Genomic DNA, 55,066 nt, shown 5'->3' on the forward strand with positions numbered 1-55,066 from the left:
TGACTGCGAGACCTACAAGTCGAGCAGGGACGAAAGTCGGGCTTAGTGATCCGGTGGTTCCGCATGGAAGGGCCATCGCTCAACGGATAAAAGCTACCCTGGGGATAACAGGCTTATCTCCCCCAAGAGTCCACATCGACGGGGAGGTTTGGCACCTCGATGTCGGCTCATCGCATCCTGGGGCTGAAGTAGGTCCCAAGGGTTGGGCTGTTCGCCCATTAAAGCGGTACGCGAGCTGGGTTCAGAACGTCGTGAGACAGTTCGGTCCCTATCTGTCGCGGGCGTAGGAAGTTTGAGGAGAGCTGTCCTTAGTACGAGAGGACCGGGATGGACGCACCGCTGGTGCACCAGTTGTCACGCCAGTGGCACAGCTGGGTAGCTATGTGCGGACGGGATAAGCGCTGAAAGCATCTAAGCGTGAAGCCCCCTCCAAGATGAGACTTCCCACAGCGCAAGCTGGTAAGACCCCTCATAGACGATGAGGTTGATAGGTTCGGTGTGGAAGCGCGGTAACGCGTGGAGCTGACGAATACTAATCGGTCGAGGACTTATCCACACACTCTTAGCAATCATGCGTATTCAGTTTTGAAGGAATAAACCTTCAACGTTCCTCGGTAGCTCAGTTGGTAGAGCAATCGGCTGTTAACCGATCGGTCGGCGGTTCGAGTCCGTCCCGAGGAGCCATATGGATGGATGTCCGAGCGGCCGAAGGAGCACGATTGGAAATCGTGTAGGCGGTGTCGAACCGTCTCGTGGGTTCAAATCCCACTCCATCCGCCATCTTGGCCCGTTGGTGAAGCGGTTTAACACAGCAGCCTTTCACGCTGTCATACAGGGGTTCGAATCCCCTACGGGTCACCTAGAAAATCCCTACATGTTTGTAGGTGATTTGGAGGCTTAGCTCAGCTGGGAGAGCATCTGCCTTACAAGCAGAGGGTCGGCGGTTCGATCCCGTCAGCCTCCACCATTTATATCAAAGGGCAAGGAAGGTCAGCTAAAAGCGCCACGTTTTGTGGCAACACTGACACTCAGTCGTCCTGACTATCGCGGGATGGAGCAGCTCGGTAGCTCGTCGGGCTCATAACCCGAAGGTCGCAGGTTCAAATCCTGCTCCCGCAACCAAATTTTCTACTTGCTCTACTTGATCAAGTAGGATCGGAGCACCTAGTGGGTGCAAACAAATATGGAGCTGTGGTGAAGTTGGAGTTCACGCCGGTCTGTCACACCGGAGGTCGCGGGTTCGAGTCCCGTCAGCTCCGCCATTTCTAATCAAATGAAATTGGCGAGTAAAGCATGGATATAAGGCTCGGTAGCTCAGTCGGTAGAGCAGAGGACTGAAAATCCTCGTGTCGGCGGTTCGATTCCGTCCCGAGCCACCTTTATAGGGGCATAGTTTAACGGTAGAACGAAGGTCTCCAAAACCTTTGGTGTGGGTTCGATTCCTACTGCCCCTGCCATTTTTCAAAACAATAGTAGTAATCATGGCGGTCGTGGCGAAGGGGTTAACGCACCGGATTGTGGCTCCGGCACTCGTGGGTTCAAGTCCCATCGATCGCCCCATAAATTTATAGTTGGGGATTACTTATTGGGGTATAGCCAAGCGGTAAGGCAACGGACTTTGACTCCGTCATTCCTAGGTTCAAATCCTAGTACCCCAGCCATTAAAATGCGGACGTAGCTCAATTGGTAGAGCGTCGCCTTGCCAAGGCGAAGGTCGAGGGTTCGAGACCCTTCGTCCGCTCCATTTCTCAAATTGTTTTTCCTCATATCATGGAGGCATAGCCAAGTGGTAAGGCACGGGTCTGCAAAACCCTCACCCCCGGTTCAAATCCGGGTGCCTCCTCCAAAATATTTGCCGGTGTGGCGGAATGGCAGACGCGCGCGACTCAAAATCGTGAGGGAAACCGTGGGGGTTCAAGTCCCTTCACCGGCACCATACTTTTACAGGCTAACCCTGAATGTCAAGATATCTTGATGATTGGGGTTTTTTTCTGCTTTAATATGCACATAGTGTAGACAGGGAAATAGACAACTTGTGTACGTAAAAAGACGAGGTGGTTGAGGTGTTTTACAAACTGCAAGACAAGCCACCAATGGGGATTACAACGCTGTCCGTATTACAATGGATGATCGTAACTGTTTCCAGCAGTGTGGCGGTACCACTAATGATTGGAGATATGTACGGCTTGCAGGCTGATGAAATTGGAAAGCTGATGCAGCAGACCATGTTTTACATTGGACTCGCGTCACTACTGCAAGTTTGGATTGGACACCGTTATCCGATGATAGAAGGTCCGGCTGGACTATGGTGGGGGATCTTTATCATTTTGGCTCAACTCGGAACGAGCATGGGTCTCCATCCACAAGAAATTGGTCAATCCTTTCAAGTGGGTATGATATTAGCAGGTCTACTCTTTTTCATTTTTGGCTTATTAGGCTGGATTGGGAAATTACAGAAGTGGTTTACGCCGTTGGTTTCAGGTACGTATATGATTTTACTTGCTGTTTCTTTGTGTAGTAACATTCTCACGGGCATGCTCGGAATTGGTTTTCAGCATTCAAGGGAGGTACAACCGGGTGTAGCACTTGTGTCCATAGGGATCGTAGCCCTTGTTGTGTTCATTATGCGGACTAAGAGATTCTCCAGTTTTGCCGTTTTGTTTGGCATGGTTGGGGGCTGGATCGTGTACGCACTTCTTGGATGGACAGAACCGGTCCGGCCTACTGAGCAATTATTTTCATGGCCTTCTATTTTCTTTTGGGGACCCCCACGCTGGGATTGGGGAGTTGTATTAACGAGTATGCTGACAGGATTCGTTTTGTTGACAAACCTCATGACGAGTTTGTCGGTTATGGGAAAAGCGACAGACACGGTGCCTACTGAAAAGCAGTACAATCGCGGTGGTATTTTTACTGGGGTATCCCATTTCCTGTCAGGCTTGAGCGGTGTGGTAGGTATGATTCCACTTTCCTTGGCAGCAGCTGTTATTCAAACGACGAAAATGGCTTCGCGTCTCCCATTTGTCATAGCGATGCTGGGGATGATGCTGATTGGGCTGCTTCCCACTGTTGCTCACTTTTTGGCGGCTTTGCCTACTCCAGTGGCATATGCAGCGATGTTCATTTCCTATACGCAACTGCTGGGCTTCGGGTTGAAGGATTACGTAAATGTGAAGATGGACGAACGCACGGTAATTGTTGGGGGTAGCTCGCTTTTGGTCGGGATCGGAGTCATGTTCGTACCTGCTGTAGCTTGGCAGAAACTCCCTGCATTGGCTAGCTTTTTGTTCGGAAATGGCTTATTGCTCGGTGTTATTGTGTGCCTGGTCCTGGAACATATCGTTTTTAGAAAAAAGGAAGAAGATAGCGTAAAGAAAGACGGCCAGGCTGCATGACGGGCCGTCTTTTTCTTAGGCAGTAACGATAGAGGAGTGAGTCAGCTCGCCACCGTTGATTTCCGTAAACATGCGACCAACTGAACCTACGATTTCTTTTTTTTTAGATGGTTCCATTTTTTCATGGAAGAAGATGACCTGGAGGAGAGCGCGGCTTTGTTCCGTTACGCATGAACGCTTGGAATCAACAATGGGACTCCCAAATGCGCCGTTACCATCGGCGAGCAGTAGTTTCCCTTCCATGTTGACTTCGCGTCCATTTAATCCTTCATAGACATCTTCGGCGTGGCCGAGTCGACAAGTGATATCACCCGCTAAGTGATTGACGTCATAAATCCCGAACGGAAGCGTGTGCAAAACCGAGAAAAAATTATTCACATCAACGGCGCTGTTGATCCAGAAAAAAGGACTTCCCTGCAACAGCCGGCGAAGCAATGCTTCGGAGGAAGGGCGGTATCTGGACGGATCGATACCAACTTGCTTAAAGCAGGCTCTCCACTCGCGGATGCCTTCTATTTCTGTCAGGTTTGCGGTGTCGTGATCAAGCCGCAAGCTCTCCACATAATAATTGATACGTCCCTGTAGCATTTTGGGGGAGTCACTGACGGAAGCATTGCTGTATTGTAAAATGCCGAGAGAAAATTGCGGCAGATGCTCGGACACGGAAGGATCTAGCTGAACTTTCATCGATAGACACTCCTTACTGAACCTATTTTTGGTAGTATAACAAAAAATTTTTGTGGAAGCGACTAAGCTTCGATACAATAGAAGAGAACAGAGGAGGGAATCCTGACGATGACGATGCGTGAGGTTGAGATTTATACAGATGGAGCTTGTTCCGGCAATCCAGGACCAGGTGGTTGGGGAGCTGTACTGATGTACGGCCAACACATCAAGGAAATGTCCGGTGCCGAACCACATACAACGAATAACAGAATGGAGCTGATGGCGGCCATCAAGGCGCTGTCAACACTGAAGGAGCCTTGTAAGGTGACGCTGTCCAGTGATAGTGCATACTTGGTCAACTGTTTCAAGCAAGGCTGGTATAAAGGCTGGCTGAAAAACGGCTGGAAAAATAGTAAAGGCCAGCAGGTGGAGAATCAGGACTTATGGAAAGAACTGCTGCAATTGATGGACACCCACAAGGTAGAGTACGTAAAAGTCAAAGGACACGCCGACAACAAATGGAACAACCGCTGCGACGAATTGGCGACAGGAGCGATTAAACAACTGTGAACGACTTGCAGTACTGGGAGCAGACAAAGCAGTCCATCATTGATTATGCAAAGGAAATCGGAATCGATAAGATTGGGTTTGCCAGTGCCGATCCATTCACGACCTTAAAAGAACGGCTTCTTGTACATCGGGAAAAGGGTTATGAATCTGGATTTGAAGAGCCTGATCTAGAAAAGAGGACGAACCCGGAACTGTTGTTGGACGGGGCACGTTCGCTGATTTCGATAGCGTTGGCCTATCCTTCCAAGCTCAAAAATCCACCAAAGTCAGAGCCTGGTGCATATCGGGGAATCTTGTGCCGTGCAGCATGGGGAACCGATTACCATCACGTTCTGCGCGACAAGCTGGACAAGCTGACGCGATTCATTATGGAGCTGGAGCCAGGGGCTCGGATCGAATCCATGGTAGATACGGGAGCACTGTCTGATCGTGCGGTAGCTGAGCGAGCAGGGATTGGGTTTGTAGGAAAAAACTGTGCCATCATAACGCCGGAGTTCGGATCATGGGTGTACTTGGGGGAGCTTGTAACGAATCTTCCGTTGCCAAGCGATCACCCAATCGAAGAAGGCTGTGGCGACTGTAATATATGTGTAGACGCTTGTCCGACCGGAGCCTTGATTCAGGGTGGACAGCTTGATGCACAGCGATGTGTAGCTTATTTGACACAGGTGAAAGACTTTATTCCAGATGAATTCCGCGGGAAAATCGGGAATCGGCTGTATGGTTGCGACACTTGTCAGACGGTATGTCCGAAGAATCGTCGCATCGACAACGACCATCATGCTGAATTTCAACCTGACCCGGAGATTGCCAAGCCTTTATTGATTCCGCTGCTTCAGATGAGCAATAAGGAGTTCAAGGAAAAGTTCGGACAATCCTCTTCATCTTGGCGGGGCAAAAAGCCCATTCAGCGCAATGCTATACTAGCACTTGCCCATTTCAAGGATCGGACGGCTGTCCCTCATTTGGAGCGCCTTTTGTTTGAAGACCCTCGTCCAGTCATCCGCGGAACTGCTGCATGGGCGCTTGGAAAAATCGGGGGAGAGCAGGCACAAGAGGCGCTCATTACCGCAAAAGCAAAAGAGGCGTCACCCGAAGTGGTGGAAGAGATAGAAAAAGGCATGAGCATGATTCGTGAACAGGCTTAGTTTGAAGAAGAGAGGGAGGACGTTAAATGGCAAAGGAATTAGGCTATACCATGATGGATTCACCGATTGGACCATTGCTCTTGGCTTCTACAGAAGAAGGGCTATGCTACATTCAGTTTGCCAATGAACAAGACGGATTGGCGCCGCTTGTGCGCTGGTGCAAAAAAACGTTTGTAGGGATTACCCCTACGCGTAACGATGCAATTAATGAGCCTGCAAAAATACAGCTAGAAGAGTATTTTGCAGGCAAACGCAAGACGTTTGATGTTCCAACCGTATTATACGGAACTCCCTTTCAAAAGTCTGTTTGGAATGAGCTATCGAACATTCCCTATGGAGAAACTCGTTCTTACAAAGATATTGCCTTGGCAATTGGAGCGGCGAAAGCTGTTCGGGCTATTGGCGGTGCGAACAATCGTAATCCGATTCCTGTCATTATACCGTGCCATCGTGTCATTGGCTCGAATGGTGCCTTGGTCGGGTACGGAGGTGGCTTATCCATTAAAGAATATTTACTTTCCCTAGAAGAAGGTCCACTTTTTGCTCACGCTTCTTCCTAAAAAGCTGTCTGCTTGCTCGGACAGCTTTTCTTTTTCTTCTGAATGCTCCACGAGCGACATATTCTTCATTGAGATGAACAGTTCATGGGCTTTGTCGCAGTCTGGAGGCGGAAAGGAGGAGGGGAAAGTGGAGTGGCGTGAATTTATTCAGCAATATTTTCAAGCAGTTCACCAGTCATCTATGGATGGAAAGTATGAGCGACTGCTACCCTTTTATTGCACAGAAGAGTCTTGCATACAGGACGAATGGAATCGACTGAACCGTGAGAAGCGGAGAGCTGAGGAACGGGGAGTCAAATTATTGGCTGTCCAGGGACAAGTAACGCCCATGTGCTGGGTAGATACTGATGCCACCATGGAAATAACAGTTCAATGGCAAGAAAATAAAACGCTGGGGATCAAGCAAACCAAGTATAAAGAGGCAAACAAACGATTGTTCCAGCTCCAGTTGCTCAAAACGAACGAAAAGTGGTCGATTATCGGGGCAAGGGAGTCGAATGGTGATCAAAAATTGGTGGTCGAGGAAGAGGAGGAGGAGCCTATCATCGTTGTGTCAGGCGTCGAGGATGCCATCGACCAACCGATGCTGATCGTGCTTGGAGAGGGAGGGTACAACGCTGCAAATGCAGTCGCGTATGCGGAACGCTACTGGAACACGACCAATCCCGTGTATCCTCGTTTTACGGATGACTGCACGAACTTTATTTCGCAATGTTTACACGCAGGCGGAATCCCTATGCTGATGTCTAAAGAGATGGGCAAGGGCTGGTGGATTCGCACGGGAAAAGGCGCCTCTTGGAGTTATAGCTGGACGGTAGCGCATAGCTTGTATTTGCTTTTGAAGTCGGGTGGAGCACCTATGCGGGCAGTTACGAAAAGCTCTGCGGCCGAATTGGTCCCAGGTGATATCATTTGTTATGATTTTAACGGAGATGGGCGTTTTCAGCATAATACGATCGTGGTCGCAAAAGACGCGAATCAGATGCCGTTAGTGAATGCACATACGACAGATAGCAGCATGCGCTACTGGGCATATGAGGATTCCACAGCCTATACGCCCAACATGCGCTATGCCTTCTTTCATATAAGAGGGGTGTAATTACCTCTTGCGATAAAAAGCTCTTCGTATAAAAGCGATGCTGCGAACCAGCCAAATTATTGCTGCGAAAACGAGCATGTCTGAAAAGGTATGCGGTTCTCCTTTGATGGATTGGATGTAAATCAAGCCATGGATCAAGACGATGACAAAAAGCCATGGATTGGCGAGATGAAGCCTTTTCCAACTGGAGCCACCCAGCCATTTTTCTGCCCGTGCAGAAGATGTCAGCCACAGGGCTAGTAGAATGAAAAAGGCAAACAGCCCAAGGTAGTTCGCAACGCCTGTAAGGGTCCAGTTGGGAGATGGCCACATGGTCGGATCAGAGGAAGCGACAAAGAACAGACCCAGCCATCCATCAGCCTTTTCTGAATGGTTTTCATGTATGATCATCAGGCGAGGCTCATTTTCAAAAAGGACGAGCACAAGAATGACGTGCAGCAGTCCAGTTAGCCCAGCCCATATGCCGATATCTCGGCGGATGGACAAGCTGATAGTGGTCCTCCAGCTAGCAGGGAACCAGGACTGGAGTGGACCAATCAGTAAGGTGCAGCCAATCAAAATAAATGAGAGATAGCCGAGAAGCATGCTCCATGTTTCCAGTGCAGGGAACGAAGAAAAATCAACCCACATCCAACTGGCACCTAGCAGGATCAAACTCAGGATGCTCACATGTGCGACAAGGCGTCGCCCAAATGAAATGAGTGCCCCCATCTAATCAGAACTCCTTTCGATAGCCAAAGTTTTCTGATTAGATGCAGCAGGCACTCCAGTTGTTACAGAAGTTGGGCACGGTGGTATAATAGGACATGTACTGGTAACAAGTTCGCAATTTACAAGGAGATTTTCAGATATGCCGTTACATATTGTTTTGCACGAGCCGCTCATCCCTGCCAATACGGGAAATATCGCCCGTTCATGTGCAGCGACAGGAGCGCATCTGCATTTGATTCATCCACTAGGATTTTCAACAGACGATCGTTACCTGAAGCGGGCTGGTCTCGATTATTGGCATGCGGTTAATGTTCACCATCATGAGAGCTTCGAGCACTTTGTTGAGGCACAAGGAGAAGGTGCGGGCACTTTTTACTTTGTGGAGACCTGGGGGGAAAAGTTGTATACGGACGTTGCCTTCCGGGATGGCGACTACATTATCTTGGGCAAGGAGACGACAGGCTTGCCAGAAGAGCTGACAGAAAAATATCGGGAGCAGACTATTCGCATCCCGATGAGCGGTGCGACCCGTTCTGTGAACCTGTCCAATTGTGCAGCTATTGTCTTATTTGAGGGACTTCGCCAGTTAGGTTTTCCATCGTTATCGTAAGGCATTTGGGAGGGAGAGATCCATTATGACTGTGAACACCATCCTGTTTGATTTGGACGGTACGCTATTAGAGATGCAGACAGAACCCTTTGTCAAAAGTTACTTGGTTGAAGTAGGCCGTCATGTCGGAGATAAGTACGATACCGAAAAGCTGTTGGCGTTGGTTTGGGATGCGACCAAAGCAATGATCATGAACCAAGAGCCCGACAAGACGAACGAGCAAGTTTTTATCGAACATTTTACGGAACACAGTGAATGGGATCGGGAGGAAATATGGCCTCTGTTCGATTCGTTTTATCGCGATGTGTTTCCGACACTGTCTCACCTGACGTATCCTTCGCCATGGGCAAAGCAGATTATTGCTGCCGCCAAAGAACAAGGATTTCGGGTTGCAGTAGCGACGAATCCTGTTTTCCCGCGGGATGCGATTCACCATCGCCTCGCTTGGATAGGGATGTCCCCGGATGATTTCGAGCTGGTCACCGTGTATGAGGAATCACATTTCACGAAGCCGAATCCTGGTTATTATAATGAGATTTGCCAAAAGCTTGGGGTTGAGCCGACAGACTGTGTCATGGTCGGGAATCACATGCAGGAGGACATGGTCGCATCCAAGCTGGGAATGAAAACGTTTCTGGTAACCAATTGGATGGAAGACCGTGGTGAGCCTCAGTATCAGGTCGATCAGCGGGGATCATTAGAAGAACTGTTTACGGCGATCTCTGAAAAAAGCGGCGTGTTTGCAGGGTAAGAAATAATTATGAAAGTATAACCGAGAAGCAGGGTGTCCGTTTGAAAAAATGGCCAAGCCTGCTTTTTCACATACTTTTCCCAAAATCATCAGATAGGCTAGGAGGTGTACAACTACGTTTTACATAATAAAAGGAGGAAATCTTGCATGAAAAAACTTGTTTCGTCTCTGGTTATGACTACCTTGCTGTTTAGTGGTATCTCTGTAGTGGCTGCGGCGGATACAGGAGCGGATTCTACAGTTAAGCACTCGAAAGCGGAGAAAAAGGAAGAAAACAGAGCAAAACTGAACGAGAAGGCTGCCAAGTGGGGCGTCGAAACCACGGATCAAACAAATAAGGAAGTAAAAGCAGCCATTCAAGAAGCAAAAGCCGCAAAGAAAGTAGAAAGCGCTGAGAAAAAGGCAGCAAAAGAAGCAGCAAAAGAAGCGAAGAAACAAGAACAGCTTGCGAAGCTAAACGGTAAGGCTGTAAAGCTGGGCGTTAATACGGCAGGTAAAACAGCGAAGGAAGTAAAAGCGGCTATTCAAGAAGCAAAAGTAGCAAAAAAAGCAGCAAACGCTGAGAAAAAGGCAGCAAAAGAAGCGAAGAAACAAGAACAGCTCACGAACCTGAAAGAAAAGGCTGCCAAGTGGGGCGTTGAAACAGCAGGCAAGAGCGCAAAAGAAATCAAGGCAGAAATCGTAGCGAAAAAAGCAGAAAAGAAAGAGAATAAGAAATAACAAGAAAACAAAAAAAGCAGGTCGCCACAGTAGGCAGCCTGCTTTTTTCCCTGGATGCTTCTTACAGGTTCCAGGTTTTGTCCTCGTTGTAGCCAGCTGTCAGAGTGAAAAACAGAAAAGCTCCAAAGACCAATGCTACGATAAATGTACCCACGTTTGACAGCCCCTTTCGTAAACAAACTACTCCCATTATAGCGTAGCCTGCCCACTTTGCAAACGCCTTAAAGCTGTTGCTCCCTTACGTAAGTGACAATTTTCGATGGTCATTCACGAGTTTCAAGAAGGCACAAAGCGAAATGGGCACACTCAGTATTTCTCCTGTATCGAGTTCCATTCCTGTCACTGCTTGGTAAATAAATACCGAGAGAATTACCAAGGTTGCGATGCCGGTCAAATAAAGTCCTTTTTTCACTTGAATGCGTTCTGTTTGGATGTCCATGTTCGTTCCTCCGTTATTTTAGGCCAATCCATATTGGCTTTCCGTGTCTGTTGCTTATGATTGTATTTTACAGGGGGAGAGGGATTACAAACTATCGAATCAACTTACAGCTACGCTCGTTAAACCTTACAATTCCGTAATCTTCCAAGCAGCCAAAAAGCAATGTGCCTTATTTTTATGGGAAGATTGCTGAAACTTGTGCTGATGTCGCGCATACACATATGTAAAGGCTGTAAGAGCCTGTTGGCAACCGGAGAAAACGGCTTGCACGTGAATGCGTGACCGCAGGCGGACATATACATGAGAGTACATTGTCGTTGGGAAGAGAGAGGGGCTTAAGAGGGAGGAGTGTCGAACATGGACATTTTAAAACGGATCGCTGAGCACCGGGCCCGCGAAGAAAACCTGATGTGGAGAGGAACATTCGCCGAATATTTGCAACTAGTACGTAAAAATCCGCAAATTGCCCAGACGGCGCACTCACGCGTCTACAACATGATTAAAAGCGCGGGGGTTGAAGAGAACGAGGACGGCTCACGTTCGTATCAATTTTTTAGTCGAGAAATCTTCGGATTGGATCGTTCTGTTGAGCGCCTAGTGGAGGAATATTTCCACTCGGCTGCACGTCGTCTGGATGTCCGCAAACGCATCTTGCTCTTAATGGGACCTGTCAGTGGCGGTAAGTCTACGCTCGTGACGATGCTCAAGCGGGGACTGGAGGAGTATTCCAGAACGGAAGACGGAGCGATCTTTGCACTTGATGGTTGCCCGATGCACGAAGAGCCTCTTCATCTAATCCCGCACGATCTACGTCTAGAGGTAGAAGAAGAGCTAGGCATCAAGATTGAAGGAGAATTGACGCCCTATAACCGGATGAGGTTGGAGACCGAATACGGAGGGTGCATCGAGGATTTCCCTGTTCGCCGGATTTTGTTTTCCGAAGCCAATCGTGTCGGGATCGGTACATTTAGCCCTTCCGATCCGAAGTCACAGGATATTGCCGATTTGACGGGGAGCATCGACTTTTCGACGATTACGAAGTACGGCTCTGAGTCTGACCCTCGTGCGTATCGTTTTGATGGGGAGCTGAACAAAGCCAATCGCGGATTGATGGAATTCCAGGAAATGCTGAAATGCGACGAGAAATTTTTGTGGCATCTCCTTTCGCTGACACAGGAAGGAAACTTCAAGGCAGGTCGTTTTGCCCTCATTTCTGCAGATGAGCTGATTGTTGCGCACACGAACGAATCGGAGTACAAGGCTTTTATTGGGAATAAGAAAAATGAGGCACTGCAATCTCGGATTATCGTCATGCCGATGCCGTATAATCTGCGTGTCAGTGATGAAGAAAAAATATACGCGAAATTAATTAAGCAATCCGACTTGGGGCATGTGCATATTGCACCACATGCGCTCCGGTCAGCAGCAGTCTTTTCCATTATGACCCGCTTGAAAGAATCGAAAAAACAAGGGGCCGATCTGCTGAAAAAGATGCGGCTGTATGACGGTGAATCGGTGGAAGGCTTCAAGGGAGCCGATCTGGAAGAGTTGCGTAACGAGCATGCCGATGAAGGAATGTCCGGTATTGATCCGCGTTATGTTATCAACCGTATCTCTAGTGCACTGATCCGTCGCGATACGGAGTGCATCAATGCGCTTGATATTCTTCGGGCGCTAAAAGAAGGCTTTGACCAGCATCCGTCCATCACCAAGGAGCAGCGGGAGAGGTATATGAACTTCATCTCGATCGCGCGCAAGGAATACGACGAGCTGGCGAAAAAAGAAGTGCAGAAGGCGTTTGTCTACAGCTATGAAGAGTCGGCAAAAACGCTTATGGATAACTATTTGGACAATGTAGAAGCTTATTGCAACATGAACAAAATCCGTGATCCCGTTACCGGTGAGGAGATGGATCCAGATGAGCGCCTGATGCGTTCCATCGAGGAGCAAATCGGCATCTCGGAAAATGCCAAGCGGGCCTTCCGTGAAGAAATTCTCATCCGTATCTCGGCCTACGCGCGTAAAGGGAAGCGCTTTGACTACAGCACGCATGATCGTCTACGGGAAGCTATCGAGAAGAAGCTGTTTGCCGATCTGAAGGATGTCGTCAAGATTACGACCTCGAACAAAACACCGGATGAGCATCAGCTCAAGAAAATTAATGAGGTTACCAAGCGTCTTATCGAAGAGCATCAATATTGCCCGGTTTGCGCAAATGAGCTGCTGCGCTACGTGGGAAGCCTGTTGAACAGATGACAGAACGTTGGCGACATGAGGGGCACGTCATAATCATATTCGGCGCAGATTGCGCCAGTTGCTAGGAGGAGACGGCATGAAAGATGAATCATCGTTCATTGTCTCCCGGGAAGACTGGTCGCTGCACCGCAAAGGGTACCAGGACCAAAATCGACACCAGGAAAAAGTGAAAGAAGCGATCAAAAAAAATCTGCCCGATCTCGTCAGCGAAGAAAACATCATCATGTCGAATGGTCGGGAAGTCATTAAGATCCCTATTCGCTCCCTGGATGAATACCGATTGCGTTTTAACTTCCAAAAGGGAAAACATGGCGGTCAAGGTAAAGGAAACAGTAAAGTAGGCGATGTCGTAGCCCGTGACGGTGATCCTGCGCAAGGGCCAGGAAAGGGTCAGGGAGCGGGCGACCAGCCAGGTGTAGACTACTATGAGGCTGAAATCAGCGTAGAAGAATTGCAGGAGATGCTTTTCGCCGAGCTGGAGCTGCCGAACCTTCAACAAAAAGACGAGGAACAAATCGTCGTGGAAGAGACTCGGTTCAATGATGTCAGGAAAAAGGGCTTGATGGGCAATATTGATAAAAAACGTACGCTGATTGCGGCCATCCGCCGAAATGCGCTGGCAGGCTACAGTGATATGGAGCTGGGGATCACTGATGATGATCTGCGCTTCAAGACGTGGGAAGAGATCATCAAGCCTCATTCCAATGCTGTCATTATTGCGATGATGGATACTTCCGGATCGATGGGCGTGTTTGAAAAGTATATCGCCCGCAGCTTTTTCTTCTGGATGGTACGGTTTTTACGCACCAAGTACGAAAAGGTCGAGATCGTCTTCATTGCCCATCATACGGATGCGAAGGAAGTGACGGAGGACACCTTTTTCTCGAAAGGGGAGAGCGGGGGGACGATCTGCTCCTCTGCTTACAAAAAAGCGTTGGAGATCATCGATAGCCGCTACCCGACATCGCAGTACAACATTTACCCGTTCCATTTTTCCGATGGCGACAACCTCACGTCTGACAATGAACGTTGCGTAAAGCTGGTAAAAGAGCTCATAGAGAGATGCAACATGTTCGGCTATGGGGAAGTGAATCAGTATAATAGGCACAGTACCCTCATGTCAGCGTATCGCCACATCAAGGAGCCGAAATTCATGCATTGTGTCATTCGGGAAAAGGGCGAGGTATACAAGGCGTTGCGTACTTTCTTTGGCAAGAAAGAAGCTGTGAGGTAATCCATAGAAGCAACCGGGCGAGAAATCGTCCGGTTGACTTGTATTTGTTTGCATGAGTCGGATGAACAAAATGTGAGGGGTGTTACTATGTATCCACAAAAGCATCGGATGCGCAACACGGGAGCCTTCACTTTCTTGGCATACTTTACATTAGGCGCAGGTGTACTGCTATTTTCCATCGGTTTATACAATGCGACGGGTCTTCAGCTGCACGAAAAGGGATACTATATCGCATGCATGCTTCTAGTAGCAGTTGGATCGATTTTGACACAAAAAGTAGTGAGAGATAATGCAGAGGATCGAGCGATTATTGAGGAGCAGGAAAGAGAATTTAACTTGAAGGTATCGAAAGTGGAGAAAGAAACGCCGAAATAGCCCAATCCTATAGAATAATCAGTAGCGTGGAGAGCTAATGAGATGATCGCAAAATAAAACCGTCAGAGTCATGCCCTGACGGTTTTTCGAATGAGCTCGATAAACTCCTCTGCTTTCTCGATATGTGGAGCGTGCCCCACATTTTCCATGACAATCTCCTGATAGGAACCACCAGCGCGCTGATATTGTTCGAGCACGTCACGAATTTGGGAGACCATCGGCTGAGGGGGATATTCGTCTTCCCCCGGCCAGCCGGGGACATAGCCACGCTTGCCCAGCGTACCGAAATCAGCCAGCGACTGATCCGAGACAATGGCATCATCTGCACCGCGAATCCATAAAATCGGACACTTCGGCTCCATCTGGACAATACCGGACAAATTTACGTATTTGGGAGAAATCGCATTCGTAATTCCTTTCGTTCCAGGAGCAACGCCGGGCCAATCGTTCACGTATTCAAAGGTACCGGGGTAAAAGTCCTCTCCCGTTCTCGTAGAGAGTATGGCGCGCACATAACGGTCTTCCTGCTCTGGGCCAACTTGGAATGGGGGCTTGAAATAAAGCTGATTCATGACATTGCGAGGACTGGAGGGAGATTCATTTCCCATATCTTTGGCTGCAATCCTTTTGACCAGCTCGGAGTTGACGGCTCCCCCACCTGAGCCCGAGAAGCTGCTGTAGCACGGGTTGCCAGCTATATCCTTGGTTCCACCAAAGCCGTAAGGGGACATAGGGGCGATGAGAATCAGAGAGCGGACTTCCTGCGGGTGATCGATGGCAAACTGCATCGCGATCCCGCCACCCAACGACCAGCCGGCAAGATGGACAGGTGTTGGCAAGCCCAATGCCCGAATAAACGAATGAAGGTCATCCGACCAGTCTCGCAAACCGCGTGTCGCATCAATGGGCAATGCTTCACTTGCTCCATAGCCTCGCATATCAGGTGCATATACACGGTACTGGTCACATAGAGCCGCAATGGTATCATCCCAGAACAAGTTGGCTGACGCATTGCCGTGAATGAGGAGGAGCGGTTCTCCTTCCGGTACGCCTGCTGTCAGGTAGGAAACGAGCAATCGATCGGTCTGAATCGTTTTGGTTTCGATTCGTGCATCCATCAATGATGTGCCTCCTTTCAAGTGATTGATATCAGAATATTCTTATTATATACCCATTCAGTTACAAAATGAAAAAAGAAAACAACCGCCATTGAAAAGGCGGTTGCAGGAAGGCTACATATGGAGACCACGCATTTGCTGTTCGATTTTCTCAAAGCCGCCAGAAACCTTAACGACTTCGTCTTTTTGCTCAGAAACGAGAACAAGCACTTCTTCCAGGCTCTCTTTGTTCTTGTCGGTAATATCGGCGTTGACTTCTACTTTTGCGCCAACTTCCTGAATCATGCTGTGAACATGGACGATGAACTCTTGCAGGTTCTTCGTTTTATCGGCGAAGTTTTGCATGTAGTTGTCTACATTGGTGAACATTTCTTGTACTTCGAGGATGCCCTCGCTATTTTTCTCAAAAGACGTCTGTGACTCGGAAATCATATCCGATACGAGCTTCATTTTTTCACGAATGGTCATGAGCAAGCTCGAGATCGACTCGGAGGATAGCTTGGAGGATTCAGCGAGCTTGCGTACTTCATCTGCTACGACAGCAAATCCTCGGCCGTGTTCACCTGCCCGAGACGCTTCAATCGTGGCATTGAGTGCCAACAGGTTGGTTTGTGCAGAAATATCGGAAATGGTTTGAATGATTTTCCCAATCGATTCGGTTTCTTTATTGAGCTCTTGAATCAGCTGGTTCGTACCTTGGATGTCCGTGATGAATCGTTCAAAGTCATTGCCGATGTTGCCGATGCGTTTTCCACTCTCGCTAGTGGCTTCTTTGGTCGATTCTACGTACTCATGCATCTCTGTAACAGAGCGGGTCATGTCCTCAACTTGCAGATTCGTGGAGCTCATTTCCCGACGCAGCTCGTCCGTATTGCTAGTCTGGACCGTAAAGGACTCCATAATGTCTTGCAGGGAAGCAACGGTTTCGACAGCGCGAACATTTACACCATCTGTTACCTTGTTCAAATTCTCTTGATAGTCTTGCATAGAGGTGAGAGATTCATTGATTTGATCGAGAACACGTTGCAACGATTCCTTCGAGGCAATCGCTTCTTGCTTTTGTTGCTCACTTTCCTCTTGTAGTTTGTTATTGAATACAGCATGCATCATGCTCGTGATAGAGACGAAGCAGAAGGTGAGCAGGAAGTACATCAGGTCAAGATTGCTTGTCGAATGGAAAATCAATTCTCTCTGTGTCAGGAAGTAGTAAGAGACAATGCCTAATGTCGATACAATGGTCAAAATATTGATGAGTCGGTCTTGATAAATCCCCATGACTGCTACAAAGAACATAATGGTCATGATATTGATCATATGCGGGTCCAGTCCAACAATGATGAACATGAAGATTCCGATTACAGCGAAGTTGAAAAACTTCATGAAAGGCGCTGCTTTTTCACGGAAGCTCGGGCGATTGGAGATGTAAGTAAAAGGTGCCAGCACGCCATACAAAATACCCAGTATTGTGAAAACGAATGTGTACGAAACGCCTAGAAAGAGGTTTAAGACCTGAACAACCGTAATAATACTTGCAAATACGATTACGACCCAATTGTTTCTTCTTCTCAATAAATCAACGTTATCAATGTTATCCATGTTATCCATGTTACCCACCTACCTCGACTTTTACTTGATTGGACGACGACGAATTGTACCAGGAATATTTCGGATCGTGCTTATTGTCATAGACATCTTTTAGATGAAAGAGGGTCGGAATGGCATCGGCCCCTTTGTAAAAGACAATATCTTTGGTCTGAGTCGCCTTTACTTGATACTTCGTGTTAATAAATTTAAAAAAAGTTGGATCTGCTACCCCGATTGCGTGGGTATAGCCATGCTTTTCAGCGTAATCTATCATCAAGCAAATTCCTTTTTGCCCTAGTTGTCCACGGTATTTCGGCAAAACAGCAAGACTGTCTACCTCCATTACTTTCATATCTTCTGTAACAACATCTTGAAATAGTGATTTCATATAAGCACTTGATTTGGAAAAGGGCGTCATTTCAAATGTTCCACCTGCTTCACCATCATCGGCAAGTAGGAGGAATTGTGCGGAGCCTTCTTTCGCGTACTCCATCTCGAAGCCCATGCTTGTCCATACTGTTTCTTTGATTTCATGAAATTTAGCTAACTCTTGTACGGTTTCTACTTGTTTGTACATAACTTCTCCACTCCATCGTTTTCTGATTACCGTGTTGTGTATGTTTGACGTCCCAAAAGTTATGTTTTTCCATTCTGTTGCAAAAATGAGAGTGCTTTCATCCCCCTTTCAAAAAACGAAACACAAAAAAAGGCCGTTCCATCGAAATGGAACAACCGAAGCTACCAACATCAAAAAAATTGTTCCAAGATGATGGCAACCCGGCTATCATGGTCAAAGACTGTAGACCCGTGGTTTTGCGTCGCCACCTTTCGATGACTTTGCCTTTTGCATTTATTAGCAAAACTTGTAAAAGTGTGTCGAATTTTGCTGGACATAATCATGCAAAATATAAGACAAAAGATATACTTTGTCAAGTTTTGGTAGGGTAAAGAAACTAATTGTTCATAAAGTATAGACGAACAAAAAACCATTTGTGATATCAACTAGTCCTTCATTCATAGGCGTTAGGTTAGGGTACGCAGAATGTCTAAAACTTCGGTAGGCTCCATTCGGCTTTGTTGCCTTCCCCAAGGATATCGAATGTGAACTGTTGCCCATCTAAATTTACTTTATATAAACGTACTTTCCCCTGTTTGATGAAAGAGAAACCTTCTGAAAAAGTTTTTGGTGTTTGAATGCACGTAGCCGCTCAGGAGTTGAATGGTATACATAAAAATCACCCGTAACAAAAATTTTCCAACCATCCGATAACTAGAAGGAATAGGAGGGGATATTATGAAGGAAGCAAAAGTGATTCAATTCTACTTTTCCGGAGGCGGTGAAACGATTAGCATCGAATCCACGGAACCGGAAGAGATCATTCAAATGGTCGCTAATCAAAACGACGGATGGCTCCAGTATGATGATGTTGTCATCAACGTGAGAAATGTTTCATATATCAAAGTGTGCAATCAGGCGTAAGGATAGGGAGCGGATGTATATAGCTCCAACACGAAAAAGCTCTCCATTGAATGCGGAGGGCTTTTTCGTGTTGGAGGTAGCGCTGCTAGTCGGTATTTTCCCCAATTATTTGGCGTATATTTCTAAGGTGCTTTTGTTTACTAAAGTATCGACTATTCCCTGCTAATGTGCTATCATGATACCTTGTTAACGTATTACCACTTTATCAGAGTAAAACATAGAGTAGGGAAACGAGGGGGATCATCACGATGAAGAAAATAGCATGGATGTCATTGTTGTTGGGTGCGGTGGTTTCGTTGGTAGTGGGCTGTTCCAGCGCAAAAACTGGCGCTGACGCGAATAAGTTGATTATCGGAATTGATGATAAGTTTGCACCGATGGGTTTCCGGGATGAGAAAAATGAGCTAGTCGGTTTTGATATTGATTATGCACGTGCAGCTGGCGAAAAAATGGGAAAACAAGTTGAGTTTCAAACAATCGACTGGAGTGCAAAAGAGTCTGAACTAAACAGTGGTCGTATTGACTTGATCTGGAATGGATATACGATTACAGATGAGAGAAAAGGGAAGGTTCTCTTTACCAAGCCTTATCTGAAAAACGCACAAGTAGTGGTCACGAAGGCAAATAGCAACTTGACCAAGCTGTCAGACTTAGCCGGTAAAGCAATTGGTTTACAAAAGCTGTCTTCCGCAGCTGACGCGATTAATGCGAGTGAGATCAAAAATCAGGTCCAATCGATTACCGAGTTCCCTGATAACGTACTGGCACTGAGTGATTTGAAGATCGGTCGTGTAGAAGCAGTCGTCATCGACCAGATTGTGGCCGATTACTATATGGCAAAAGAGCCGGGAGCATTTAAGCAATTAGAAGAATCGCTGTCTCCTGAGGAATATGGAATTGGCGTCAAAAAAGGCAACGAGGCATTGCAAAAAGAGCTGCAAAAAGCACTGGATGCAATGAATCAGGATGGTACAGCTGCAAAAATATCGGAAAAATGGTTCGGCGAAAATCGTGTATTGAAATAAGCAGAACAGCGATGGCTTCGCCGCATGATTGGCGAAGCCACGCTTTTATTTTCAGGATTAGGAGCATACCCAGATGAACGTAGACTACATTCTCTCCATTACGAAGCCCATGCTAGAAGGAGCGCAGATGACGGTGCTGTTGTTTCTCATCGCCATTCTGCTTTCCATTCCATTAGGTTTTCTGATCACCTTACTGGCAAAGAGCAGTAATAAGGCGCTGGCCTGGCTCGCGCATACGTATGTATATGTGATGCGTGGGACGCCTCTCTTATTGCAGCTGTTGTTTATTTGCTTCGGGCTGCCTCTCTTGCCCGTAGTGGGAGATTATTTGGTGATGGATCGATTCGTCGCTGCATGTGTCGGTTTCGTGTTGAATTACGCAGCGTATTTCGCGGAGATTTTCCGTGGAGGACTGCTGTCGATCGACAAAGGACAGTACGAAGCGGCGCAGGTACTCGGCTTTAGCAAATGGCAGACAACCAACAAGATTATTATGCCGCAAATGTTTCGCGTGGCTTTACCAGCCGTCGCAAATGAATCAATCACCCTTGTAAAAGACACAGCGCTGCTCTATGCAGTCGCCGTCCCAGAATTGCTTCACTTTGCACAAACGGCTGTGAATCGTGACTTTACCATCGTTCCGTTTTTTATTGCTGGAATCATTTATTTGTTAATGACGCTATTGTTGACGTTGTTCTTTAAGTGGCTGGAAAAAAGGTTCAAATTCGAATAAAGGGCTGGCACAATATGGATATCATTCAAGTATCGAATCTAAAGAAATCGTTTGGCAATCAGGAAGTTTTGCGAGATGTCTCGTTTTCGGTGAAAAAGAACGAAGTCGTGGCAGTAATCGGGCCTTCTGGCTCCGGTAAAAGCACGATGCTGCGCAGCTTGGTCAACCTCGAGCAGGTGAATGGTGGTAGCATTCGTGTGCAGGATGATTATTTGGTGAAGGACGGGGTTTATGCCGGTAACCAGGAAATCAAGCAGATCACGTCGAGAATGGGCATGGTCTTCCAGCATTTTAATCTGTTCCCTCATCTAACGGTGAAGGAAAATCTGGAGATCGCACCACGTGTAGTCAAAGGTGAGGCGTCTTCAGACATCCGGAAAATGAGTGCAGAGCTCTTGGAAAAGGTCGGGCTGTCTGATAAGGCAGACGCGTATCCAGCGAAGCTCTCAGGCGGACAGAAGCAGCGTGTAGCGATCGCCAGAGCACTGATGATGAACCCGCAAATCTTGTTGTTTGACGAGCCTACGTCTGCACTCGATCCCGAACTGACGGGTGAGGTCCTGCAAGTCATTAAGCAGCTTGCCCAGGAGCATATGACGATGATGGTAGTGACGCATGAGATGGGATTCGCACGCGAGGTGGCGAACCAAATCATGTTTATGGACAAAGGGGAATTCGTAGAGTCGGGGACACCGGAGCAATTGTTTACAAACGCTAAATTTGAGCGGACGAAATCTTTTTTGCATCGCGCGTTAAAATAGAGAAGATCAACAACAAATGCCCTCAGTGTCGAGAAGACAGACTGAGGGCATTTTGTATAGACAGGCTACATCACCTGATAGTTCAAGTACCGTTGGCTGATGAACGAATGAAAATGATCGCTGAACGAGTCAGCATTTAAAAACGCATTGTAAGCGTAAGGAGTGACCCGACAGTAAACGAGCTCGCGTCCATCGTGAAAACGGATGTAGAGGTGGCTTGTGGCCAGATCGTAGCGTGCAGCTTTGATCAATTTCGAATCCAGTTCCTTGTAGGTAATTTCTTGAGGTTGATTCTGACGTGGCAGAAATTGGCGAAAAAAAGATCTCAATGTACGTGCAAACTCCTTTATCTAAAAATCGGTTTATCTATTTCTACGAGTCTTCATTTTACGCAAAAATTTGGATTCGGAATACAAAAATAGCACACCGATTGCAAAATAGGCTAAGAGAACCGTATTCAGAACAATCATTGGAAAGTGGGCAAGCATGTAAGTGCCTCCTGTTAGAGAGAATGAAGTCACGAATGAAAAGTAACCTGCTCCAAAAAAGTGAAAATCTTCTTTTTGCTTCGTTCTATGGGCCTATCATCTGGTTAAGTATAGAAAGGAATGATCATCCGAAAGTATGTAGACTCATGAAAAATGTTGTCGAATATAGTCTATATTACCTATTTTATTTTTGTCAATAATTACATAGAACCAAAAGTGATATCCACAAATTTCCTTGATAAACTACCTTGTATCACGAGGTATAGTGTGATAATCTCTAGGCATATCACGGGGAGGAGATGCTTTTGTGAACAAGGAGTTGTTGAAAGGAAGCATCGATCTATTGCTGCTCTCGCTGATCGCACAAAAAGATCAGTACGGCTATGAGTTGGCCAAGAAGATTCGCGATAAAAGCGATGAGCTGTATGAAATCGGTGAAGGCACATTATATCCTGCTCTTAAGAGACTGGAGACGCAAAAGGCAGTGGAGTCTTACTGGGGGGAAGCCAACGAAGGCGGACGCCGCAAATATTATCGGATTACCAAGACGGGCCAAGGGCTTCTGCAAGACAAGATGAAGGATTGGCAGAGCTTGAGTAGACTCATTTTGCTTTGCAATGAGGGAAGTGAGTAACGAATGAAGCTCGAACAATATGCAGAACAGGTTGTCAGTCGCTTGCCATGCTCGAAATGGGAAAAGCAGGATGTCAAAGATGAGCTGATGGATCATTTGAACAGCATGAAAAGTGAGCTGGTCGAAGAAGGCTATGAAGAACAGGAAGCCGTTTTACTGACCATTCAACGATTTGGTTCGACGAAAGCAATCAGTCGGCAACTGTCTGAGTCCATGCCGCTCATTGATAAATACATCCGTAAATGGGTCATGACCTTGTTTTTCTTGTATGTAGCTATCTCTAGTTATCTCTTGTTATTGTCACCGGATCGCTTCCGACGCAGAGCTTTTACCGTGGAATGGAAGCAAAGGATGCTGGAATACGGCGTCCCGCAATATACGCATCTGTTCCAAAATACGAAACCATTTCAAACCTTGGTGGATTACGTTTATCATTATGACAATTACAGCTTTGGCACTGTCATGTATAACCTGATTGGCAATGTCATGTTGTTTGTTCCGCTCGGGCTGTTGCTGCCGTTGATATTTATGTCCTTTCAAAGCGTGCATCGCGTGTTTTTTCTCACGCTTTCGGCCAGTCTCATCATCGAAACCTTGCAGCTATTGTTTTCGTTAGGCAGCTTTGATGTCGATGATTTGCTGCTAAATGTACTCGGCGGTCTAATTGGCTATGGGATGTTTCGAGTAGGGGCGGCGCTGATCCGTAAGCGACGGAACAATAACAAATTTGATGACGATCTGTCTGCCTCCTCTTTTTAGCGGGTCAAAATTTGTAAAAGCTTTTTGAGTGACCGGGGTCGCACGATTGTAAGGCGGCCTTGGCAAAGGCTTTAGCCATTTTTTTTGCATATGTACATCGTAATGCGATATACATAGTGAATCGATTATTTAGGAGGGTTTTTATGAAACGATCACCGATTTTCCTCATAGCATTTGTGCTCCTGCTCCAAGTCGTAGTTGGCTGTGAGAGCAACAAGGCTACCGAACAAGTGCAGTCGAAGCAGCACTCAGAATTTACTTTTGATGCGAATCCGGAGACCTTCGAAGTATTCGTCGAGAGAGACGGGATGAAGGAAAGTGCCTCGGAGCCGATGCCTGCGCGCAAGGTAACGAATGTACAAAAAGGTGAACAAGAGATTGCTTGGAGCTACCCAGACGACCAGCTGGATGTCTCGATTAAAAAGAAAGAGGATCATTTGCAAATCACCCTGACCTCTAAAGGAACAGAGAGCTTTTCCTGGCCGACAGTAAAAGGAGCAAGCTACATGGTGCCCTTGGGAGAAGGGAAATGGATACCTGCGGCTGACAGCAAGTGGCAGTCCTTTTTAAAAGAAGAGAGTCTTAGCTTTGCTGAGTCTTTTTCCATGCGCTTTTTTGCTGTGAACAAGAGCAAGTATGCGCTGATGTACGTCGTAGACAATTTGTTTAACAACACCGTCGATTTTGTCGTTGATCCGACGATTGGATTTACGTTTTCGCACGAGTTCCCCACGATTAATCCGGACAAGACCTACGGGTTCCGCTTGTATGTCACAGACAACGATCCGGTTAGTGTAGCGGGTGTTTACAAGCAATATGTCAAGGAGCAGGGAGGACTGCTGACCCTGGCTGAAAAAGCAAAAGCCAATCCGAATATTGAAAAGCTTTACGGCGCTCCTCATTTTTACTTGTGGAACAAGAGCTTCTTATCGGTCAACGACGTGAAATGGAATGCACTGAAAACGAAACTGAACCCGAGCTTCATCGGAGCACTTGAGAAAATCTTGGCTTCCAATGAAGTGGACGGAAAAGAGAGCATCCAGCAATTCCGCGAGATTCAGAAGCAGGATTACGTCGCGGATTATCAAAAGAAAGCGCTCCTTAGCGGGTTGAATTATGCTTTGCGTTCCCGTGAGTTTTACACTCCGCAGCGATTTCCACATGTCGATGAAGAGGTAAAAAGATCGTTTGGAAAAGGGATCGACACGTTGACAGAATCACAGCTGTACGACATGAACAAAAAGGTGCTGAAAAGTGTGCTCCAAGATGTCGTTCCACCTGTGGAACAGTGGGGGAATGCCGACTCTACTGATCTCTTGAAAGAAATGAAAGCGGCGGGGATTGATCGGGCATGGATCGGTTTGCCTGATTGGACAGCAGCCTATATGAAGCCAGCGTTCATTCAAAAGGCGAATGAGACAGGCTATTTGATCGCCAGCTACGATTCCTACCATTCGATTCATCAGGAGGAAAATCCCGATTGGAACACAGCTATTTTCAAGGATAAGAGCTTGTACGAGAACGCAACGATTTCAAAGAAAAATGGAGAGAAGAAAGCCGGTTTTCTCCAACAGGGGAGATTGCTGAATCCGACTCTATCACTGCCGAGTGTCAAACAGCGCATGGATGAAATCATGAATAACGATGTTGCCTTTAATTCGTGGTTTATTGATGTGGATGCAGCAGGAGATTTCAACGATGATTATTCGCCACAGCACACGACGACTGAGGCAGAGGATATGAAGGCAAAGCTTGCGCGTATGGACTACATTCGCGATGAAAAGAAGTTGGTTATCGGGTCTGAAACTGGAAATGATTTCGCCAGTCAGAGTATCGCCTATGCCCATGGCATTGAGACGCCTGTCATCAAATGGGCCGATCCAGACATGCGAAAAAACAAGCAAAGCCCGTATTATGTAGGAGGCTACTGGTCCCCGGCGGGAGAGGTCCCAGAACGATACGCCAAACAGGTTCCGATCAAGGAAGAGTATCGTCATGTATACATTGATCCTGCCTATTCTTTGCCACTGTACAAGCTCGTGTACAACAATGCAGTGATCACGAGCCATCACTGGGAGTGGGGCAGTCTGAAGATAAAGGATGAAGTCGGCACCCGTATGCTCAAGGAGCTGCTTTACAATGTACCGCCGCTTTATCATTTGGATAAAAAGATGTGGGATGAAAACCAATCATTAATCACGAATTATTTGAAGGTATGGTCTCCTTTCCATAAAAAAGCGGTGCAGCAAGAAATGACCGATTATCGCGTCTTGTCCGAGGACAGGCTCGTGCAGAAGTCGGTTTATGGGGAGGATCTGCAAGTGATCGCCAACTTCTCTGAGCAAGATTTCACGTACGAGGGGCAAGTGGTGAAGGCCAGATCAGCTCTGATTATGAACGGGAACGATAAACAAACCTTCTTTGCTCCAGCGCAGTAAGAACGATTTGAAAAAGGCTGTCCGCGAAAATGAAGCGGCAGCTTTTTTCTGCTAAGGAGTGGGTGGGTATTTCTTGCTTTTCAAATCGTATTGGAGTCGATTAATGAAGTTCATGGAAATACGGGAATAATGCCGTTCCTCCGAGCGTACCCACCCATAATAGACGGGTTGTTGATAAGGAATATCCAAATCAAGCGTAATTGAATCGGAGTCTTGCAAATGAGGCTCATGAACAAAAGAATAGTCCAGCCCGATGGTTACCGCGAGATTTTGCCGGATTGCATTGCGGAGCGCTTCTGTGTTGTTCGACGTAAACAAAATGTCGACAGGACCGTAAGTCGCGGCAAAATCCTCTACGAACCATTTGACGTAGTCGTCGTTGTACAGGACGAAGGAGTGCTTGCGAAGCTCTTCAGGTGTGACGGAATCCTGGTAGGCAAGTGACGAGTTTTTGCCTACACCAACGACCATTTTTCCCTCTAGCAACTGTTCGAACACCAAGCCGAGGCCTTCGCTCTTTTTGAGAAGATTCTCATGGATAATGACCAGACCAATGTCCAGCTTGTCCTGGAGAATATCCTCTAATATTTCCTGTGTGCCTTTTTCGGCAATTTCGGTACGGATGTAAGGATAATCTTTTTTAAAGCTCGCGACGGCATCGACCAGAAGATTCATGGGACCGGGAATGGTCGCCAGTCTGAGCTCTCCGCTCAACGTGTTCGTATAGTTTTGTGCTTCTTCCCAAATCTCCTGGATCTTTCCCAATGCTTCAAACGCTTTTTTGATGATGATGCGTCCTTCAGAGGTCGGTACAGCTCCGAGACGCGAACGTGAAAAAAGAGTAACGCCCAGCTCAGCTTCCAAACTGGAGAGCGACTGGCTGATGGCGGAGAGGGTGATATGCTTGTTCTGAGCGGCTTTGGTCAAGGAGCCTGCCTTCGCTATTTCTACGATATATTCCAGTTGTTCCAGATGCATTTGGTAAGATCACATCCTTTAGTCGTACTTAAGGAAGGGTAAGTATGTTTACATATTTTTAAATATAAAAGAGTCCTATAATGAAAGCAAGGCAAGAGATCAGTTACAAGAGACATAATAGATGGAGGCGTTTACCATGGCGAGACTCGAAGGGAAAGTAGCGATCGTAACAGGTGGAGCAAGTGGAATCGGAGAAACGACCGTCCGTCTCTTCGCAAAAGAAGGGGCGAAAGTCGTGATTGCTGACTTCTCCCCACGTGGAAATGAATTGGCGGAAGAGCTGAATCTAGCGGGCTTCGATGCGTTGTTCGTGAAAACGGACGTAACGAAAGAAGATGAAGTAAAAAATATGGTGAGCGCCACTGTAGTAAAGTACGGAAAGGTAGATATTTTGTTTGCCAATGCGGGTATCGCGAAAGACGCACCTGGTCATCTGTTGAGCTTGGATGACTGGCAAAGAACGATTGATATCAATCTGACTGGCGTATTCTTGTGCGATAAATATGTCATCGAGCAAATGCTGGCACAGGGGACTGGCGGCGCGATTGTCAACTGCGGCTCGATCCATAGCCATGCCGGAAAAGCAGGTGTGACAGCTTACTCTTCCGCCAAAGGTGGCGTGAAGCTCCTGACCCAGACACTGGGACTTACGTATGCCAAGCAAGGGATTCGCGTAAATGCGGTCTGCCCAGGCTATATTGATACACCACTGATTGCTGGGCGCAATGAGGCTTTGAATGAGCACTTGATCGGGTTACATCCGATGGGACGCTTGGGTAAACCGGAAGAAGTCGCTAAGGCCGTTCTGTTCCTTGCCAGCGACGATGCCTCCTTCGTCACTGGGACAAGCCTGCTGGTTGATGGCGGTTATACAGCGCAATAAGATGTTCTTTCTCCTCGCGTAGATTTTTGTCTACTCGGGGAGATTTTTTTTGCTAAGACTTCATCGGACAAATGCCCTACACTATCGTCCAAGCGGGCGCAAAACCGTTCGAATAGGATGGGAATAAGCGATTACGCAAGGGGAGGGAGGAGTTTTGCCAACTTTTATAGGCAAGGTGACCATTACCAATAATGTTGGAAATATCAACTTTGGCGATACGGCAAACAACTCTCCGAAAAGTGTAATCAAATCGTTTTCCGGTTCGGGTGGCAACAATAGCGGCAATGTAGTGAAGGTCATCAATGAAAATAGCCAAACCAATACATGGGTGGGTTCAGGGGCCGCTGGAATGAAGACAGTGAAGGAAAAGAAACGGGTCCGTCGCGCAGCCCGAAAGTGCAAAAAGAAAAAGTAGCCTTGAAAAAGGCCCCGTGTGAAAGTGGACAAGCTCGGTAATAGCGTTTAGATTAAGACTATTGCGAATTTATGTGAATTGAGATAAAAAAGATGAAAGACGTCGTAGAAAGGAAGCAAACCAGATGACGAAAACAAATGAGGAATCACTCTTATTTACCCGTGTGAACAAGGACACGCAGGCACTGCCGATTTCTATTGAGGATTGGGAGAAACAGGCACGAGAGGTTTTGCCAGATGGGCCATTTGATTATGTTGCCGGGGGATCTGGGGCAGAGGAAACGCTGGTAGAAAACCGGACAGCTTTTTCCCGTTGGGCAATCATTCCACGGATGATGCGGGATGTGACGAATCGTACGCTTGGTATTTCGATGTACAATCAAGCGTTGCGCACACCGATCTTTTTGGCACCTGTAGGCATGCAGACGATTTCACATCCCGATGGAGAGCTGGCGTCTGCAAGGGCGGCAGCAGCAGCTGGAGTGCCGTTCGTAGCCAGTACAGTTTCCGCTCACTCACTCGAGCAGATTGCTGAAGTGATGGGCGATGCCTATCGCTGGTTCCAGCTCTATTGGTCGAACGATCGAGAGGTTTCTGCGAGCATGGTCAGGCGAGCGGAAAAGTCAGGCTATTCTGCTATTGTCCTCACGGTAGATACCGTCATGCTAGGATGGAAGCGCAGAGACTTCCGCAACGGGTATTCGCCACTGCGCGAAGGAAGAGGACTGGCGAATTACTTGACAGACCCTGTGTTTTGCTCGAGACTCCCTGATGTGACGCCGGAGAATGCAGTGGAGGAAGTGTTGAAAAACATTTATCATCCAGCGCTGAATTGGAACGATATCGCCTTTTTGCGTGAGCATACCCATCTGCCGATTTTGGTAAAAGGTATTTTGCATCCGGATGATGCGCGCCTTGCTTTAGAGCATGGTGTAGATGGAATCATCGTCTCCAATCACGGTGGGCGGCAGATGGATGGCGCTATTTCTACGCTGGATGCGTTGCCAGCGATTGCCGAGGTGATAGCTGGAAAAATCCCTCTCTTGCTCGACAGTGGCGTGCGTACAGGAGCAGATGTCGTTAAAGCGATTGCTTTAGGAGCGAATGCCATCCTGATTGGTCGCCCATTCTTGTATGGACTGGCTGTTGCCGGCGAGCAAGGCGTAACGAGTGTGTTAGATACACTTATCCATGAATTTGACGTTGCGATGGCGCTGTCTGGCAGCAATTCTATCGCAGACCTTAATCGCAGCATTCTTGCACGATTGTAAGGGGAAGCAGCCCGTTCATACCCATTGTTGAAAGAAATGAGCCAGTCTACATGCACTGGTTCTTTTTTTTTTATCAAAAAAGTTATTTCTACCAAAGTTGTTCTCGTTGAACTTTCGGAAAAACATGGTAAAATGGAGCGATCTTGTATTCAGAACGTTACGATCCTTCTGTAAGGATTATTTTTTTTGACTATATCCGAAAGTATAAACAGGAGATTGAAATGAAAAACCAAATGATATCTTCACTGACACCCCAAGATTGGGCGGGGCTACTACGTGAAAAAGATGGTGAGCTGAACATGGTTGTGAATGAGCTGGCAGATGTCAAATACGCTTTGGACCAATCCACGATCTTGGCAATTACGGACCATAAGGGGATTATTTTGCGGGCAAATGAGCAATTTTGCCGCATATCGAAATACGAACGAAGCGAACTGATTGGAAATGACCATCGGATTCTTAATTCGGGTTACCATCCGAAAAGCTTTTTTAAAGAAATGTGGTCTTGTATTCGATCTGGCCAGGTCTGGCGGGGAGAAATTCGCAATTGCGCAAAAGATGGCAGCTATTATTGGGTCGATACAACCATTGTCCCATTTAAGAACCAAGCGGGCGAAATCTATCAATACCTTTCCATTCGCAGTGATATCACAGCTCGCAAGCAGATGGAAGACGAGCTCAAACGGAGTGAAGAAAAGTATCGCATCATCGCAGAAAACACGTCGGATATCATCAGCATCATCAACCTGGATGGGGAGTTTCTCTATTTGTCTCCGTCTCACAAGCGTGTGTGGGAGCATACCGTTCCTGATGAAGAAATCCATAACCTGTTCGAGTGGATTGTGGAGGATGACCGAGATATTTTTGCTTATGCGATTCAGCATGCCTTCTCTACGCGTAAGGAGTACATGGTAGAATGCCGAATTAATACCCAAAGAAACGATGTTATCTGGACGGAAAGCAAAATCAATCCGATTATGGACGAAGAAGGAAATGTAACCAAGCTGCTTCTCATTACCCGTGACGTCACAGACCGGAAACAGTCCGAAGAGACGATTCACCACTTGGCTTATCACGATGCGTTGACAGATCTGCCGAATCGACGAATGTATGTCCAACAGCTCAGCAAGGAAATGATGCAGGCCAAGCGTTTCCAATCGAGTCTGGCTGTGCTGTTTTTGGATTTGGATCGCTTCAAGGATGTGAACGATTCATTCGGTCATGATGTAGGGGATATGTTGCTGATCGAAGCATCCAAGCGTCTACAGGCATGTCTCAAGCCAGGAGATGTTGTGGCCAGGTTGGGTGGAGATGAATTTACGATTATGCAGAACCAACTGCTAGATCGCAACGAAGCAACTGAGTTGGCAGAGCAGATCATGTATCAGTTGCAGCGTCCGTTTGAATTGGATGGACATGTATTCAACGTGTCGTGCAGCATCGGCATCGCCTTGTACCCGCAGGATGGGGACAATCCCGAAGATTTGTTGAAACGGGCCGATACAGCCTTGTATACCGTAAAATCGCGCGGGAAGAATGGCTATGACTTTTTCGATCCGTCGATGGAGGCGAAGTCGCTGGAGCGTATCTTGATGGAAAATGAGATGCGGAAAGCCATTGAACAAGAGCAGTTCCAAATTTACTACCAGCCCAAAATCGATATCGCGACAAGTGCGATGACGGGCATGGAGGCGCTCGTCAGATGGGTGCATCCAGAGCTGGGCATCATTCCGCCGAATCGCTTTATTCCAATCGCTGAAGAGACGGGGATGATCCTGGCGCTTGGGGAGTGGATTTTGAAACAGGCGTGCAAACAAAATAAAAACTGGCACGATCAAGGATATACGCTGAAGGTCTCTGTGAATTTGTCAGCGAGACAGATCTATCAAAAAGATCTGGTCGAGATGATCAAGGATATTCTTCAGGAAACAAAGCTGTCTCCTCATTGGCTGGAGCTCGAGATTACGGAGAGCATTTTTGTCAAAATGGAAGAGGCGACGGCAGTTCTGCAACAGATTCGGGACATTGGAATCCAAATTTCGATTGATGACTTTGGGACAGGCTATAGCTCGTTTAGCTATATTAAAAGCTTGCCAGTCGATACGATCAAAATTGACGCCTCGTTTATTCGCGACATTCACCACAACCAAGAGAGTCAGGCGATTGTAAAAGCGATTGTTACCATCGCACAAAGTCTCAATATGAATGTCATCGCTGAGGGAATTGAGCTCCATGATCAAGTAGCGGCTTTGAAGGAAAATGGCTGTGACCACGGTCAAGGCTATTTATTCAGCAAACCGCTTCCGACAGATGATTTCGATCAGTTATTGCGTCAAGAGCTGCAATAATATGGCAGGAAGTAAAGCCGGGTGAGAACATCCGGCTGTTTCTTTTGTGTGGTACTATAGGAGGCGGACAAAAACATAAGTGCAAGTGTGCAGCTAGAAAGGGAGGCCCCTCGTGGGAAAGTTTTCGGGTAAGACTGTTGTCGCTATTGCAAGTTTGGTGTTGATATGGGGATTAAGCTGGTCGATCTACAAAATGTCACTCGCCTATACGCCACCGATTTTATTCGCAGGAATGCGTTCGCTGATTGGCGGACTTCTGCTTGCTTTATTCATTTTACCCAAATGGAAAAAGATCAACTGGCGTGAAAACTGGTTGCGCTATTGTATATCTGCCTTTCTGAATACATTGTGCTTTTATGGTATTCAGACGGTTGGACTCGTGTATTTGCCAGGTGGATTATTCTCTGTGTTGGTGTACTTCCAGCCAATCTTGATTGGACTCTTTGCCTGGTTGTGGCTGGGTGAGAGCATGACAGTGCTCAAAATCATTGGGCTGATCATGGGATTCCTCGGGATACTTGCGGTTAGTGCAGATGGACTGACTGGACAGGTTTCCATCGTGGGCGTCATTTTAGGCTTGTTGACGGCTCTGACATGGGCGATGGGCGTGATCTATGTGAAAAAAGTCAGTGCCAAGGTAGATTCGCTGTGGATGGTTGCCATGCAATGCATCATCGGTGGCGCGGCCTTAACTCTTTTGGGGACAGGCGTAGAAAGCTGGTCCGACATTGTCTGGAATGCTCCATATCTGATCGGTCTTAGTTATGGCGCTACATTTGGTGTGCCGATTGCCATTGTCATTTACTTTGGGCTTGTGAATGCAGGCGAAGCGAGCAAGGTGGCCGCCTTTACGTTTCTCGTGCCGCTCATTGCAGTCATGACTGGCACCATTTTCATGGACGAGCCGGTAACGTATTCCCTCATCGCCGGTCTGGTATTGATCGTGTGCAGTATATGCTTAGTGAACTATCAGAAAAAAATGCGACAACCTGCAATTGCCAATCATCTCAATCGTTGATGGAGACGACAAAGAAAACAGCCGACACTTCACAGGTTCGGCTGTTTTTCTTATGGAGATTATACGGAGGGTTCTTTGTAGATTCCATTTTCATAAATGTACTGAAGGCACGCATCGGGCAACAGGAAGCTGGGATCGCCGCCCTTGCGGATTTCGTCCCGGATGTAGGTAGAGCTGATTCCCATGTTGATGCCCTTGCTCATAATGAGAAAATGCTCGTCATGATTGCGCAGCAGCGCGTCATCCGCAATCAGGTCAGCGGTCGGATAGCCTTCGCGCGACATCACGATGAAGTTGAAGCCTGCGACTAGCTTTTCAGCGTTGCCCCAGTTCGATAGTCCCTCTAACAAATCCGATCCCATGATGAAAAAGAGCTCGTCGTTCGGGTACTTCCTTTTCATGTGCATCATCGTATCGTACGTATAGGTTTCACCTGGCAAGGCATCCATTTCGACTGTTGAAATCTCGAAAAGAGGTTCGCCATCTTTGTTTGTTTTGTGTGTACTGCCAGCTAAAGCCAGTTTGAGCATGTGCAAGCGATGGGCGTCCTCTGTCTGCAATTTTTTATCATGACGCTTTGAAGAGCAGGGTACGAAAATGACTTTGTCCAGTCGTCTCCGGTGAGCGACGGTCGCAGCCGTGAACAAATGGCTGTACGTGATGGGGTCAAAGCTGCTGCCATAAATACCGATTCGCATAAAAATTGCCTCCTATCGTCATGAGCCAGTTACTTTTTTCGAACAGTCATGCCAAGCTGGTTTTGAAAATGACCGAGAGCCCATTTGTGACCTTCGGGAAGAAAGCTCGCTACTGCATCCTCGTGGATGACGACAGAAAAGCCGTTATAGAAGCCTTCGATCGCTGTATGCAGCACGCAAATGTCTGTGCAGACACCTACAAGGTGAATCTCAGTGATACCTCTCGTGCGCAACAATAGTGCAAGGTCGGTGCCTTGAAAAGCACTGTAGCGCGTCTTATCCATCCAGTGAATCGTATCTTCGAATTCCTCGTAAATCTCCTGAATGCTGCCATACAAATTCCGGCCAGCCGTACCGATAATATTGTGCGGAGGGTAGAGTCCAGTCTCAGGGTGGTACGGGTCCTGCTCGCGATGAGCGTCGACTGCCATGACGACAAAGTCGCCTTCTGCGAGGAAGTCGCGGATCAGCTCTCCAATGCGTCCTTCAATAGCCTGACCAGGCTCTCCACAAGTCAATGCACCATCTGTCGCAACAAAATCATTCGTGTAGTCGATCACAATCAAAGCTTTCATAGAAAAAACCTCCTGAATGTGGACTTTTCTAGTAAATCATGGCAGTTGGCGTAAAGCCAGTAAAGCGATAGAGCTTGGCTGGCGAATTCGAAAACTCGGTCGAGTAGACAGGCTGTCCGTCAGCCGATAGAACTGGCTCGAGAAGTCCTTGCCGTCTGGTTGTCGCAAGCAAGCGCCGCTCAAAATTGCCCCGATCTTTTGCCGAAAAGGATGGAACAACGGTCTCGATCACTTGCAGTAATTCACTCAAGGTAAACTCATCTGGCAAAAAAGCTTTGGCGATAGTCGTTTGTAGCATCTGCTCACGAACGCGCTGTAGGGCGTCAGTCAAAATTTCACGATGATCAAAAGCGAGGTTGAGGGCAAAGGCTTCCTCAATCGGAAACAGCTGCGCGTCTGATGCATCGTCGTTTGCCTGTGCGTGCTTCAATAAGTCTTCATGAACGAGGGAGACATAGGCAACGCTTGGGATCCAACCACGAGGATCTCTTCCTGGCTTGTAGTATGTCTTCAGCTGTTCGATGTGTACATCGCGGTCAATGTTCGTCTCTTCTTTTAACTCACGATAGGCGCATTCGTCCAGTGTCTCCGATTCATGGGAAAAACCGCCAGGCAAGGCCCATTGCTCTCCAAATGTATTGCTTTTTCGCTTGATCAGAAGAACGGCCAATTGCTTGAGTGGCAATGATTTGGTTTTCGTTTGGCGCGGGATGGAAAGGAGCGTAAAGAGGCAAATATCTGTAGGAAGTCCATCCGGCGAGCGGTACTTTTTGGTCCGAAAGTGGATGCGTTTGGCTCGAAGGGGAGACGTATTCACAAGATCATCCTTTCCGTTTGCTCGAATCTGTTCTCATACTTTCATGTTATGATATCATTTTAACAATGTCAATATTACAATGTAAAAAACTGTGAAAAAAGACGTCTGTGAAGGCCAGACGTCCCCGTAAGCAGTTCGCGCGAAAAGGACTGATTAAACAGCATCCAGCGCGAGTCGCAGTGTAATCGTAATGTTTTCCTCTGTTTTGGCGACGATCGTATGAGGGCTAGTCAATCCGAAGTCACCAAACGTTACGACGGAAGTTCCCTCCAATTGCAGCTTGCCTTGGGAATAAATCGCGTCAGCATCAATTTTCACATCTTTGGCAATTCCTCTTACAGTCAGGACGCCATTGATGGTGAACGAAGCCTTTTGTCCTTCTGTCCATGTGGATGGCCAGTTCTCAAAGGATTTCGCTTCAAAAGTAGCAGCTGGATGGACGGCTGTATCAAAGTAATCAGGAGATTTGATATGGGTGTCGCGTTTTTCATTACCGGAGTTCAGCTTATTCAAGTCAGCGGAAGCTGTTGCTTTCATTTGGTCGGGTGCAGAGAGGTTCACATCCCAACTGCCAGTAATACCGTCCATTTCAAAGTTTACCGTTTCTTTCGACGTTGTTACGGAGAAATAGACTTTGGACTGGTCATTGATCGTCCATTTTTTATTCAGTTGATCTGCTGTCAAAGGCGTAGAGGAAGCGGTAGATGAGGCTACGGCTACCGCAGCTGCAGGCCGTATCTCCACATGGTTTCCCACAAAATAGTCATAGAGCATGTAACCCCCGATACCAACCACGAGTGTGGCAACTGAGGCAGTCAGGATAACCGAATTCTTTTTCATTATTGAATAACCTCCATGTTTTTGAAGTGTTCAGACTTGGGTCGTATGTATTTGGCTTCGCAGGGATCATTATGAGAGAGGAAGCTGAGTGGGTCTTGAAAGCTGGCTGAAAGTTTGTTGAACGTGCAATGGTTAGAGAATGATCAACGTTTTTCTGTTTAATTTACATTTTTTGGTTTATTATTTTACAAAAAGCTTTCAGCTCGTACTCAGGGGATATTCAGCAAACATTCAGCTACGCCTATCCTGTTCAGGTAAAATAGAGGTGAGGTGAAAGAAATGAGCCTAAACAAAGGCATTAAAATATTGCTTGTCGATGATGAGCCGACCATCCTGCAATTTTTGGAGATGGGTCTTGAGAATGAAGGCTTCCAAGTATTGACGGCACAAGATGGGATGAATGCTGTGACCATGGTGAAGGAGCATCAGCCGCATGTCGTTATTCTCGACGTGATGATGCCTGGCATGGATGGCTTCGAGGTATGCCGGATGCTGAAAAAGATACAGAATGTAGCGACGATTATGCTGACAGCCAGAGAAGACGTGGAGGATCGGGTAAAAGGGCTGACGCTCGGTGCCGATGATTATATGATCAAGCCGTTTAGCTTTGAAGAGCTGCTTGCCCGTATCCATGCGCGCATTCGTAATCATTACCCACATCTGCTCTCTAAGGTACACCTCGGCCCATTTCAGATCGATGACAGGCGAAAAGAAATTACCTACGATGGAACGCTTCTGGAGCTATCGCCAACGGAATACTCTTTGCTGAAATATTTGGTGACAAATCACGGCTTGGTGCTGAGTAAACCAATGATTCTGGATAACGTGTGGGGCTATGATTTCGGTGGGGAGGAGAATATTGTCGAGGTGTACATTCGCTCCCTGCGTGACAAATTGAACGATCGTCAGCATCGGATTATTCGCACATTGCGCGGTGCGGGCTATCGGGTTGATTTTGTATGAAGAAGAATCGAAACAATCAATGGGCCCCTTTTCTAGAACCGAACTCTTTGCGTTATCAACTGCTGTCTCGTTCGTTATTTATCTTATCCGGGTTGCTGCTTCTAATCGGCATGATTCAATACATTTTGATGGAGCAATTCTTGTATCGTAGCAAAGCGGAAAGCTTGTTAAATCTGGCAGTCACTCTTCCGTATCAGGTCTTGGAGGACACGGAAACGCTCCCAAAGAACGATCAGTATGTCAGTGCGTTGCTTTCCTTGCATACACCCGATATCAAGTATGCCTTTATTGACAACGACGCTAACGTGACGGAGTTGTTTGCGAATCCGAGCGAAGGGTATTCCCCGCGCTTTCCGGAGAGTCTATACCGCGAGATCTTGGCTAGTGGCGTATGTACTTTCAAATACAAAATTTTGGAGGGTAGTACTGGTACGGATTATTTGGTCGTACTTGCACCCATCCGTTCACCTGATCAGCTGCAAGGAATTGTACAGCTGAGCACCCCTGTCGGCTCGATGCGAGAAGTGCTGTTTCCACAGTTGATCATTTTCTTTTCTGCATCTGCACTCGCCTTGCTTATCGGTTTGTTAACCTATGTGCCTGTTCTCCGCCGTACGCTGAACCCACTTTCGCGTATTGAGGTTACAGTCGAGCGGATTAATGCAGGTAATTTGGATGAGCGACTGCCGATGGATCAAGGCCAAATGGAGATTGATCAATTATCGGCGGTCTTTAACGGAATGCTGGAACGCTTGGAAACCTCCTTTAAAACTGAGCAGGAAGCTGGGGAGCGGATGAGGCGTTTTGTAGCGGACGCTTCGCACGAGTTGCGAACACCGCTGACATCCATCCATGGTTTTTTGGAGGTGCTGTTGCGCGGTGCGGCGGCAAATCCCGAACATTTACAGAAAGCATTGAAAAGCATGCACGGCGAGACAGAGCGGCTGAACAAACTCGTTAACGATTTGCTGTACCTGGCTCGGATGGATCGGGAACCGGCTTTCCTTTTGCTAGAAGGGCAGTTGGACGCAGTCGTGCACAGTATGGAGTCGCAGCTTTTGGTGCTGGCCGGTGACCGAAGCGTTCATTTCCGCGTAGAACCGAATGTTACGGTTGCTTTCGACTGTGACGGAATGAAGCAAGTTATCCTCAATCTGTTTCAAAATGCGGTGCAGCATACTGACCCTGTGAATGGTGAGATCGAGCTTATAGTAAGCAAGATTGCCAATGGGATTGAACTGACGATCAGAGATAATGGAGCTGGAATCGCACCGGAGCATGTTTCGCATGTATTCGACCGTTTCTATCGGATTGAATCCTCACGGGCACGCAAAAGCGGAGGGGCTGGACTGGGGCTGTCGATCACCCAATCCATCGTAGAAAATCATCATGGAAAAATTGACGTACAAAGCAGCTTGGGAACAGGGACGGTGTTTCGCGTCTGGTTACCTAACGGTTTGAAAGAGGTTCAGCAGACAGAAGTTGTTGGTTGACAATGAGAGAAACCGTCATTTATAATCTGAGACATTCAATAAAACAACCAACACAGCCGTGAAAAGGAAAGTAAAAAAGGGATTTTGACGTCCAGAGAGTTGCCTGTTAGCTGAGAGGGCAGCCGCGAACTCTTTTTGAAAGCCACCTTGGAGCTCTGCTTTTGAAAATGCCAAGTAGAAAGCAGCGGATGGCCCACGTTATGGGGCGCATGTCTACGTAGACAGCACGAGTTTGCCTTTTGTGAGAGAGGCAAAAAAGCTGAGTGGTACCGCGATACCTTCGCCTCAGCAACCGGATTCATGGAAATCATGAGCCTGGTTGCTGGGGCTTTTTGCTTTCTGACGTCGTTCAAAAAGTCGACTACTTGAACACGTACTTATGGAAAAAATAAAGAGAAAACTGGAGTGGTGGGGCATGGATCGCTTGAAGCAAAGAGAGCTGTTACACCTGTTGGAAGAAGACAGTCGCATGAGCGCTGAGCAAATCGGAAAAATGATCGGAGAGCCAACCGAGGTCGTTGAGCAGACGATTGCAGCATTGGAAGCCGAGAAGGTCATTGTCAAATATCCAGCGTTGGTCAACTGGGAGCGTGTGGACGATCATCCGTACGTGAACGCGATGATTGATGTGAAAGTGACGCCGAAGCGCGATGTCGGCTTTGATGAAGTGGCAGAGCGAATTTGCCGTTTCCCAGAAGTGAAGGCTGTTTACTTGATGTCTGGTGCAAGCTATGACTTGTCGATTATTTTGGAAGGCAAAACGATGAAAGAGGTAGCCACTTTTGTTTCGCAAAAGCTGTCCACTCTCGATTCAGTTGTCTCAACAGCTACACATTTTATTTTGAAACGCTACAAGCACGATGGCGTTGAGCTGGAAGATCGTGACGAAGATCACAGAATGGTGGTTACGCCGTGAGTACACAAGTCAAAGTCAAAAACCGTTTATCCAGTACAGTTCAATCGTTGAAGCCATCAGGAATTCGCCGCTTTTTCGATTTGGCAGCCTCGATGGAGGGAGTCATTTCCTTAGGTGTAGGGGAGCCTGATTTCGTCACTCCTTGGCGCATGAGAGAAGCTTCGATTTCTTCGCTGGAGCGTGGACATACAGCTTATACATCCAATGCAGGTATGCTGCCATTGCGTGTGGAAATTCAGAAATACTTGGAAGAACGTTTTTCGGTCAGCTATCATCCAGAGACAGAAATTCTCGTGACGGTTGGCGCCAGCGAAGCGATTGATATCGCACTGCGTGCCATTCTCGATCCAGGTGATGAAGTATTGGTCGTAGAGCCTTGCTATGTCTCCTATGAACCAGTCATTCGCTTGGCTGGCGGGGTGCCGGTTTTCCTGAAAACAACGATGGAAAACCAGTTCAAGCTGACACCGCAAGAGCTGGAGACGCACATCACCGAGCGTACAAAAGCAATCATTTTCTGCTATCCCAATAACCCGACCGGGGGGACGATGACGGCTGAGGAGTGGAAAACACTTTTGCCGATCATTGAAAAGCACGACCTCATGGTGATCTCTGATGAGATTTATGCGGAGCTTACCTACGGTCGCATGCACGATAGTATCGCGGCTCTGCCAGGGATGAAAGATCGGACGATCCTGATCTCCGGTTTTTCCAAAGCATTCGCGATGACTGGCTGGCGTCTGGGATATGTCTGCGCGTCACCTGATTTGCTCGCAGGCATGCTGAAAATCCATCAGTACACCATGCTGTGTGCACCGACAATGGCTCAGATGGCTGCATTGGAAGCACTACGCCATGGACGTTCGGATATGGAACGAATGATCGAGAGCTACCGTCAGCGCCGCAATTATGTGGTAGATGGATTCCGTCATATCGGTTTGACTTGCCATGAGCCGGACGGAGCATTCTACGCATTCCCATCTGTAGCCTCTACAGGTCTCAGCTCTGCTGAGTTTGCGGAGAAGCTGCTGATGGAGGAAAAGGTAGCAGTCGTACCTGGAGATGTGTTCGGCGAAAGCGGAAAGGGACATATTCGTTGTTCTTATGCAACATCGATGGAGCAGTTGAAGAAGGCGCTGGAACGTATGGAGCGCTTGATGGGACGACTGTCCTAAGATTTTCCGGGAAATAAAAGGGGGCGGCTTTCAAGCTGCTCCTTTTTTTACGAGTGGTTGTGGTGGGGAAGAAGCGCATTTCCAGTCTGCACTTCGGCCTACGCCCCGCAAGGGGGGATTCACTGGCCGCTTCGGAAAAAATGGCGGGAGCGCTTCAAACGTAGAAGTTTCGATGGAGTGTTTCATAGGTGAAGCTGAAATTCCCCGCCATTTTTTCCGAAGCTGGGATGGGCTCCAGAGGCGCTTGACTGGAAATGCGCTTCTTCTTACGCGGCTGTGGTAAGGAAACAGCTTGAAAGCTAATGCAAGAGGATAATTGAAGGTAGGGCAAGAAGTTTTAATGTCTCAAGCCTTTTTAGGAGGAGATTCCTAATGATTTCACTGCCAACCCATTTTACCCAAACAATTATGGACGTACATAAAGAAGCGGGGCGTCTCTGGCTCGATTCCTTTCATGAGTTGATTGCCGATTGCGAAGCACGGTGGTTATTAAAAGTGCTTGAGCCGTTTCCACTCTCCTATAACTTTGTAGCACCAGTTGTGTTGCAGGATGGGAGGAGCGCAGTGCTGAAGCTGGGAGTGCCTGGACTGGATTGGCAGAGAGAGCTGGCAGCGATTCGGGCTTTTGCAGGCAGGGGAATGGTGCAGCTACTCGATGCTGACGAGGAAAAAGGGATCATGCTTTTGGAGCGGATCATGCCAGGAGAGACACTGGACAAGCTGAGTAGCGAAGATGAGCGAATAAAATACTTGGCGGACGTGATCAAAAGAATGCATACATCCGTTTCGAAAGGTGGCAAGCTTGCTCCTACGTTTCCAACGATAGCAGACTGGGCTGTGGGACTGAAAAAGATTCGCCCTCATTTCCAAGGGGAGACAGGACCGATTCCTGAGCAAATGGTGGAGCGGGCTATGCAATGGTACAAAAAGCTTCTTCCCACACAAAAAGAATTGTGCCTGCTGCATGGTGATCTTCATCATGAAAATATTTTGCGGGCAGAAAGAGAGCCGTGGTTGGCAATTGATCCAAAAGGGCTGATCGGGGAGACGGAATACGAGGTGATTCCGTTTTTGCTGAACCATTTGCCAGAGGATGGAGTAGAAGAGGTAATGAAGCAGCGGGTCGATGGGCTGACGAAGGCGCTGTCTTTGCAAAAAGAGAGAGTGTTGGCGTGGGCGTATTGTCATAGTGTGCTATCGGCTTGGTGGTTCATAGAGGATTTTGGGGTAGACGGTGGTCGTCTGGTGATGCCGGGAGTTTTTGAGAGACTGTTAAATGAGTAAGGGCTTCACCCTTTGGGATGAAGCCTTCTTTATTTTATATGAATAAATGAGATCCTTCGTAATGCGGAATATTAATAGCCAGTTGACTGGTTCAAGGTGGTAGCAGCGAGATTGTATTGGTAAACCGATTCAATTGCTTTTGTTTCAGAGTCAAACAGGCTTGCTTCGTCTTCCATCAATTCTTTCATCGATGCCTTCCCCAATCTATATTGATCGATTGTTGCCTGATAGCGCTCCAATGCGGTTTCTTTCTTTGTTGTACTTTCTTCTAATGCCTTTTTCGCTGCCAGTACCTTCGTATAGTTGTCACTTACTTCTTGACCGATTTTCTTTTGCGTTTTTTGTTTTTGCAGTTCCGCTTTTTTGTGCTCATTTTTTGCAATTATTCCTTTATGTGTGCTTAGTGCGGAATACTCTGCCGTGTAATCAATTCTTACTTGGGTAAAATCTATTTCTGCTTGCGCTTTGATCATCTCAGGACGCTTTTCAAAAGCCTTTGCTTGCAATTGCTCCAGGGAAAGCAGCTCGTGCTGGGTCAGATCAGTCGCGATCATTCTCCATTGTCTGTCTGCTTTTTCATTCAATAAATCGTTGAGCTTGGCCAACGCTTGCTTATAGCTGGCTTCAAGGGCAGCAAGATTTTTGTGAGCTTCTGTTTCTTGGGAGTTCAACCAGTACTGTCTTTGCAAGCTCTTCTTTTGCGCTTTGATCTTGGCGTCTAATGATTGGACTTCGAAGAAAGCTTTATGTACTTGCAATTGAACGGTGTTTTTTTGCGTATTCAGGGCGACTTCATCGGCAACCACTTCTTTGATCGCTTTGGCGGCGTCTTCGAATTTCTTTTTTGCATCAGCCAGAGTTATGACGTCGGATTTTTTGATTTCTTCCTTTTCTCTTAGTGTGATGGATGTTTCGTACTTCGTTATATCTAATTCAATTCGAAGCAGCTCCAGATCAACGCTGTTCTTTATTGCCTGTTCGACTGCGAAATCTAGCGACAAAGGGGAAACATCCGTCTGTTCCGCAGTGGCCACGAGTGGAGCAGCCAGAGCAAAATGGGCACCACCTGTAAGGAGAGAAGTGACTAAAGTTGTACTATAAATGTGTTTGAAGAGCCTGGATTTCATGGGGCAACCTCCTGATTATATATAAAAGAATTTGATAACGATTCTCATTATCAAATCCATGAAAAGTATATATTTCCAATACAATTTCGTCAATAAAAAAATGTTTTTCACCACGTTCTTGGCCAGAACCCCAAAAGAAATCCCCTTCCGGAAAAAGGCAAAGTGAGCAACTGCCAGTTTCCCCAAAGGGGATTTGTTTTTCATAATGGGAAAAGTACTATTCTTTGTCCCTGTTTTCTTTGTTTTCCGTAGCCGACTTGGCAGTTTGGTTCAATGTCCCTTCCTTTGGCGTAAGGGAGTAACCATGCATATTGCTTCCGTTATAACCCATGTCGGGCTTTTCCTGTGAGGTACGATCAGTCATTTGCTTCCCCCTTATTTTGTCCAGTGGACGTAGAGTCTTGCTGCACATACGGATTGTCGACGTCATTTGGTTCCTTGTCCAGATTGGTACGGATTGCGAGCATTGGACTCGTGGGAGGTTGAGCGATCAGTCTGTCATCCAGTTGCTTGAAATCAGGCAGGTCGTTTTCGCGATTGTCAACCATGTTCGTCTCCTCCTTTACGGGTTAGTATATCCACCACCTGCCTGTACATTTCCTTAAATGGAAAAGCAACGGGACCCGGACTACACCAGAAAAAAACAGCCCAAGTCCCAGAAAGTTCGGGAGGGGCTGTGCCGATCATCTTTGTGCAGTTAACTCGTTTTCTTGGCCAGGCTCTTCATAAAAGAAGCAAGATTCGTTTGTAGCAATGGTGTGATCGCTGAAAAGGAAGCATTTTCAGTGAGCGTATTCATTTGACGAACAAATTCAGTGGTGTCCTTTGTATTTACATTCTCGAAGCGGTTAGTGATTTTTGTGTTTTTTAAATCGGAGAGAAGCGTAGCTTGTTCGTTCCGGTATTGTGTGATCCAGTCTGGACGATGTTGCAGCTTTTTGACGAATTGAATCAGCATGCTTACTTTCTCTGTTGGATTGGTTGTGGCCGCTTGCATTTTTTTGTAGGCTTCTGGGTCATACCGCTCCATCAGCTTGGATGGATTAACATAGTCGTTCGGCGCCCCTTGTGGTTTCTGCGGAAGCTCTACGTAACTGACACTGCCAGTTGCAGGGTCAACCTTTCGTGTTTTGGCAACGCCTGCGAGCAGATGGAGGGTATCCAAAAATTCAGCAGCATTTTTCTCATCAGCCATGTATTGGTCTGCCAAATATTTGCCTTGGGTTAAACCGACTTCTACCAAAGCAGCTCTTTCTTCATCGGTGTAGGTGGATTGGGAGTTGAAAAAGTTTTGCTCCAGGATGTGGTCAAAGGCTTTGCGAGCCTCGGGTGGCTTATCTGCGAAAATTTTATCCAAACGCTCATTAATCTCAGTGCTAAAGAAAAATTGGACGCTGTGATGTTCGATGGCATCAGCAGGTAGCTCGCGTGCTTTGTGTGAACGAAGGTCTACCGTATCGGGCTTGGGCAATCCCAGACTAGTTCCCGTCACCATTTTAGGTGCAGTTTGGCTAGTTGGGAGCTGGGGGGTTAGGTAGCGGGAATACGATTGGATTTGCATGTTCTACTCTCCTCACATGGATTCATGTTCAGTCGTGAAGGCAGGAGATCATGTTTACCTTTTATCAGATGACTAGTATGAGTTGTGAGAACGGAAGGAAACGGATCTCAATTGCTTCTTTTCTATACTATCGGCTATTGTGGGGCGGTTTTTAATAGGTTGGCAAATATGAAAAAGGACTCCCGTTCAGATAACGGAAGTCCGTATTTTTCTTCGATTATTTCGTGTGCTCATCCATGCTGAAGTCTACTTGTTCAAGAGGGACGACCTTGGTCTTTTGCGTGATTTTATAAGCGAGCCAAATGAATAGGAAGAGTGGCAGGCCAATGTAAGAGACCAGGACGCCATACCAGTCGACCGTTCCCCCGATGAATGCGGAGTAGTTTTGCCCAAAAATAACGATACAGCAAATGATGAAGGCAAAAATCGGTCCAAACGGGAACCACTTTGCCCGATAAGGCAATTCGCTTAAGTCTCGGCCCTGAGCGATAAACGCTTTGCGGAAGCGGTAGTGACTAATGGCAATTCCCAGCCAAGCGATGAAGCCTGACATACCGGACGCATTCAAAAGCCATACATACACTTCGCCATCCCCAAACAGAGAGGACAGAAAAGCAAGGGCGCCGATGAGCGCAGTCAAGATCAAGGCATTGATTGGTACACCGTTACTTGTTACTTTTGCGAACCATTTTGGTGCTTTTCCTTCCTTCGCCAAGTTCCACAGCATGCGTGTAGAGGCGTACATGCCAGAGTTACCAGCAGACAATACAGACGTGAGAATAACCGCGTTCATGACGGATGCTGCAAAAGCAAAACCGGCATTTTCAAATACTATCGTAAACGGACTGATCGCAATATCCGTAAGGTCGCCACTGATCAGATTTGGATTATCGTATGGAACCAGCAACCCGATGATCAAAATAGCGAGGATGTAGAAGAGCAGGATGCGCCAAAAAATTTGACGGATGGCCTTTGGAATATTGCGGGCAGGGTCTTCGCTTTCCCCAGCTGCTACACCAACCAGCTCTGTTCCTTGGAAAGAGAATCCGGCAATCATAAAGACACCGAGCAGGGCCATGAAGCCGCCATTGAATGGCGCGTCGCCTTTGGTGAAGTTTTGGAAGCCAACTGCTTGACCACCCATAATGCCAAAAATCATCAACACACCGACAATAATAAAGATGATAACCGTTACTACTTTAATCAAGGCGAACCAATATTCAGATTCTCCATAGGCTTTCACAGACAGGAGATTCAAGGCAAACAGCAATCCGAGGAACAAAGCGCTCCACACTATCGCTGGGGTATCCGGGAACCAATATTTCATAATGAGTGCAGAAGCTGACAGCTCGACGGCAATGGTAATCGCCCAGTTGTACCAGTAGTTCCAACCGAGAGCAAAGCCGAGAGATGGATCGACGAACCGTGTGGCATACGTCGAAAACGAACCGGAAACAGGCATAAAGGCTGCCATTTCACCCAAGCTGGTCATTAAAAAGTAAACCATGATACTAATAGCGAGATAGGCGACTAAAGCTCCACCTGGTCCGGCGGAATGAATCGAGCCTCCACTCGCGAGAAACAATCCCGTCCCAATCGAGCCGCCGATGGCGATCATCGTCAGGTGTCGGGCTTTCAAACCACGTTGCAATTGATTTTGTGACATAAGCTACTTGCACGACCTTTCTTGATTTTTGAGAAGGAAGGTCGGAAATTAAAAAACCGCCATAGCCAAAAAAATGGCATAGGGCGGTATCATCCAATCCCCACCAAGCCTTCACTGAAGATAGCTCACCACGTTTGCTTGGCATGCAAACGTGACAGTTCTGCCCCTTTCGAGTACAGCCCCAACCCAATCGCACAGAGACGCGATATGAGCTTCGGCGGATTTTCCTTACCTGGAGTCATTGATTTTCTCTGAATCTCGTACAGGATGATATAAAAGCCGCGACCTCTATCCCCACCGTGAAAGATGAGGATAACATGTATGAAATTATGTGATTTAACAACTATAAAGGATTGTTCGGGATTAATCAATGTGAAATTTTGTTATTCAAATGAGCGTCTGGTGGGCCAGGAGCCTTGCAGCTTGCGAACTTGGACGATTTGTCCCGTATGAAACGCATCATGCAAGACAAGACTCATTACGTTTTGGTAAATGGGTGTATAGGTAGCCATCTGGTTTAACTCTTCATCCGTCAGCAAGGAAAGCTGTTCATGAATGTGGCGGTGGACGCTTTCCATTTTCAAGAGGGTAGCTTGCCAAGCGTCTTCGTCAGCGGGACCACCGGATGGGGTGAAGGTATCATCGTTCGTCTCCGCGGAGCCAGGGAATTCGGTGCCCAAAAGACGATGCAAGAGGCGTTCTTTGTAATAAAGAAGGTGGCTGACGTTTTCCCAGATGGTGTTGGCTGCTTCTCCCACAGGGCGCCAGCTAGCCTCCGCTGCTGATATCCCGGAAAGCGCTTCTTTTAGGGGTGGATACCAGTCTTCCTTGTCATACGCACATTCCCATCCGTGCAAAAGCAATTCCTTCCGATTCATACGCTTCCTCCTCGTCTGTGAAACAGATTGATGAAACGCTATAATAGCAATAAGAAATGAAATTGTAACTGGTTAATCTAGTTACGGTGGTTACGAATAAAGATTACCATATCCTGTATGGTCATACAAGAGGGAAAAATGAAGGGTTTCGTCAGGAGAGTGGATGACATGGACTGGCTTTGTATCGATTTTTTAAATAGTGATTGGCGGGATTGGCGCGGTTCTGGTCGTTGGGAAAATCGCCTAGAGAACCAGGAATGGCTGTCATCCTTTTTGCAAACATACAACCTAACCGCTCCGCTGCCGATGAATGAGGCGTATGCCGCGTCTCTTTTGCAATTGCGGGAGCGTTTGAGACGTATGCTGGAAGCCGTTGTCCGTGGAGACCGATTCCAAGAGGAGGACCTTGCGGAATTGAACAAAGTGTTGGCTCTCGCCCCTTTTCATATACAGGTGTTGTATGTGGATGAGGAGGGCGGCTACAGGCAAAAGCAATCCAGTCAAGCAGAGGGATGGCCCCTCGTCATGGCACAAATTGCGGCTTCTTTCGCGGAGCTGCTTGCCCCGCAGCATCTGGAGCGAATCAAAATATGTGACAACGAGGATTGCCGCTGGGTGTTTTATGATGAAAGCCGCAACCGGGTGCGCCGCTGGTGCGATGACAAAATGTGCGGAAACCTGATGAAGGTGCGCCGTTTTCGTGAGCGGAAAAAGGAGAAAGGGTGATGCGCATAGGCTCACCCTTTTTATCTGTTCGTTATGAAGCTGGGGTCAATTGGATCAGCTGAGGGTAGATGGTCGAGCCCGCTGCTACGATGCCTGTGCTTTTCCAGCAAAAATCATTCCCCTGTGTATCCGTAATTTTGCCTCCGGCTTCCTGGACCAGAAGGGCACCAGCCAGCCAATCATACACCCCTTCACCGTATTCCCAGTAACCGTCGAGTCGTCCGCACGCCACATAGGCCAGATGGAGTGATACCGCGCCTTGCATGCGGATGGCAAAAGCTTCTGGCATCACTCGCGTCAAGGAATTCGCTGTATACTTTCCGACCAAGAGGTTCATCGGCTCAGAGGAAGCAAAGAGCGTCCCTAGAATGCACTCACTCAGAAGCGATTTGGATGAGGTACTAATTTTTTGTCCGTTTAAAAAAGCTCCACGCCCGTCAATTGCTGTAAATAGTTCATCACGGCATGGATCATAGACAAAAGAAACAACCGTGCGTCCTCCGTCAATCAGGCAGAGGGAAGTAGCCCACATCGGCATTTTTTGTAGAAAGTGAACGGCTCCATCGATTGCATCTATCACCCAATAAGGACTTGTGAATTCAGGCTTTTCCTGTGCACCCAGATCGAATTCGGCGTCAGAGAATTGATAGGTGGGGAACCGCTCGGATAATGAGCGCTTTAATCGAGCTTCAACCACGGGATTCACCTCTTCAAAGCGTTTAGCCATTGCTTCCTTGCTGTGGCAGGGCGCGCCTTTTTCAAATTCCACTAGCAGCTCCATTCCAGCACTTCTTACCAGTTCCTCGCAAAATTGCACATCTTGTAGATTCATAACAATTCCCATCCCTTCTCTTTTTTGGTGAAAATTAGGTAGTATGTTTGAATACTACTATATAAAAATCAGCTCGTCAACACCACGGAAATATCGAGATTCACAATTTATGCACATGTGCAGCGTGTTTGAGACATAATAAGTAGCATCATACATAGGGGCGGAAACGAGGTGGGCAGGATGAGTCAAGCGCGTAAAAAATGGTTCCAGGCACTCGTATTGGTGACACTTGCAGCGATTTGTCTGGCTATATGGTATTTGCAGCCATATCAGCCCGATCAGGCAGCACTAACGGCCATGCAAGGCGGTGAAGGGATAACAGTCATGGATACGAATGACTGGATTATCTTCCAAGGCGGGGAGTCACGCGAACCGGGACTCATCTTATATCCGGGAGCACTCGTCAAACCGGAGAGCTATGCACCGATTGCCCGTTCCTTGGCAGGCTCCGGCTACCATGTTTTTCTCGCACGAATGCCGCTGAATTTGGCTGTAAGTGATATGACGAGAGCGACACAAGTATTAAAGGCGTATCCGAATAAAACGTTTGTCATCGGAGGACATTCACTCGGTGGTACTATGGCAGCTCAATTCGCAGCAAACCACCCGGACAGAATCAACGGCGTGTTTTTACTGGGAGCGTATCCAAACAGTCAGGGGAACCTAAAGAAGGTGAATTTGCCTGTGCTGTCTTTGCTCGGGTCTCGCGACGGTGTGATTAATATGGAAAGGTTTGAGGAGAGCAAGCAATATTTGCCGGAGCGTACGGTGTACATGACGATAGAAGGGGGAAACCACTCCCAGTTCGGAAGCTATGGATCGCAGGAGGGTGACAAGCCCGCTGCCATTACTCCGCAAGAGCAGTGGCAGCAAACGGTGGCAGCAATCAAGGATTGGCTGCTTAATGATGTCACGATGATGAACGTGGAATAATCCCGGATACAACACCTGTAATGCGAATATTTTCCGAGGGGAGTAGCATGGGCGTGTCTTGCTCGCGTGTGGTTGTAAACAGACATTCCAATGGATTGACGTCTGCTGCGATGCGCACAAGGAACTGTCCCTCCTGTCGGATCAACACAGGTCTGTCTTTTACAGGCTCCATCGAAAAGTCTGAGATCAAGAGGGCGTCTCCAGGAAAAATACCGAGACCACTAAGGCCGTCATCCCGCATGATGAGAGCAAAGCGGGCCACATGATAGCTGGCTACCTGCAAAGAGGGTAACAGCGACAGCTCCTCGTCTTGTTCCAAGGCGAGATCAAAAAAATGAGTCGTGTATGCATCACCAGCAATAAAGACTCGTTTCATCAGGTATCGCCTCCTGCATAAAAATAATGTCGTCATTTACCCATAGACAGGAAAACCTTTGGCATACATACGGCTCAGTATGCGCTCAAAACGGGCACGGGCAAGAGGCATCGGCACCTGAAAGCGCTGAGCCAACACAGCCGGTGCGTTGTATCGCGAGCAATCGACCAAAAGGGGGCTCATCATGTAAATGGGAAGCAGCAAATGCTCGGCAAAATGATTTGCCTGCGATTCTTGCCAGTCAATCATCCATTCGCTGCTCTGGGGCTGAATGCCTTCGTGAAGAAGCAAATGTCCCAGTTCATGCGCGATTTTTACCCGCTGGGTTGCCAGATCGAGTCGCTCGTCCACCGCAATGACATAACGTCCCGGCGAAAAGGGGTGCGCGTGTGTACGACTCCTGCCGCAAATGCGATGGATCTCGATGCCATACGTCTCGCATAGCAGATGCAGATCGATTTGTTCGGGCGAATCGATGCCGTGATGTTGAAGCAACAAGTACACGCGACTCTCGAGCCATGTTTGCGGTTCGCAGATTTCTTGCAAAAGGGAGTGAAGCATCAAGGACCTCCTAGATGAATGGTAAAGAACGTACGTTCTGTCTTGGGTTGAAAAGAAAACCCCGCACTGGGGTTATTTTTTTTTGATGTCTTCCGTGATGTCAAACAAAGAAGGAGGGCGTTCCTCACGTACTTTACGGACTTTCCACTGTTTCTTCAAGTCGTACCAGTAGCGGCGAATTTCTTTTTTTTCCTCTTCTGAGGCGTCCAGATACCCGTCTAGGAAATAGTAGTCGTCGGGGTCATCGATCTTTTCCTGCAAGAGCTCGTCCAACGAACGATGATTTGTTTCTCCTGTTGCTGGGAGAATATAAGCCGTGACTTCATCTGTGCGGCCCAACAACCAATCGGTCGTGACGTCCAGCACATCAGCCAATTGCCGCAGCATGTCATTCGGTGGTGTGCTGTGGTTATTCTCGTAGTTACTGATCGTCCCCTTGGTCGTGCAGACATGCTCTGCCAACTCTTCCTGGGTCAGACCTTTTGTCTTACGAGCTGTGCGTAAGCGCTGAGATAGCATGAGCGTGCCAGTCCTTCCTGTGAGGATGTACAAGCCTATTGTACTAAATGAGAGGGAAAAAGAAAAGTATGGATAAAAATTTTGCCCCCAACGAATTATGTACAAGCCCTTTGTACAAAATACAGATAAGAACGATGCGGGGACACTCGTTCTGTACTGTGACAAAAGGGGAGATCAAACATGGAAGATCAAGTAACAACCGTATTACTTCAGCAAGGGCCATTTGCTGCTTTGTTTGTCTGGTTGTTGTTTTATATTATGAAGGCAAATCGCGAGCGCGAGGGGCGACTACAGGATTTGCTGGACAAATACAGCGACAAGTACGATCTGATCCTCGAAGAATTGCGAGAGATCAAGGGAAAAGTGAGGAAATAGCTTTTTTTGACAGCAAGCCTTCTGATGAGCGTGACCAATACAAATCCATTACTTATGTTGCCCGATTCCTGGAAGAGCTTATTCAGCAAGGGGGACAAATCGTTGCAGCCTGTACCAGACCTTGATCGGCCATTAGCCCTTCAAGGTCTTTTTTGTTGTGCCCTTTTCCCGATTCACACGTCTTCTATAATAACTCACCAATACTTGGTAAAAAAGGAGCAGCATGACTATGCATGTACCCGTCGTCTACTCAACCATCTGTGAAAAAGCATTACAGAAAGTACTTCAGGAAGCATATCCAACCGAACAAATACAATCCGTTCACTACATGCTTCGAGGCATGAACGATACGTATCTCGTGAAGACGATCGATCAAAAACGAATTTTCAGACTGTATCGCAGTGATTGGCGAACAGAGGAAGCAGCAGTTGCGTTCGAGATGGAGCTGTTGCTCCATTTGAATAGACAAGGAGTACCTGTATCTGTGCCAATTGCAGACGGCTCAGGAAAGCATGTCTTGAGACTGCAAGCAGCAGAGGGCAATCGCTTTGGTGCGTTGTTCACTTTTGCTGCGGGCAAGGAGCAAGAAATGGATACCGAGGAACTGAGCGAACGATTCGGCAGAGCCGTTGCGGAGCTGCATGTCAAAGCAGAAGGCTTTTCCACACAGCAAGCTCGCGAGGTGTGGGACGCCAAGACGCTGATTCATCGCCCGTTAGCCATCATCGAGACACGTCTGCAGCATCGGAAGGAAGATTTTCAATTTCTCCAAAGGCTGGCGATGGAGCTGGAAGCCAAGCTAAACGAGCACATCCGTGCCGGACTCGACTGGGGGATTTGCCACGGAGACCTTCAAGGGAATTTTAATACGAACTTTTGTGAGGACAACACCTATACCCACTTTGATTTCGACCTGTGCGGATATGGCTGGCGGGCGTATGATCTGGCTGCTTTCAAGCTGAGCCGAATATTGATCGAGGAAGATGACGAACTGGTGGAGTCGCTATGGAATGCTTTTCTAAAAGGATATACCGAGGTTCGTCCCTTATCTGAAAACGATCAGGAAGCGGTGTCGCTCATGACAGGCATTCGCCAATTGTGGCTAATGGGTCTGTGCATGCATGATCCTCATATCATGGGGAGCAGCGATTCGGATGATGCTTTCGTGAGTGAGAAGATGGAGTTTTTCAAAAAATATTTCGCGTAAGAGAGAGTTTTTCCAAACATGCGCATTGAACAGCAGGTGGTCCAGTATTGTCGGTCGGCATACGGAGTCGAGAAAAGGTCACAACTAGAAGCGTTTTGCAAAGCGTTGTCAGAAAAGCATGTGTCCCGAAGTCAATGATAGGTAAGTCATACATTGACGAGAAAGAGGGAGAAAAGCATGTTACCGTACATCGGAAGTGGCGCGTACTGCTACGCAAATTCTTCAGCTATGCTTTTGGAGACAATTGGGGAGAAGGTATCGCCTGCTGTACTTGAAGTACTCTCTGGCGTAGGTATCGGGGCGATGTGGCATGAGGAGCAGAAAGTCATTTATTTCGGACAAGAGATTCCAGATCGTGGTGTAAGTCATGCGTTGGAGCTACTAGGATTTCGCTGGACGGAAAAGTCAGCGGATGCTGAGGGAGAGCCACCATTGGAAGAATTACGGCGTGATGTGGAGCATGGGCCCGTTTTGCTCGGACCACTTGATATGGGCTATTTGACGTATAATCCCAATGCTGCTTATTTGGGAGGTGCTGACCATTTTGTTCTCGCGTACAGGATGGATGAGCGAGAAATCTACCTGCATGATCCGGCAGGATTTCCTTTTGTGAGCTTGCCATTGTCCCAGTTTGTCTTGGCATGGAAAGCCGAAAAAATCTTCGATCGCCTCTTTTCTTATCACTACTGGACAGCACCGAAGCGTGTAGGCAGTCCGTCAGAGGAGGAACAAGCTGCGAATGCCCTTCGTTTATTCCAAGGGATTTATCAGGAAAGTGCATCGGCAAAACCAAACGCTTCGGTCTTATACGGAAAGGAAGCGATCTTGCGGGTAGTGAAACGGATCGAAGAGGAGGGCGGGCTCTCCCCAGCAGAAACTGGTCATCTCTCCTATTTTGCTTTCCAATTAGGGGCGAGGCGAGCCATGGATTTCGCTGTGTTTTTCTCGAAGCATGCGCCAGAGCTTGCAGCAATTAAAGAGAGGCAGGCGAAGCAATTTGGACGTTGTCACACACTGATCGTGGAAAAGAATGAGCAGGAGCTAGCGAATGCTATGCGCGTATTGGCAGACATCGAAGAAGAATTTCGCCAGGTGCTTTGCGCCAAATAAAATCGTTCCCCCAAGTGAGTAAGCAACGCTCATTGGGGGTTTTTCTTTCGTTTGAATATTATTACTTTTTTATGATTCATGACAATCTCATCCCGAATGTGTTACCTTGTTATTCATTAGTCCGCGTAAAAGAGACAAAGTCCATTCCGTGTGGACGTGATTTATTAATACTTAACGGAGGTTCAATATTAATGAAAAATCTAGGTTTACTACCCAAAATCCTTGTCGCCATTGTCCTTGGGGTCGGGATTGGCTCTATTTCGCCGATTTGGGTCGTGAAAGGATTGGCTACATTTAGTGGCCTGTTTGGAAATTTCCTCGGATTTGCGATTCCGTTGATTATCATTGGATTTATCGCGCCAGGCATCGGTGAGCTGGGCAAAGGGGCAGGGCGGTTGCTTGGGGTAACCACAGGGGTTGCTTACCTCTCGACGATCCTTGCAGGAACGCTTGCTTATTGGGTCAGTGTGAGTATTTTTCCACACATTCTTGAGGTAGGTGGGCTGGTGAATCAGTATGCCAACCCGGAGGAAGCACTGGTGAAGCCATTCTTTACCGTGGACATGCCGCCGATTGTAGGTGTGATGACAGCATTGTTGCTCGCCTTTACCCTTGGTCTTGGAGCGACTGTCATCAAAGGGAATGCCTTGCAAAATGTGATGGTAGACTTGAGAGATATCGTCGAGAAGCTGATCGCTTCCGTCATTATCCCGTTGCTTCCCTTACATATTCTATCTGTATTTTCCAATCTGACCTATGGTGGACAAGTCACCATGATTTTGTCCGTATTCGTGAAAGTTTTCGTCATGATTATCGTCTTGCATCTATTCTATTTGTTCGTGCAGTACATGATAGCAGGCCAGATGGGACGCAAAAACCCATTCACGCTGATAAAAAATATGCTTCCCGCTTACTTCACAGCGATTGGAACACAATCATCTGCGGCCACCATTCCTGTGACACTCAATCAGACCAAGAAAAACGGTGTGAGCGAAAAAATCGCGGACTTCGTCGTTCCACTCTGTGCAACGATCCATCTTTCCGGAAGCACGATTACGCTTGTCAGTTGTTCCATGGCAGTCATGATGCTAAATGACATGACGACATCCTTTAGTATGATGTTTCCATTTATCTTGATGCTGGGCGTAACAATGATCGCCGCACCAGGTGTGCCGGGCGGGGCTGTGATGGCAGCACTCGGATTGATGGAGACCATGCTTGGATTTACTACCACATTGACTTCGTTGATGATTGCTCTGTACATCGCGCAGGATAGCTTTGGTACCGCTTGTAACGTAACGGGTGACGGTGCGATTGCAGTGATTACGGATCGATTGAGTGAGGAAAAGGCAGCTTAAAATCGGCTGGAAAGATGAATGGGAAAATAGTCCCGTCTTTACGTGAGGATTTTGCCACTTAAATTCCCCCGTTTCCAATTAGTGAGAATTATATTATCATTGGGTATAATTCCATCATTCTACTTTTTGCGAAAAGGGGAATACATAACGCAATGTTTAACGAACGGAAAGCGTTACAAATGACATTGCAGGCCATGCTAGAGCAGCGTATGGCACTGCGTCGACAGTATGTCGATCAGGACAAGCAGTTGGGAGCTGACATCAAGCAGCTTTTGAGCCGCATTCGCGAGCTGGATAACGAAGTCGGGATCGGAGACGAAGAAAATCCAGACGATGTAGCTATATCAACAGAGGAATTTTCAGATGACTTGATGAAGCGAATGAAAGTGAGAAAGGCGCACATTCGTCATGATTATGTGGAAGTTGCGAAGCACATCGAAAACCTGTTACGGGAAGCAATGTCTCCAATGTCATTGGCTGATCTCTGCTCCGTGTTGAAAGCACGGCACCAGGTAGAGTTTGCTAGTCCCTACATTGGTGTACAGAAGTCATTAAAGTATTTGCCCCAAGTAAAAGTAGAAAAGGACGGGCGGAAACTGATTTTTTCACT

General features: G+C 47.3%; 57 protein-coding genes, 13 tRNA genes, 1 rRNA gene, 2 riboswitches and 1 other annotated feature (2 of these 74 running past the window's edge). Of the genes, 49 read left to right on the forward strand and 22 right to left on the reverse strand.

Annotated elements, in window-relative coordinates:
* The 15 genes from BBR47_RS05670 to BBR47_RS05740 all read left to right on the forward strand — a co-directional run.
* A 23S ribosomal RNA gene (locus tag BBR47_RS05670) occupies positions 1 to 556 on the forward strand (it extends 2,373 nt beyond the left edge of the window).
* A 52-nt stretch (positions 557 to 608) separates the two neighbouring features.
* A tRNA-Asn gene (locus BBR47_RS05675) sits at positions 609 to 684 on the forward strand.
* A gap of 3 nt (positions 685 to 687) precedes the next feature.
* Positions 688 to 780 (forward strand) — tRNA-Ser (locus BBR47_RS05680).
* Positions 781 to 784: 4 nt separating this feature from the next.
* Positions 785 to 858, forward strand: a tRNA-Glu gene (locus tag BBR47_RS05685).
* Between the two features lie 33 nt (positions 859 to 891).
* Positions 892 to 967, forward strand: a tRNA-Val gene (locus BBR47_RS05690).
* A gap of 78 nt (positions 968 to 1,045) precedes the next feature.
* A tRNA-Met gene (locus tag BBR47_RS05695) sits at positions 1,046 to 1,122 on the forward strand.
* A gap of 63 nt (positions 1,123 to 1,185) precedes the next feature.
* Positions 1,186 to 1,262, forward strand: a tRNA-Asp gene (locus BBR47_RS05700).
* Between the two features lie 41 nt (positions 1,263 to 1,303).
* Positions 1,304 to 1,376, forward strand: a tRNA-Phe gene (locus BBR47_RS05705).
* 7 nt (positions 1,377 to 1,383) lie between these two features.
* Positions 1,384 to 1,457: transfer RNA gene (locus BBR47_RS05710), tRNA-Trp, on the forward strand.
* A 27-nt stretch (positions 1,458 to 1,484) separates the two neighbouring features.
* Positions 1,485 to 1,560, forward strand: a tRNA-His gene (locus tag BBR47_RS05715).
* 26 nt (positions 1,561 to 1,586) lie between these two features.
* Positions 1,587 to 1,661 (forward strand) — tRNA-Gln (locus BBR47_RS05720).
* Positions 1,662 to 1,668: 7 nt separating this feature from the next.
* Positions 1,669 to 1,744 (forward strand) — tRNA-Gly (locus BBR47_RS05725).
* Positions 1,745 to 1,772: 28 nt separating this feature from the next.
* Positions 1,773 to 1,846 (forward strand) — tRNA-Cys (locus BBR47_RS05730).
* Positions 1,847 to 1,854: 8 nt separating this feature from the next.
* A tRNA-Leu gene (locus BBR47_RS05735) sits at positions 1,855 to 1,936 on the forward strand.
* Positions 1,937 to 2,063: 127 nt separating this feature from the next.
* The gene (locus BBR47_RS05740; protein ID WP_012684800.1) at positions 2,064 to 3,395 is read left to right on the forward strand and encodes a purine/pyrimidine permease; all 1,332 of its coding nucleotides are present in this window, start codon (positions 2,064 to 2,066) and stop codon (positions 3,393 to 3,395) included.
* A gap of 15 nt (positions 3,396 to 3,410) precedes the next feature.
* Here the strand turns inward: BBR47_RS05740 and BBR47_RS05745 are convergent, their stop codons facing one another.
* The gene (locus BBR47_RS05745; protein WP_012684801.1) at positions 3,411 to 4,082 is read right to left on the reverse strand and encodes a B3/B4 domain-containing protein; all 672 of its coding nucleotides are present in this window, start codon (positions 4,080 to 4,082) and stop codon (positions 3,411 to 3,413) included.
* 114 nt (positions 4,083 to 4,196) lie between these two features.
* Here BBR47_RS05745 and rnhA point away from each other — a divergent pair, with 114 nt between their 5' ends.
* The 4 genes from rnhA to BBR47_RS05765 all read left to right on the forward strand — a co-directional run bounded on the left by rnhA (position 4,197) and on the right by BBR47_RS05765 (position 7,438).
* Complete coding sequence (gene rnhA / locus BBR47_RS05750) at positions 4,197 to 4,631, forward strand: ribonuclease HI (RefSeq protein ID WP_026134128.1); 435 nt, start codon at positions 4,197 to 4,199, stop codon at positions 4,629 to 4,631.
* On the forward strand, positions 4,628 to 5,779 hold the full coding sequence (gene queG / locus BBR47_RS05755; RefSeq protein ID WP_012684803.1) for a tRNA epoxyqueuosine(34) reductase QueG: 1,152 nt from the start codon (positions 4,628 to 4,630) through the stop codon (positions 5,777 to 5,779). Before rnhA ends, queG begins: the two co-directional genes overlap by 4 nt.
* Before the next feature lie 26 nt (positions 5,780 to 5,805).
* Entirely contained in the window at positions 5,806 to 6,339 is a 534-nt protein-coding gene (locus BBR47_RS05760) for a methylated-DNA--[protein]-cysteine S-methyltransferase (protein ID WP_012684804.1), read from the forward strand.
* A gap of 127 nt (positions 6,340 to 6,466) precedes the next feature.
* On the forward strand, positions 6,467 to 7,438 hold the full coding sequence (locus BBR47_RS05765; protein WP_041749787.1) for an amidase domain-containing protein: 972 nt from the start codon (positions 6,467 to 6,469) through the stop codon (positions 7,436 to 7,438).
* On the opposite strand, the gene BBR47_RS05770 is transcribed toward BBR47_RS05765, so the two are convergent.
* Positions 7,439 to 8,149: a ferric reductase-like transmembrane domain-containing protein gene (locus tag BBR47_RS05770; protein ID WP_012684806.1), complete on the reverse strand. Its 711-nt coding sequence runs from the start codon at positions 8,147 to 8,149 to the stop codon at positions 7,439 to 7,441. It abuts the gene before it with no gap.
* A gap of 139 nt (positions 8,150 to 8,288) precedes the next feature.
* On the opposite strand from BBR47_RS05770, the gene trmL reads away from it, so the two are divergent.
* The 3 genes from trmL (at position 8,289) to BBR47_RS05785 (ending at position 10,230) form a co-directional block, all read left to right on the forward strand.
* Positions 8,289 to 8,759 (forward strand): tRNA (uridine(34)/cytosine(34)/5-carboxymethylaminomethyluridine(34)-2'-O)-methyltransferase TrmL, encoded by a 471-nt coding sequence (trmL, locus tag BBR47_RS05775; RefSeq protein ID WP_012684807.1) that lies wholly within the window; start codon positions 8,289 to 8,291, stop codon positions 8,757 to 8,759.
* Between the two features lie 25 nt (positions 8,760 to 8,784).
* Positions 8,785 to 9,510, forward strand: a complete 726-nt coding sequence (locus BBR47_RS05780; protein ID WP_012684808.1) for an HAD family hydrolase — start codon at positions 8,785 to 8,787, stop codon at positions 9,508 to 9,510.
* A 147-nt stretch (positions 9,511 to 9,657) separates the two neighbouring features.
* Positions 9,658 to 10,230, forward strand: coding sequence for a hypothetical protein (locus tag BBR47_RS05785; protein WP_012684809.1), 573 nt, complete (start codon positions 9,658 to 9,660; stop codon positions 10,228 to 10,230).
* A gap of 238 nt (positions 10,231 to 10,468) precedes the next feature.
* Here the strand turns inward: BBR47_RS05785 and BBR47_RS05790 are convergent, their stop codons facing one another.
* On the reverse strand, positions 10,469 to 10,669 hold the full coding sequence (locus tag BBR47_RS05790) for a hypothetical protein (protein ID WP_012684810.1): 201 nt from the start codon (positions 10,667 to 10,669) through the stop codon (positions 10,469 to 10,471).
* A 357-nt stretch (positions 10,670 to 11,026) separates the two neighbouring features.
* Between BBR47_RS05790 and BBR47_RS05795 the strand changes: the two genes are divergently transcribed.
* The 3 genes from BBR47_RS05795 to BBR47_RS05805 all read left to right on the forward strand — a co-directional run bounded on the left by BBR47_RS05795 (position 11,027) and on the right by BBR47_RS05805 (position 14,534).
* The gene (locus tag BBR47_RS05795; protein ID WP_012684811.1) at positions 11,027 to 12,925 is read left to right on the forward strand and encodes a PrkA family serine protein kinase; all 1,899 of its coding nucleotides are present in this window, start codon (positions 11,027 to 11,029) and stop codon (positions 12,923 to 12,925) included.
* Between the two features lie 76 nt (positions 12,926 to 13,001).
* Complete coding sequence (gene yhbH, locus BBR47_RS05800) at positions 13,002 to 14,159, forward strand: sporulation protein YhbH (protein ID WP_012684812.1); 1,158 nt, start codon at positions 13,002 to 13,004, stop codon at positions 14,157 to 14,159.
* Positions 14,160 to 14,246: 87 nt separating this feature from the next.
* Positions 14,247 to 14,534: a YiaA/YiaB family inner membrane protein gene (locus BBR47_RS05805; protein WP_012684813.1), complete on the forward strand. Its 288-nt coding sequence runs from the start codon at positions 14,247 to 14,249 to the stop codon at positions 14,532 to 14,534.
* Positions 14,535 to 14,602: 68 nt separating this feature from the next.
* Here BBR47_RS05805 and BBR47_RS05810 read toward each other — a convergent pair whose 3' ends face one another.
* The 3 genes from BBR47_RS05810 to BBR47_RS05820 all read right to left on the reverse strand — a co-directional run bounded on the left by BBR47_RS05810 (position 14,603) and on the right by BBR47_RS05820 (position 17,813).
* Positions 14,603 to 15,652 carry an alpha/beta fold hydrolase gene (locus BBR47_RS05810; RefSeq protein WP_012684814.1) on the reverse strand — a complete coding sequence of 350 codons (1,050 nt, stop codon included), beginning with the start codon at positions 15,650 to 15,652 and terminating at the stop codon, positions 14,603 to 14,605.
* A 114-nt stretch (positions 15,653 to 15,766) separates the two neighbouring features.
* Positions 15,767 to 17,257, reverse strand: a complete 1,491-nt coding sequence (locus tag BBR47_RS05815; protein WP_012684815.1) for a methyl-accepting chemotaxis protein — start codon at positions 17,255 to 17,257, stop codon at positions 15,767 to 15,769.
* A 1-nt stretch (position 17,258) separates the two neighbouring features.
* Entirely contained in the window at positions 17,259 to 17,813 is a 555-nt protein-coding gene (locus BBR47_RS05820) for a GNAT family N-acetyltransferase (protein WP_012684816.1), read from the reverse strand.
* 191 nt (positions 17,814 to 18,004) lie between these two features.
* A riboswitch (cyclic di-GMP riboswitch) is annotated at positions 18,005 to 18,088 on the reverse strand.
* 442 nt (positions 18,089 to 18,530) lie between these two features.
* On the opposite strand from BBR47_RS05820, the gene BBR47_RS05825 reads away from it, so the two are divergent.
* The 4 genes from BBR47_RS05825 to BBR47_RS05840 all read left to right on the forward strand — a co-directional run bounded on the left by BBR47_RS05825 (position 18,531) and on the right by BBR47_RS05840 (position 21,235).
* Entirely contained in the window at positions 18,531 to 18,716 is a 186-nt protein-coding gene (locus tag BBR47_RS05825) for a hypothetical protein (RefSeq protein ID WP_012684817.1), read from the forward strand.
* A gap of 248 nt (positions 18,717 to 18,964) precedes the next feature.
* A complete protein-coding gene (locus BBR47_RS05830) occupies positions 18,965 to 19,741 on the forward strand; it encodes an amino acid ABC transporter substrate-binding protein (RefSeq protein WP_012684818.1) in 777 nt (258 codons plus the stop codon).
* 73 nt (positions 19,742 to 19,814) lie between these two features.
* Positions 19,815 to 20,474 carry an amino acid ABC transporter permease gene (locus BBR47_RS05835; RefSeq protein WP_012684819.1) on the forward strand — a complete coding sequence of 220 codons (660 nt, stop codon included), beginning with the start codon at positions 19,815 to 19,817 and terminating at the stop codon, positions 20,472 to 20,474.
* Between the two features lie 14 nt (positions 20,475 to 20,488).
* On the forward strand, positions 20,489 to 21,235 hold the full coding sequence (locus BBR47_RS05840) for an amino acid ABC transporter ATP-binding protein (protein WP_012684820.1): 747 nt from the start codon (positions 20,489 to 20,491) through the stop codon (positions 21,233 to 21,235).
* 65 nt (positions 21,236 to 21,300) lie between these two features.
* On the opposite strand, the gene BBR47_RS05845 is transcribed toward BBR47_RS05840, so the two are convergent.
* Positions 21,301 to 21,564, reverse strand: a complete 264-nt coding sequence (locus BBR47_RS05845; protein WP_012684821.1) for a KTSC domain-containing protein — start codon at positions 21,562 to 21,564, stop codon at positions 21,301 to 21,303.
* A gap of 466 nt (positions 21,565 to 22,030) precedes the next feature.
* On the opposite strand from BBR47_RS05845, the gene BBR47_RS05850 reads away from it, so the two are divergent.
* The 3 genes from BBR47_RS05850 (at position 22,031) to BBR47_RS05860 (ending at position 25,554) form a co-directional block, all read left to right on the forward strand.
* Positions 22,031 to 22,357, forward strand: a complete 327-nt coding sequence (locus BBR47_RS05850) for a PadR family transcriptional regulator (protein WP_012684822.1) — start codon at positions 22,031 to 22,033, stop codon at positions 22,355 to 22,357.
* A gap of 3 nt (positions 22,358 to 22,360) precedes the next feature.
* Complete coding sequence (locus BBR47_RS05855) at positions 22,361 to 23,116, forward strand: VanZ family protein (RefSeq protein WP_012684823.1); 756 nt, start codon at positions 22,361 to 22,363, stop codon at positions 23,114 to 23,116.
* Between the two features lie 143 nt (positions 23,117 to 23,259).
* Positions 23,260 to 25,554: a glycoside hydrolase gene (locus BBR47_RS05860; protein ID WP_012684824.1), complete on the forward strand. Its 2,295-nt coding sequence runs from the start codon at positions 23,260 to 23,262 to the stop codon at positions 25,552 to 25,554.
* Between the two features lie 51 nt (positions 25,555 to 25,605).
* Here the strand turns inward: BBR47_RS05860 and BBR47_RS05865 are convergent, their stop codons facing one another.
* Complete coding sequence (locus BBR47_RS05865) at positions 25,606 to 26,532, reverse strand: LysR family transcriptional regulator (RefSeq protein WP_012684825.1); 927 nt, start codon at positions 26,530 to 26,532, stop codon at positions 25,606 to 25,608.
* Between the two features lie 136 nt (positions 26,533 to 26,668).
* Here BBR47_RS05865 and BBR47_RS05870 point away from each other — a divergent pair, with 136 nt between their 5' ends.
* The 5 genes from BBR47_RS05870 (at position 26,669) to BBR47_RS05890 (ending at position 32,466) form a co-directional block, all read left to right on the forward strand.
* On the forward strand, positions 26,669 to 27,415 hold the full coding sequence (locus tag BBR47_RS05870; protein WP_012684826.1) for an SDR family NAD(P)-dependent oxidoreductase: 747 nt from the start codon (positions 26,669 to 26,671) through the stop codon (positions 27,413 to 27,415).
* 154 nt (positions 27,416 to 27,569) lie between these two features.
* On the forward strand, positions 27,570 to 27,830 hold the full coding sequence (locus BBR47_RS05875; RefSeq protein ID WP_012684827.1) for a spore germination protein: 261 nt from the start codon (positions 27,570 to 27,572) through the stop codon (positions 27,828 to 27,830).
* Between the two features lie 124 nt (positions 27,831 to 27,954).
* Entirely contained in the window at positions 27,955 to 29,100 is a 1,146-nt protein-coding gene (locus BBR47_RS05880) for an alpha-hydroxy-acid oxidizing protein (protein WP_012684828.1), read from the forward strand.
* A 221-nt stretch (positions 29,101 to 29,321) separates the two neighbouring features.
* The gene (locus tag BBR47_RS05885; RefSeq protein ID WP_012684829.1) at positions 29,322 to 31,448 is read left to right on the forward strand and encodes a bifunctional diguanylate cyclase/phosphodiesterase; all 2,127 of its coding nucleotides are present in this window, start codon (positions 29,322 to 29,324) and stop codon (positions 31,446 to 31,448) included.
* A 112-nt stretch (positions 31,449 to 31,560) separates the two neighbouring features.
* Positions 31,561 to 32,466, forward strand: coding sequence for a DMT family transporter (locus BBR47_RS05890; RefSeq protein ID WP_012684830.1), 906 nt, complete (start codon positions 31,561 to 31,563; stop codon positions 32,464 to 32,466).
* 59 nt (positions 32,467 to 32,525) lie between these two features.
* Here the strand turns inward: BBR47_RS05890 and nadD are convergent, their stop codons facing one another.
* The 4 genes from nadD to BBR47_RS05910 all read right to left on the reverse strand — a co-directional run bounded on the left by nadD (position 32,526) and on the right by BBR47_RS05910 (position 35,396).
* A complete protein-coding gene (gene nadD, locus BBR47_RS05895; protein ID WP_012684831.1) occupies positions 32,526 to 33,164 on the reverse strand; it encodes a nicotinate-nucleotide adenylyltransferase in 639 nt (212 codons plus the stop codon).
* A 29-nt stretch (positions 33,165 to 33,193) separates the two neighbouring features.
* Positions 33,194 to 33,739 (reverse strand): cysteine hydrolase family protein, encoded by a 546-nt coding sequence (locus BBR47_RS05900; protein ID WP_007729905.1) that lies wholly within the window; start codon positions 33,737 to 33,739, stop codon positions 33,194 to 33,196.
* Between the two features lie 28 nt (positions 33,740 to 33,767).
* Positions 33,768 to 34,556, reverse strand: coding sequence for an NUDIX hydrolase (locus BBR47_RS05905; RefSeq protein ID WP_012684832.1), 789 nt, complete (start codon positions 34,554 to 34,556; stop codon positions 33,768 to 33,770).
* Between the two features lie 153 nt (positions 34,557 to 34,709).
* Complete coding sequence (locus BBR47_RS05910) at positions 34,710 to 35,396, reverse strand: YceI family protein (protein WP_012684833.1); 687 nt, start codon at positions 35,394 to 35,396, stop codon at positions 34,710 to 34,712.
* Positions 35,397 to 35,675: 279 nt separating this feature from the next.
* Between BBR47_RS05910 and BBR47_RS05915 the strand changes: the two genes are divergently transcribed.
* The 5 genes from BBR47_RS05915 (at position 35,676) to BBR47_RS05935 (ending at position 41,227) form a co-directional block, all read left to right on the forward strand.
* Positions 35,676 to 36,359, forward strand: coding sequence for a response regulator transcription factor (locus tag BBR47_RS05915; protein WP_041749274.1), 684 nt, complete (start codon positions 35,676 to 35,678; stop codon positions 36,357 to 36,359).
* The gene (locus BBR47_RS05920; protein WP_012684836.1) at positions 36,356 to 37,852 is read left to right on the forward strand and encodes a sensor histidine kinase; all 1,497 of its coding nucleotides are present in this window, start codon (positions 36,356 to 36,358) and stop codon (positions 37,850 to 37,852) included. The genes BBR47_RS05915 and BBR47_RS05920 overlap by 4 nt, the downstream gene beginning before the upstream one ends.
* Positions 37,853 to 37,901: 49 nt before the next feature.
* Positions 37,902 to 38,143, forward strand: a binding site (T-box leader).
* 124 nt (positions 38,144 to 38,267) lie between these two features.
* On the forward strand, positions 38,268 to 38,768 hold the full coding sequence (locus BBR47_RS05925; RefSeq protein WP_012684838.1) for an Lrp/AsnC family transcriptional regulator: 501 nt from the start codon (positions 38,268 to 38,270) through the stop codon (positions 38,766 to 38,768).
* On the forward strand, positions 38,765 to 39,943 hold the full coding sequence (locus tag BBR47_RS05930; RefSeq protein ID WP_012684839.1) for an aminotransferase: 1,179 nt from the start codon (positions 38,765 to 38,767) through the stop codon (positions 39,941 to 39,943). Before BBR47_RS05925 ends, BBR47_RS05930 begins: the two co-directional genes overlap by 4 nt.
* 372 nt (positions 39,944 to 40,315) lie before the next feature.
* Positions 40,316 to 41,227: an aminoglycoside phosphotransferase family protein gene (locus BBR47_RS05935; protein WP_012684841.1), complete on the forward strand. Its 912-nt coding sequence runs from the start codon at positions 40,316 to 40,318 to the stop codon at positions 41,225 to 41,227.
* A gap of 71 nt (positions 41,228 to 41,298) precedes the next feature.
* On the opposite strand, the gene BBR47_RS05940 is transcribed toward BBR47_RS05935, so the two are convergent.
* The 6 genes from BBR47_RS05940 to BBR47_RS05965 form a co-directional block, all read right to left on the reverse strand.
* On the reverse strand, positions 41,299 to 42,354 hold the full coding sequence (locus BBR47_RS05940; RefSeq protein WP_012684842.1) for a TolC family protein: 1,056 nt from the start codon (positions 42,352 to 42,354) through the stop codon (positions 41,299 to 41,301).
* Positions 42,355 to 42,571: 217 nt separating this feature from the next.
* Positions 42,572 to 42,718: a hypothetical protein gene (locus BBR47_RS31175; protein WP_012684844.1), complete on the reverse strand. Its 147-nt coding sequence runs from the start codon at positions 42,716 to 42,718 to the stop codon at positions 42,572 to 42,574.
* Positions 42,711 to 42,902, reverse strand: coding sequence for a hypothetical protein (locus BBR47_RS05950; RefSeq protein ID WP_012684845.1), 192 nt, complete (start codon positions 42,900 to 42,902; stop codon positions 42,711 to 42,713). Before BBR47_RS05950 ends, BBR47_RS31175 begins: the two co-directional genes overlap by 8 nt.
* Positions 42,903 to 43,051: 149 nt before the next feature.
* Positions 43,052 to 43,915 (reverse strand): hypothetical protein, encoded by an 864-nt coding sequence (locus tag BBR47_RS05955; protein WP_012684846.1) that lies wholly within the window; start codon positions 43,913 to 43,915, stop codon positions 43,052 to 43,054.
* A 217-nt stretch (positions 43,916 to 44,132) separates the two neighbouring features.
* On the reverse strand, positions 44,133 to 45,581 hold the full coding sequence (locus BBR47_RS05960; protein ID WP_012684847.1) for an amino acid permease: 1,449 nt from the start codon (positions 45,579 to 45,581) through the stop codon (positions 44,133 to 44,135).
* 113 nt (positions 45,582 to 45,694) lie between these two features.
* Positions 45,695 to 45,880, reverse strand: a riboswitch (Lysine riboswitch).
* An 84-nt stretch (positions 45,881 to 45,964) separates the two neighbouring features.
* The gene (locus BBR47_RS05965; protein WP_012684848.1) at positions 45,965 to 46,459 is read right to left on the reverse strand and encodes a DinB family protein; all 495 of its coding nucleotides are present in this window, start codon (positions 46,457 to 46,459) and stop codon (positions 45,965 to 45,967) included.
* 168 nt (positions 46,460 to 46,627) lie between these two features.
* Between BBR47_RS05965 and BBR47_RS05970 the strand changes: the two genes are divergently transcribed.
* Positions 46,628 to 47,185, forward strand: coding sequence for a CGNR zinc finger domain-containing protein (locus BBR47_RS05970; protein WP_012684849.1), 558 nt, complete (start codon positions 46,628 to 46,630; stop codon positions 47,183 to 47,185).
* 31 nt (positions 47,186 to 47,216) lie between these two features.
* Here BBR47_RS05970 and BBR47_RS05975 read toward each other — a convergent pair whose 3' ends face one another.
* On the reverse strand, positions 47,217 to 48,017 hold the full coding sequence (locus BBR47_RS05975; RefSeq protein ID WP_041749788.1) for an inositol monophosphatase family protein: 801 nt from the start codon (positions 48,015 to 48,017) through the stop codon (positions 47,217 to 47,219).
* A gap of 180 nt (positions 48,018 to 48,197) precedes the next feature.
* Between BBR47_RS05975 and BBR47_RS05980 the strand changes: the two genes are divergently transcribed.
* A complete protein-coding gene (locus BBR47_RS05980; protein ID WP_012684851.1) occupies positions 48,198 to 48,950 on the forward strand; it encodes an alpha/beta fold hydrolase in 753 nt (250 codons plus the stop codon).
* Here the strand turns inward: BBR47_RS05980 and BBR47_RS05985 are convergent.
* The 3 genes from BBR47_RS05985 to BBR47_RS05995 form a co-directional block, all read right to left on the reverse strand.
* Complete coding sequence (locus tag BBR47_RS05985; protein WP_026134137.1) at positions 48,928 to 49,326, reverse strand: hypothetical protein; 399 nt, start codon at positions 49,324 to 49,326, stop codon at positions 48,928 to 48,930. The genes BBR47_RS05980 and BBR47_RS05985 overlap by 23 nt on opposite strands.
* Positions 49,327 to 49,362: 36 nt before the next feature.
* Entirely contained in the window at positions 49,363 to 49,887 is a 525-nt protein-coding gene (locus tag BBR47_RS05990; protein ID WP_012684853.1) for an ImmA/IrrE family metallo-endopeptidase, read from the reverse strand.
* A gap of 72 nt (positions 49,888 to 49,959) precedes the next feature.
* Positions 49,960 to 50,406, reverse strand: coding sequence for a helix-turn-helix domain-containing protein (locus BBR47_RS05995; RefSeq protein ID WP_041749275.1), 447 nt, complete (start codon positions 50,404 to 50,406; stop codon positions 49,960 to 49,962).
* A 180-nt stretch (positions 50,407 to 50,586) separates the two neighbouring features.
* Between BBR47_RS05995 and BBR47_RS06000 the strand changes: the two genes are divergently transcribed.
* The 5 genes from BBR47_RS06000 to BBR47_RS06020 form a co-directional block, all read left to right on the forward strand.
* A complete protein-coding gene (locus BBR47_RS06000) occupies positions 50,587 to 50,781 on the forward strand; it encodes a BhlA/UviB family holin-like peptide (RefSeq protein ID WP_012684855.1) in 195 nt (64 codons plus the stop codon).
* A gap of 223 nt (positions 50,782 to 51,004) precedes the next feature.
* Positions 51,005 to 51,988, forward strand: a complete 984-nt coding sequence (locus tag BBR47_RS06005; protein ID WP_231850561.1) for a homoserine kinase — start codon at positions 51,005 to 51,007, stop codon at positions 51,986 to 51,988.
* A 177-nt stretch (positions 51,989 to 52,165) separates the two neighbouring features.
* Entirely contained in the window at positions 52,166 to 53,098 is a 933-nt protein-coding gene (locus BBR47_RS06010; protein ID WP_012684857.1) for a hypothetical protein, read from the forward strand.
* 191 nt (positions 53,099 to 53,289) lie between these two features.
* Positions 53,290 to 54,456, forward strand: a complete 1,167-nt coding sequence (locus BBR47_RS06015; protein ID WP_012684858.1) for a dicarboxylate/amino acid:cation symporter — start codon at positions 53,290 to 53,292, stop codon at positions 54,454 to 54,456.
* Between the two features lie 152 nt (positions 54,457 to 54,608).
* On the forward strand, positions 54,609 to 55,066 hold the 5' portion of the coding sequence (locus tag BBR47_RS06020) for a hypothetical protein (RefSeq protein WP_012684859.1). It continues 4 nt past the right edge of the window; 458 of the gene's 462 nt are visible here — the first part of the coding sequence; its start codon is at positions 54,609 to 54,611; the stop codon falls past the right edge of the window.

This window comes from Brevibacillus brevis NBRC 100599, assembly GCF_000010165.1.
Lineage (GTDB): Bacteria > Bacillota > Bacilli > Brevibacillales > Brevibacillaceae > Brevibacillus > Brevibacillus brevis_D.

Excerpts from the sequence above, each read along its gene's own strand:
- BBR47_RS05745 (WP_012684801.1), bottom strand. The coding sequence starts at position 4,082 with ATGAAAGTTCAGCTAGATCCTTCCGTGTCCGAGCATCTGCCGCAATTT.
- rnhA (WP_026134128.1), top strand. The coding sequence starts at position 4,197 with ATGCGTGAGGTTGAGATTTATACAGATGGAGCTTGTTCCGGCAATCCA.
- BBR47_RS05760 (WP_012684804.1), top strand. The coding sequence starts at position 5,806 with ATGGCAAAGGAATTAGGCTATACCATGATGGATTCACCGATTGGACCA.
- BBR47_RS05770 (WP_012684806.1), bottom strand. The coding sequence starts at position 8,149 with ATGGGGGCACTCATTTCATTTGGGCGACGCCTTGTCGCACATGTGAGC.
- trmL (WP_012684807.1), top strand. The coding sequence starts at position 8,289 with ATGCCGTTACATATTGTTTTGCACGAGCCGCTCATCCCTGCCAATACG.
- BBR47_RS05780 (WP_012684808.1), top strand. The coding sequence starts at position 8,785 with ATGACTGTGAACACCATCCTGTTTGATTTGGACGGTACGCTATTAGAG.
- BBR47_RS05785 (WP_012684809.1), top strand. The coding sequence starts at position 9,658 with ATGAAAAAACTTGTTTCGTCTCTGGTTATGACTACCTTGCTGTTTAGT.
- BBR47_RS05790 (WP_012684810.1), bottom strand. The coding sequence starts at position 10,669 with ATGGACATCCAAACAGAACGCATTCAAGTGAAAAAAGGACTTTATTTG.
- BBR47_RS05795 (WP_012684811.1), top strand. The coding sequence starts at position 11,027 with ATGGACATTTTAAAACGGATCGCTGAGCACCGGGCCCGCGAAGAAAAC.
- yhbH (WP_012684812.1), top strand. The coding sequence starts at position 13,002 with ATGAAAGATGAATCATCGTTCATTGTCTCCCGGGAAGACTGGTCGCTG.
- BBR47_RS05805 (WP_012684813.1), top strand. The coding sequence starts at position 14,247 with ATGTATCCACAAAAGCATCGGATGCGCAACACGGGAGCCTTCACTTTC.
- BBR47_RS05810 (WP_012684814.1), bottom strand. The coding sequence starts at position 15,652 with ATGGATGCACGAATCGAAACCAAAACGATTCAGACCGATCGATTGCTC.
- BBR47_RS05815 (WP_012684815.1), bottom strand. The coding sequence starts at position 17,257 with ATGGATAACATGGATAACATTGATAACGTTGATTTATTGAGAAGAAGA.
- BBR47_RS05820 (WP_012684816.1), bottom strand. The coding sequence starts at position 17,813 with ATGTACAAACAAGTAGAAACCGTACAAGAGTTAGCTAAATTTCATGAA.
- BBR47_RS05825 (WP_012684817.1), top strand. The coding sequence starts at position 18,531 with ATGAAGGAAGCAAAAGTGATTCAATTCTACTTTTCCGGAGGCGGTGAA.
- BBR47_RS05830 (WP_012684818.1), top strand. The coding sequence starts at position 18,965 with ATGAAGAAAATAGCATGGATGTCATTGTTGTTGGGTGCGGTGGTTTCG.
- BBR47_RS05835 (WP_012684819.1), top strand. The coding sequence starts at position 19,815 with ATGAACGTAGACTACATTCTCTCCATTACGAAGCCCATGCTAGAAGGA.
- BBR47_RS05840 (WP_012684820.1), top strand. The coding sequence starts at position 20,489 with ATGGATATCATTCAAGTATCGAATCTAAAGAAATCGTTTGGCAATCAG.
- BBR47_RS05855 (WP_012684823.1), top strand. The coding sequence starts at position 22,361 with ATGAAGCTCGAACAATATGCAGAACAGGTTGTCAGTCGCTTGCCATGC.
- BBR47_RS05860 (WP_012684824.1), top strand. The coding sequence starts at position 23,260 with ATGAAACGATCACCGATTTTCCTCATAGCATTTGTGCTCCTGCTCCAA.
- BBR47_RS05865 (WP_012684825.1), bottom strand. The coding sequence starts at position 26,532 with ATGCATCTGGAACAACTGGAATATATCGTAGAAATAGCGAAGGCAGGC.
- BBR47_RS05870 (WP_012684826.1), top strand. The coding sequence starts at position 26,669 with ATGGCGAGACTCGAAGGGAAAGTAGCGATCGTAACAGGTGGAGCAAGT.
- BBR47_RS05880 (WP_012684828.1), top strand. The coding sequence starts at position 27,955 with ATGACGAAAACAAATGAGGAATCACTCTTATTTACCCGTGTGAACAAG.
- BBR47_RS05885 (WP_012684829.1), top strand. The coding sequence starts at position 29,322 with ATGAAAAACCAAATGATATCTTCACTGACACCCCAAGATTGGGCGGGG.
- nadD (WP_012684831.1), bottom strand. The coding sequence starts at position 33,164 with ATGCGAATCGGTATTTATGGCAGCAGCTTTGACCCCATCACGTACAGC.
- BBR47_RS05900 (WP_007729905.1), bottom strand. The coding sequence starts at position 33,739 with ATGAAAGCTTTGATTGTGATCGACTACACGAATGATTTTGTTGCGACA.
- BBR47_RS05910 (WP_012684833.1), bottom strand. The coding sequence starts at position 35,396 with ATGAAAAAGAATTCGGTTATCCTGACTGCCTCAGTTGCCACACTCGTG.
- BBR47_RS05915 (WP_041749274.1), top strand. The coding sequence starts at position 35,676 with ATGAGCCTAAACAAAGGCATTAAAATATTGCTTGTCGATGATGAGCCG.
- BBR47_RS05920 (WP_012684836.1), top strand. The coding sequence starts at position 36,356 with ATGAAGAAGAATCGAAACAATCAATGGGCCCCTTTTCTAGAACCGAAC.
- BBR47_RS05925 (WP_012684838.1), top strand. The coding sequence starts at position 38,268 with ATGGATCGCTTGAAGCAAAGAGAGCTGTTACACCTGTTGGAAGAAGAC.
- BBR47_RS05935 (WP_012684841.1), top strand. The coding sequence starts at position 40,316 with ATGATTTCACTGCCAACCCATTTTACCCAAACAATTATGGACGTACAT.
- BBR47_RS05940 (WP_012684842.1), bottom strand. The coding sequence starts at position 42,354 with ATGAAATCCAGGCTCTTCAAACACATTTATAGTACAACTTTAGTCACT.
- BBR47_RS31175 (WP_012684844.1), bottom strand. The coding sequence starts at position 42,718 with ATGACTGATCGTACCTCACAGGAAAAGCCCGACATGGGTTATAACGGA.
- BBR47_RS05950 (WP_012684845.1), bottom strand. The coding sequence starts at position 42,902 with ATGGTTGACAATCGCGAAAACGACCTGCCTGATTTCAAGCAACTGGAT.
- BBR47_RS05955 (WP_012684846.1), bottom strand. The coding sequence starts at position 43,915 with ATGCAAATCCAATCGTATTCCCGCTACCTAACCCCCCAGCTCCCAACT.
- BBR47_RS05960 (WP_012684847.1), bottom strand. The coding sequence starts at position 45,581 with ATGTCACAAAATCAATTGCAACGTGGTTTGAAAGCCCGACACCTGACG.
- BBR47_RS05965 (WP_012684848.1), bottom strand. The coding sequence starts at position 46,459 with ATGAATCGGAAGGAATTGCTTTTGCACGGATGGGAATGTGCGTATGAC.
- BBR47_RS05970 (WP_012684849.1), top strand. The coding sequence starts at position 46,628 with ATGGACTGGCTTTGTATCGATTTTTTAAATAGTGATTGGCGGGATTGG.
- BBR47_RS05975 (WP_041749788.1), bottom strand. The coding sequence starts at position 48,017 with ATGAATCTACAAGATGTGCAATTTTGCGAGGAACTGGTAAGAAGTGCT.
- BBR47_RS05980 (WP_012684851.1), top strand. The coding sequence starts at position 48,198 with ATGAGTCAAGCGCGTAAAAAATGGTTCCAGGCACTCGTATTGGTGACA.
- BBR47_RS05985 (WP_026134137.1), bottom strand. The coding sequence starts at position 49,326 with ATGAAACGAGTCTTTATTGCTGGTGATGCATACACGACTCATTTTTTT.
- BBR47_RS05990 (WP_012684853.1), bottom strand. The coding sequence starts at position 49,887 with ATGCTTCACTCCCTTTTGCAAGAAATCTGCGAACCGCAAACATGGCTC.
- BBR47_RS05995 (WP_041749275.1), bottom strand. The coding sequence starts at position 50,406 with ATGCTATCTCAGCGCTTACGCACAGCTCGTAAGACAAAAGGTCTGACC.
- BBR47_RS06000 (WP_012684855.1), top strand. The coding sequence starts at position 50,587 with ATGGAAGATCAAGTAACAACCGTATTACTTCAGCAAGGGCCATTTGCT.
- BBR47_RS06005 (WP_231850561.1), top strand. The coding sequence starts at position 51,005 with ATGACTATGCATGTACCCGTCGTCTACTCAACCATCTGTGAAAAAGCA.
- BBR47_RS06010 (WP_012684857.1), top strand. The coding sequence starts at position 52,166 with ATGTTACCGTACATCGGAAGTGGCGCGTACTGCTACGCAAATTCTTCA.
- BBR47_RS06015 (WP_012684858.1), top strand. The coding sequence starts at position 53,290 with ATGAAAAATCTAGGTTTACTACCCAAAATCCTTGTCGCCATTGTCCTT.